Genomic DNA, 51,908 nt, shown 5'->3' on the forward strand with positions numbered 1-51,908 from the left:
TATGTCTCCGACCTGGCCCCGGCGGCATTTGGCGCACGCCCGTCGTCAATTCCTGTTCACCAGTTGAATAATAAAGGGGCGTCGGAAAAATCGGTGCGTAACACGACATATCGTGTTGCTATCGACGATCTGACTAACAGTGACCTCGACCCTGCCGAAATCGTAGGTGCTGATTACGCGGATAACGTCGCCCGCTTTAGCTAACAGAAAATTGCGCCTGTCATAAAAATTGATAGGCACTCCCTCCCTTGATCTGCCTCCTCGATAAAACTACTGTATGTGCAACCAGTATTAATCAGGAGGCTACCATGCTCCGTCAATCAGACATCCGTGAGGCGTTTGCAGCCTCGATCTCGATCAACCCGAAGGGATATCGTTACCTACGCACAGGCGACTTTGTGCGCTCACTTCAGGAGCGAGGGATACATTTCTCCGGCAATGAAGCGAACAGGTGGATAGAGCGCAACCAGACGTATTTTGTCGATAAGACAAACGATGAGTCAGAAAACCGACTCTGGATGCTTCGCAATATGGGGAGGGTTCTCTGATGGGATTTCCGTCTCCAGCCAATGATTTCGCAGAATCACGAGTCTCAATGAACACTATCTGCAACATAGACGCGAACAAACTCATCGTCGAAACGTCAGGGGGCTATGCGGTCATTGACGTGTCCCGGCGACCAGTGCAGGGAGACACTGTGCTGATTCGCTATGACGGACGCATTGAGTTCGCAAAATTGATGGGTGGTGCGCTGATAACGGCAGACGGGGAAGCGATCGAGGGAGAGGCGCTGGATGATGTCGAGGTGTGCGGGGTGCTGACGCATAACATCATTAGTGTGCTGGAGGATGAGTTGCCTGTGTGATGTGTCGCATAATCAGGTCACAAAATCATGCTAAGTGATTGATAAATAGTGACCAGATTTGTCGTGTAATATCGTGAATTGTAGTGTGTTTTTTGACCGATAAATAAAATAACTATATGATTTTTATTGTAATTTTTGGTTTTGTTTTCTCTTTTGTATCTAAAGTGTCGTTTGATTAACAATTGCAAAAAATTATCTCAGACATTAAGCACCTTGTACGCGAAATGTACAGCGATAACGCTTTTCGCGCCACAAAGTGATATTTATAAGGCAACTTCTGGGCACAGAAGATAAAATATAACGAGTGAAAAAAATGTTATTATCTGTCCTGCGTTCAGGACGCTACAATGACAAATTACTGCCGTATAGAAGTTAAGGAAGCATGACAATGAGCACGACTGTAGAAAAAATCCAACGTCAAATCGCTGAAAACCCGATCCTGCTGTACATGAAAGGGTCTCCGAAACTGCCAAGCTGCGGTTTTTCCGCCCAGGCCGTACAGGCCCTGTCCGCTTGCGGCGAGCGTTTTGCCTACGTTGACATCCTGCAGAACCCGGATATCCGCGCGGAACTGCCGAAATATGCGAACTGGCCGACCTTCCCGCAGCTGTGGGTAGATGGCGAGCTGGTTGGCGGTTGCGACATCGTGATTGAAATGTATCAGCGCGGCGAGCTGCAGCAGCTGATCAAAGAAACGGCCGCTAAGCACAAGACTGACGAGCCGAAAGCGGAGTAATTCTGCTGTTTGTAAAAAAGCGACTTCCGGTGAAGTCGCTTTTTTTATCTCTTATTCCTCTGTCGCCAGCGGCAATGGCCAGCCGCCAAGACGTTTCCAGCGATTCACTATCTCGCAAAACAGCTGCGCCGTCTGTTCGGTATCGTACAATGCGGAGTGTGCCTGGGTGCCATCAAACGCCATGCCGGCCGCCAGGCAGGCTTTGGACAGCACGGTCTGACCGAGCGCCAGCCCGCTAAGCGCCGCGGTGTCAAAGGTCACGAAAGGGTGGAACGGATTACGTTTCAGGCCCGCACGTTCGGCCGCGGCCATCGTAAAGGTGAGATCGAAGGTGGCATTGTGAGCGACCATAATGGCGCGATTACAATTGTGGTCCTTAATCCCCTTGCGGACTCGTTTAAAAATGGCGTGCAGGGCGTCGTATTCGCTCACCGCGCCGCGCTCAGGGTCGTGCGGATTGATGCCGTTGAATGCCAGCGCTTCAGGCTGCAGATTGGCACCTTCGAAAGGTTCAACATGAAAATGCAATGTCTCGTCCGGCATCAACCAGCCTTGCTCATCCATTTTCAACGTAATGGCGGCTATCTCAAGCAGGGCGTCGGTTTTGGCATTAAACCCGGCGGTTTCGACATCAATCACCACGGGGTAAAAACCGCGAAAACGGTCGCACAGACCATTAAGTTGAACGTTCTCGGACATCTGATTCTCTTAACTGGAAAAAAGTAGCGCGCATTATGGCAAATTTTGCCGCGCCTTGCAGCAGGAAGGGGCGAAAACAGCGGGCGCCAACCGACGCCCGCAGCTGGTTAGTGGCCGAGACCTTTACCGGCGTCTTTCTCTTCAATCAGTTCGATTTTGTAACCGTCCGGATCTTCAACGAAAGCGATAACCGTGGTGCCGCCCTTAACCGGGCCCGCTTCACGGGTGACGTTGCCGCCGTTCTGGCGAATACGCTCGCAGGCTTCAGCTGCATTATCCACGCTCAGTGCGATATGGCCGTATGCGCTACCGAGATCGTATTGATCCACGCCCCAGTTGTAGGTCAGTTCGATAACGGCGGTATCGCTCTCTTCGCCGTAACCTACGAAGGCCAGCGAGTATTTGTATTCGGTGTTTTCGCTGGTACGCAGCAGCTTCATGCCCAGCACGTTAGTGTAAAACTCGATGGAACGTTGCAGGTCGCCAACGCGCAGCATGGTGTGAAGTAAGCGCATATTTTTTATACTCCTTTTGTACAGCCACCGATCGGAGGCCGTCAGTGCAAATAGTCAGAATAGTACGGGAAACGGGCAAGGCGTTTCCCGTACCGCAGCACTATAACCTAAAAAGGCCGTCTTTTCAGGCGGCCCTGACGATCTTGCCCGGCACCTCGCCGCAAATCGCTGCCGTCAGCGGGTGTCGCCGCTCGTCATCCCGACAGATTACGATTTTTTTAAGTCAATGCGCAGAATGCGCTCTTTCGCCCCTGCAACAAACACATCCGGATCCCAGTCACGATTGAATCCCTCTTTGATACCGACGTAGAGGGTGTCCATATCCGCTGACAGCACCATCTGGTTTGGATAAACCGGCACACGGAATTCGCGGCTGACGGTATAGGTCCCGGCATCGACGACGCTGAGGGTGCCGCTGGTGAAGTTGGTCACATACAGTTCGTTATATTTTGGGTTAAAGCGCACCGCGTTGGCCCCGACGCCGGTGTGGACGTAGCCGAGCTGCTTACCATCGCGGAGATCAAATATATACAGCCCGTCATGCGGCCCGCTGCGGTCGTCATGGTCGAAGGCCACGACAAAAATCCTGCCGGAAGCCGGGTCTACGGCTAAATTTTGCGCGCTGGCGAGCCGGGGTTGCGGCGCGTTCAGGGGGATGGTGCGCAGCAGACGGTGCGTTTTCGCATCGATCTCGTTGACGTAATCCTGGCCGCCGACGTAGATTTTCTGCGTTTTTTCATCCAGCGTCAGGCCGTATGCCGTCCCTTTGTAGGCATCTTTCACCTCGCCCCTGAGGGCCAGCGTCGTGCCGTCCAGCATCAGCAGTTTATGCAGCGGTTTCATGCCCTGCGGCGTCCTCAGCATATTGCTGTAGCTGACGAACAGCATATTGGCGTCATGACTGTAGACCATATGGCGCAGGTGCTCGAAGCGGGAATCAGCCGCATCAGCGGTATGAAAGCTTAATTTCTCGCTGGTGTTGATGAGTTTGCCGGTGAGGGTATCGAGCTGGCTGATCCGCAATGAAGCCGATTGGGTGTGCCCGACGTAAAGCCGGTGCTGCTGCTGATTCATCGCCAGCGAAAACGCGCGATAGGGCATCGGGTGGCGGCTATCGATGTGCAGCGAGTCGGGATTAAACGTATAGAGATAGCCCCTGTTCGCGGCGCGGTTGACCCGGTCGGTGACGGCGGCGAAGACCTTCTGCTGGGTATTATCGAAGGCCAGTTCATAGATCCCCTCATCGGCATCCTGCAGATAGTTTGTTTTCAGCGCGAAGCGTGAAGCTTCACGCTGCGGCGGATCGATGGCGAAGGTCACGGCCGGGAACAGGGCGGCGAGCAAGAGGCCGGCCAGGGGTTTAGCAACATTGAAGCGCTTCATTGTTATGCTCCTGATTGGAATAATGTGTTAAACGGCTGATTCAGAACTGAACCTCGCCGCCGAAGACCCAGGTCCGGCCCCGCGCGGTGGTGTTTATCGAGGTGCCTTCTTTGGCATTATCGAGGCTTTGGTTCATCCGGTTGAGCGCTTCGGCGTAATCACGATTGGTGACGTTCTGGACGCTTAAACGCAGCAGTATGTTGTCGGTCATCTGCCAGCTACTGTAGAGGTCGACGATGGTCGGGATATTGGGCATGCTCTCTTTCGGGACGGTGTTGGTGTCGTTGTTGATCCCCCCGGTACTCAGACGTTTCGTTTTGCCGGTGAATTTCACCAGGCTGCCGACGGTGAGCTTGCGGTCGAAAAGACGCCCGCCGATATCCAGGGTGGCGTAGCTCGAGGGCAGGTCGCTCAGATCGCTGTAGGCAAAGCTGTAAACCGTGCTGGCGATCGAGGTGGGCTGATCGGTCTGCTGTTTGCTCCAGGAGAGGTTTGCGTAGGCGAATCCAAGATCGTACCCGGCCTCAATTTCGTAGCCTTTGCTGGTGACCGGCGAAGGGGTGTTGATATAGATGTTAGCGTTGAAGCTTTCTGAGACATCGTCGATATCCTGACAGAGCCGGCCGCTGCTGCAGAGGAAAAAGGATTCGCTGGTGATGTAATTCTTGATGCGGGAGCGGTAGGTCAGCGCTTTTAAGTGGAGGCTGTCCTGGGCGAACAGCAGCCCCTGCTGATTGATGTTAAATCCCGCTTCCCAGGTTTGCGCCTTTTCAGGCTTGAGGAACGGGTTCATTGAGGCGCCGCCTTCGTTAGCGAAAAACACCTCCTGGACGTTAGGCGCGCGCGAAGAGCGGCTCCAGCTGATGAATGGCTGCAGCCACGGCGTTACCTGCGCGGAGAAGGTTGCCGAAGGGTTAACGGCGCGGTCATCGAGGTGCAGGGTGCTCTCACCCTGGGGGAAACACTTCTCATTGTCTGCGCAGGCGGGTTTGAAACCTTCAACCAGGCTGCGGGTGTAATTGAGATTGAGATCTAACGTATAAATATCCTGGCTTAGCGTCAGGGTGGAATATAGGGCGGAGATCTGCTGTTTCCCGGCCGGTGCAAAAGCGTTGCTGTCAGTCCGGGTATTCTGAATAAAGCGGCGGGTATAGCGGGTATCCATCCATTTCCCTCCGAACTGGAAAACCGAATACAGGTCGTCGGTGATTTTAAATCGGCTGGTATTACTGATGTCGAAGGCGTTAGATTTATTGGTGAGCGAGGAGTTGTTGAAATTATACAGCGATCCCGGCTTATAGGCCTGATTGCCCCGGCTGGTGCTGGCCAGCAGGTTAATTTCCACTCGTTCATCCAGCGGGGCGTAGTGATAACGCAGGTAATAATCATCGCTGGTAATGTCGCGGCGGGTAAATGCGTTGCGGTAATTTCTGCCGGAGAGTTCGAGTTTATTAAACTGGTCGGCATTGAAGTTCACTTTATACAGCTGAGAGCGTGGTTCCTGGCGCAGATATTTATTATCTTCAGCAATAAAGTCTTCGCTGCTGCGCCCGCCGCCATTTTTATAGGTCGCATAGGTTCGTGAACCGCTGATGCCCACCAGCGCCCCAAGGCCGCCGCCGTTGGCAAAACTCCCGGTCTTACCGGCCACCGCCACCATGCCGGTGCGTCCAAGACCGTTATCGCCCACCGAGAAGCGCGAGAGCAGGCCCGTCTGGCGTCCTTCCTTCAGCACATCATCAATACCAATGGTGCGCATATTGGCGCTCCCCGCCAGCGCGTTGACCCCTTGCGCGCCTGCGCTGCTGCCGCGCGCCACATCGACCCCGGCGAGAAAGTTCGGGTCGAGCGGTACGCCCGCCGCGGTGTTGGCCCCGCCGTGGTAGTTTGCCGGCGCCATACCGAAGTAGGTCTGCGTAACCCCGTCCACCATGGTATTGACCCGCCCCAGTCCGTTCATGCCGCGAATGTTCACGCTGATCGCACCCTGCAAGGGGTCGATTTGCGTGTAGGTGCCCGCCATGCTGCGCAGCGACGCATCCAGACTCTGCAAATTCTTATTTAGCGTACGCGAGCTATAGGCTCCGGGGCGGGTATAGCTCTCTTCAGAGGAGCCGACCGGGTTGTTATCTGCCAGCGGGTTGTCGGTAATGGTGAGCGGCGAAAAAACCGATTCCCCCTCATTTTCCGCGGCAAAAGCATGGCCGTGCATAATAAGCAGCCCGGTCATGAGTCCTCTGACTATTTGTGATTTTTCCATAATCAATTCCTGTTAGGTATTTTTTTAAACGCACAAAATGAGCGTATTTATCCGCCGGCCTGAGGGTTCCGGTCGGCGCTAAATCGCGCATAATAAAAAATGCGACGGCGGACCTGGCGTCATAGCGCGGTCAGCTTCTGTCTTTTAAAAAATAAATTTAGTGACGGTTAAAAATTATATTAAGGATGAACCGTTAAATATTTACCGAATAAAAATGGGACCTTGGCTATCGGTTTAACAGGTCAAATTCTATCGGTAGCGTGACCTGATGAATGCCGTTTTTTAATATTTCTTTTGGCGGCGGCGGGAGCGGCCGCGCATTTTGCAGGGCGGTTAACGCTGCTCTGTCCAGAGAAAGGGTACCCGACGAGACGACCAGCTGTGAGCTAAGTAACTCGCCGCGTTCATTTACCCTGAAGGTGATTTTCGCCGTTCCGCTGCGCTGACGGCGGCGCGCGTCATCAGGATAATTACGCATTTTGTTGATCTTGCCCTTTACCAACGACTGCCAGCTTATTTTGCTCTCGCTGATGCGCGAAGCATCGGTATCCAGCGGCGCGGCATTACGCTGGGTGAGCGCCGGCTGCACCGGCGGCGCGGCCATGCTGGTGGTCGTCGCATTGCCAGGCTCTGCCCGCTGTTCGCGATGGGATTTTTTCCGTAGCTCGGCGGCTTTTTTATTCTGTCGTTCCGGCCTGGACGCGGCCAGCTTGAGTTCAGCGTCGGGATGGGCAAGGAGCTTCGGCAGCGCCTTGTCATGTGCGGTCTCCTGCTCCGTCATCTGCTCGACTTTGCGCTGTTGACTGACGCCTGGCGATAGTTCGGGTCTGATGAATGAGACTTCCAGTTCCGCGGCGTATTCCATCATCACGGCGGCAGGCGGTGAATCGGCTGGCCGGAGTGAAAAATGGATGATGAATGGCAAGACCAGCGCAGCGTGGAACAGCACGCTGGCGGCGGAACCTCCGAGCCACGGTGAACGAGGCGGGGTGAAGGGGGCGATCGTATTGCCGTTCATTTTGTCGCCGCAACTGACCAGATGTAGTCAGCCTGTTTTGCCGTCAGCGTGGCCGCGGTGGTAGTCAGCATCACCACCACCGGCTCCGGCGCCTGTAAATCGGCCAGATGCAGCGGTACGCCAACGTCTTTCGCCGCGTGGTAACCGCCGGCGATCAGCAGGGCCGGGCGCGGCGCGCGGGAGAGTTGCTCGGCCATAAAGCGGTCGCGATGCTGTTGAATCGCCACCATGGCATTGACCTGTTGATCGTTGATTTGGCCATCGTGCATCAGATAGATAATGGCCGCCAGGGATTGCCGGACCTGCGGACGAGAAGTGCGTTCTCCGGGGGGAAAGGTTGGGTTTTTATAAAGCTCGCCGACCTGCTGGCGGCTGATATTCGCGGCAAGCAGCGGATACGGGCCTTTCAGCGCCGTCATCACCACGTCACGGTACAGGTCCCATGGCCAGCCGCTGTTCCAGCGCATCGCTGCGGCGGCGCGGGTCGCGCTGACCGGGGAGCCCGACGCCGCGGCCTGTTTAACCTGAGTGACCGCATCCTGCTGGCCGCTATCGATCATTTCCATCAGCACGCTGCCCTGGCGGCGGGAGAGGGGCAGGTTTTGCAGCAGCCACTGTTCAATGGCGTGATGGCGCACGTTGGTGTGCTCTTCACCGACGATGACCAGCGGCGCGCTGTCGAGGCGGGTAAGCAACTGTGCTGATGTCAGCGTTTTACCGGTGTGGGCATCCAGGATACAGGCGCATTCCACGCCAGCAGCGGCCGTAGCGGCGGAAGTGGGCGTGGCAGCGTTCTGGCAGCCAGACAGAGCAAAAACGCTGCTGATAAGCAGAGATTTGAAAAAATATTCCGTATTAAACATAAATATCCGTTTGTATTTCTTTAGCTGTAGTTTTTTATGCTAAAAAGTGCGGCTGGATTATATGTGGTAATGATAATGATTATCAAGATCATTCTCATTTATGGTGATAATCAGGCAGGTGGATTTGCGCAACTGCAGTGAAAAAAGGGTACGCGGCTTGCGCAATGCCGGGCGGGGGAAGCCGAAGAGGAGCGAGGATAGCGGCGGAGCCCCGCCGCTAACAACAAAAGAATTACAAGGTCGGGTAGTCGGTATAGCCTTCCGCGCCGCCGCCGTAGAAACTCTCCGGACGCTGCGGGTTCAGCGCGGCTTTATGCTGCAGGCGGGCCACCAGGTCAGGGTTGGCTATAAAGTCACGACCAAAGGCCACTGCGTCGATTAACCCTTTGTTAATCAGGTCGTTGGCTTTTTCAACCGTGTATGCGCCAGCACCGATAATGGCGCCAGGGAAACGCGCCCGGACTTTCTGACGGAACGCCTCACTGTACGGCTGGCCGCCCGCCCAGTCCGGCTCGGACATGTGCAGATAGGCAATACCTCGTTTCGCCAGCTCTTCAATCAGATACAGCGCATCGGCCTCCTCATTCGGACCGTTATCGACATTCTGGAAGCTGCCGATTGGCGAGACGCGGATACCGATGCGATCGGCGCTCCACTCTTTGCTGACCGCATCCACCACTTCCAGCACCAGGCGCGCACGATTTTCCACGCTGCCGCCGTACTGGTCGGTACGATGGTTAGACGTCGGGGAGAGGAACTGATGCAGGAGATAGCCGTGCGCGGAGTGCAGCTCCACGAGGTCGAAACCGGCATCACGCGCGTTACCTACCGCCTGGCGGAAATCATCGACGATACCCGGGATTTCATCCAGCTCCAGGGCGCGCGGCATTGAGGTATCGGCGCGCACGGCGTGGCCGTTTTCATCACGCAGAGAGGTGCGGGTACCGGCGCTGATAGCAGACGGCGCCACCGGGGCCTGGCCGCCAGGCTGCAGGCTGCTGTGCGAGATCCGCCCGGTATGCCACAGCTGGACGGCGATGCGGCCATCTTCTGCGTGAACGCCAGCGGTAATTTTCTGCCATGCGGCGATCTGTTCCGGGCTGTGCAGACCCGGGGCGCCGGCGTAGCCTTTAGCCTGGGCGGAAATCTGCGTCGCTTCGGAGATGATCAGCCCGGAGCTGGCACGTTGACGGTAGTACTCCGCCATCAGCGGGGTGGGGATGTCGCCCGGTTCGATGCTGCGCAGACGCGTCAACGGAGCCATAAACACACGGTTAGGCACGGTTATCGCGCCCACTTTCAACGGGGTAAACAGTTTTGCTTCGGACATAGTGACTCCTGAGTAGACCGGTCGTCTTGTGATTCATTAAATAAAAACGCCTGTTACAGTTCAGGCGCCGTAATAATCGTTTTGGCATGCGCGAGGGCGCTTTCCAGCGGCGTGGCGCTGCGGGTAATCTTGGCCTGCAAATTGGCACCCAGCCACAGGGAATAGAGCACCTGGGAGAGGGTAAACGCGTCGCCGCGAAATCGCAGGCTGCCTTCCTGACGGCCCTTTTCCAGCGCTGCGCCCAGCAGGGTAATAATTTGGCTTGCACCTTTATCCATTTCGGCACGCATCGATTCCGACAGATCGCACACTTCGGCCGAGAGTTTCACCGTCAGGCAGCCGCTAATAATGCCCTGCTGGCAGAACTGCGTCAGCGTGTGCTGATAGTAGGCCAGCAGGCGGTCGCGATAGTTGCCTTCACCGTGGGCAAAGTGTTGCGCCAGGCGCTGAAGGTAGCCCGTATAGTGATATTCCAGCAGCGCGACGCCGTAAGCTTCCTTGGAGCGAAAGTAGTGGTAGAAAGAGCCTTTCGGGACTTCCGCTATTTTCAACAGTTCGCTCAGGCCCATACCGGTAAAACCGCGGTGCATGCACAGCTGTTCGCCGGTGGCCAGGATATGTTCGCGGGTATCGCATTCGCTATGTTTGTTCATGGCGCTCACTGTAGTAGACCGATTGGTCTAATGCAAGCGAAAATTAGCGACCGCCTGGCCCAGAGGCTGAACAACAAAAGTTGCGTACCGCGGATGAAACGTCTTCAATAAAAGACAGAGAGAAGTGACGGGAGGCATGAGGTGGCAGAGCAGCTGGAGTTTTTCCCGGTACAAAGTCCGTGCCGGGGAATTTGTCAGTCAGATGAGCGCGGTTTTTGTCGCGGGTGCTTTCGCAGCCGTGAGGAGCGTTTTAACTGGCAAACGATGAGCGATGTACAAAAGCAGGATGTTCTGCGCCTGTGTCGCCAGCGTCTATTGCGCAAATTACGCGCAAATAAGCCGGCGCCTGCGGAAGAACCGCAGCAACCCTCACTGTTTTAATAGCAAAAGTGCGTATACTCAGAACACTTTTTTGTTGAGGGCGGTGTTATGGTTCAGCGTATTGCTATGGCTCCACAGGGGCCGGAATTCTCACGTTTTGTTATGGGCTACTGGCGTTTAATGGACTGGAATATGTCCGCGCAAGCGCTGGTCAGTTTTATCGAGCAGCACCTGGATCTTGGCATTACGACCATTGATCATGCGGATATTTACGGCGACTATCAGTGCGAAGCGGCCTTTGGCGAGGCGCTTAAGCTGGCGCCGCATCTGCGCAGCCGGATGGAAATCGTCAGCAAATGCGGGATTGCGACCAAAGCCCGCGCCGAAAACACCATTGGTCACTATATTACCGACCGCGATCATATCGTGCTGAGCGCAGAGCAATCCTTGCGCAATCTGGCGACCGATCGCCTCGATCTGCTGCTGATCCACCGCCCGGACCCGTTGATGAATGCCGATGAGGTGGCGGAAGCCTTCCTCGCGCTGCATCACAGCGGTAAGGTGCGCCATTTCGGGGTCTCAAACTTTACGCCAGCACAGTTTACGCTGCTGCAATCCCGCCTGCCGTTTACGCTGGCGACTAACCAGGTTGAAATTTCCCCGGTGCATCAGCCGTTGCTGCTGGATGGTACCCTGGATCAGCTGCAGCAGCTGCGCATCCGCCCGATGGCCTGGTCCTGCCTTGGCGGCGGCCGTCTGTTTAATGACGACAGCTTCCAGCCGCTGCGCGATGAGCTGGCGCTGGTAGCCCAGGAGCTGAATGCCGAGAGCATTGAGCAGGTGGTTTATGCGTGGATCCTGCGTCTGCCGTCGCAGCCGTTGCCGATTATCGGCTCCGGTAAAATTGAGCGCGTTCGCTCCGCGGTTGTCGCGGAAAAACTCAATATGTCCCGTCAGCAGTGGTTCCGCATCCGTAAAGCCGCGCTCGGCTACGACGTCCCTTAATCCCCGCTCAGCCTCCGCAATGGCCGTCCCTGGTTTACACTTATCAGGGACAGAGCCATTCTGGAGGTATTATGCAACGATGTATCCTCGCAATACTCGCGTTAGCGATCCCGGCAGGCGCGCTGGCGGCCAGCGAAAACGTCGATCTCAATCTGGTGACCAGCCAGAGCGTGGGCCAGGCCGTTGGCAGCGTTAAAATCAGCGAAACCGCCGGCGGGCTGGAGTTCACGCCCGATCTGAAAGCGTTGCCGCCGGGTCAACACGGTTTTCATATTCACGCGAACGGCAGCTGCCAGCCGGCGATAAAAGACGGTAAGGCCGTCGCCGCCGGGGCTGCCGGCGGGCATTACGACCCGCAACAGACCGGGAAACATGGCGGGCCTGAGGGGCCAGGCCATCTGGGCGATCTGCCGGTACTGGTCGTCGACAGCGACGGTAAAGCCACTCAGCCGGTGGTGGCGCCGCGGCTAAAAACCCTGGCTGAGGTCAAAGGGAAAGCGCTGATGGTCCACGTGGGTGGGGACAATATGTCTGACAGTCCGCAGCCCCTCGGCGGAGGCGGCGAACGTTTTGCCTGCGGCGTGATTAAGTAGTTCTTTCCGTTATGGTCCCGGCGGCAGGCGCCTGCTCAAGCTGGGACAACGCGCAGTATAAGCGCCAGATCACCGCCGCCAGATCTTTTGCTGCCGGTTGATGATGGTGATTGAGCGTGTCGCAAATACGCTGCAGTTCCTGCAGCGTAGAGGCCAGCGGACGCTGCTGGACCCCGCGTTCGCTCATCACGTCCCGCAGCAAACTGATACACAAATCACGCACGCGTGAGAGGGGATCGGAGCGGGTCTCCCAGTCGCGCAGCTGCCAGACCACGTGTGAGCAGTTTAGCAGCACCACGCCCCAGCGCAGCAGCCAGCGGCGCGCTAAGGCATCCTGGCTGTTACTCAACTGACTGATGTGATGGTAAACCAGAGATTCAAACTCATGCTCGCTGTGCTGCGGGCGGCGACTTAGCTGATCGACAAAGTGACGCCGTAACGCTTTGATGTGGCGACGGCTTTTACGCGCATCTGAACCGGGGCTAATCACCGCAAAGGCCAGCCAGGCAAAGCCCACGCCAATAATTTTCCCCAGGTTGTCATTCAGAAAGGAGGCGAAGTCGTACGCCGGCGGGTTGGTCACCGAAATGAACGAGCCCATAAACACGATCAGCTGTCCCCACAGACCCGCCAGCTTTGGCATCTGTAATTTAAGTAGCTGCATGGTGGTCAGCAGAGGGAAAAGAAACAGCAGGAACTGCCATAGATCGGTTATCTGCACCATCAGGCCGAATTTCACCACAAAGCTGAACACCGAGAGCAGCAGCAGCGTGCGCATCAGCAGGGTCAGAGATTTGAACGGCGACGGCGAGACGGAGTACAGCACGCAGCAAATGGCGGCCAGGGTCAGCGCGGCCGCGCAGGCCTCCCATTGGCTGCTGATCCCCCAGGCGCCGATGGCGACCAGCGCGCAGAACGTTCTGACGCCGTTCCACAGCGCCTCTGCCTGATCGGTATAGCGGGCCAGCGCCGGTGCGGAAGGGACATTGAATTCGGCGATCGCCGAGGCGTTTTCCACGCGGCGGATCCAGCGACAGCTGTCGAGATACAGGCGGCAAAAGTAGCGCAGGCGCTTCCAGAAGGCGAGATGGCGATAGTCGGCATCCGCCGGGGGAGCCAGCGGGGCGACGATCCGGGCGACGGTGTAAAAATCGGCGCGTGGGTTAGCCAGTTCGACGAGCAGCGTTTCCAGCACCTGACGAGTGTGCGCCGGCGCCGCTGGCCAGTTGATCAGCATCCGGCGCAGGCTCGAGATGACGCTGGTCAGGCGCAGCTGCTGGTGGAGTAAATAATTGAGCAGCGGATTCTGGCGGCGAAAGCGGTAATGGCTCCAGAAGGCCTGAATACGCAGCAGGTTCATGGTCAGAATTTGCCCGATCACGCTTTCATGAGCGCTGCGAATCGCATCGGTGGTTTCCGGCACCCACAGCAGGCTGGCGTGCTCAAGCAGGCGGGCATGCATATTTTTTAATGCCGTCAGCAGCGTCGCGCCGTCTGAGGTGCTGGGCATGATCATCATCATCAGCCCGCCGCAGAGGATACCGACGATCACCTCGCACACGCGCGACTGCGCAATGGTCCATAGCTCGTTTGCGTCGGTGATGTTAATGACCGGGAAGGCAATAATGGCGCAGGTATAGCCGGCAAGCTGGAAGGCGTAGGCGACGTTGTTGGTGTACATCGCGCAGGCCCAGGTGCAGAGCGCAATCCACCCTGAGATGCTGAATAAAAACAACCACGGGTCGTTCAGCGTATGCCCGGCGAGCAGCAGCGCGGCACAGGCGCCGAGCAAGCTCCCGGCAATGCGGCCAAAACTCTTGCTGATCACGCCGCCGACGGTAGGGAAGCTGACGACGGCGGCTGAGGTCATCGCCCAGTAGGGCTCATCGAGATTCAGCCAGTAGGCGATGCTCAGCGCCAGACACATCGCAATTCCGTTACGCAGGGCGTAGCGCCACTGCGGACGGCTGGCTTTAACCCACGGCAGTGCCCGCCACGATAAGGCCTGAAGCTTCATCAGGGTTCGCCAATCGAGACGGTACAGGTAGTGCCCGAGACCAGCGTCGTATCCTGCGGCAGCGCCTTAAATTCGATCCGTACCGGAACGCGCTGGGCCAGGCGTACCCAGGGAATATTGGGTTTAATATCGGCAACCAGGCTGCTCCCGCCCTCAACGCTTTGGTCGACAATGGCCCGGCCGATGCTGCTTACGTGACCCTGTAACGTTTGTTTGCTGCTATACAGAACGATTTGCGCGCTATCGCCAGCGTGAATGTGGCGCAGCTTCGTTTCTTCAAAGTAGCCAATGACATAAAACGAATGGCTGTCGACGAGGGCAAAGACCGGATGGCCGACGGAGGCGTAGTCGCCGACGCGGGTTGACAGGTTCGTGACCCAGCCGTCCACCGGTGATTTGACGACCGTTTGCCCGAGCTGCCACTGCGCGTGCTCAAGGCTGGCCTGCGCCACGCCGACCACCGCTTTGGCCGCTTCCAGGGTGGTGTTCGCCGTGTTAAGGGCGGTATTGGCATTTTCCAGATCTTCAACGGAGATCGCGTTCTGTGACAGGTTACGCCGGCGATGCGCGTCATTGGCCGCTTTGATCTGTTCCGCTTTGGCTTTCGCCATTTCAGCCGTGGCTTTGGCGAGCTGCGCCTCGGCGTTGAGGACGGCGAGGCGGTAGGGCGTATCGTCGATCCTGAACAGCACGTCACCGGCTTTGACCAGCTGGTTATCACCGACGTTGAGCTGCCGGATGCTGCCGGAGACCTGAGGCGTAATGCTGACCTGTTCGGCGCGGACCTTACCGTCGCGGGTCCAGGGCGATTGCGTGTAGTAATTCCAGACCAGCCAGGCGGCAATGATGGCAAGAGCGGCGACGAGTAAGGTCGAGAAGTATTTGAGTTTTTTCATGTCGTGAACATTACCAGGCAGTCAGTAAAACCAGCGCCAGACAAACCGAAAGCGCAAACAGGGACAAGTCCATCAGCAGGGGGTGCCAGATATCGCCGGCATACATCCAGTCGCGGAGCTGACGGTGAATGATCAGCCAGATAAAAAATCCCAACAGGACGGCTTTAAATAAGGGGGGAAAGTAGATAGAAGCGCCGAATACCAGATCCTGGAGCGACAATCCGTTAGAGTTAAGACTCAGTTTCACAAGCAAAAATCCTTTGCCATTGCAGGGAGAATGTTCATGTTATGCGACTATTCACATTGTAAATCATTGTTTTGATTTTGGTGAATCTGGTAATTCATTTGTTTTGGTAATTTAAATGCTGCACACTATTCTAAAATCAGTATAATAACTTAGCAAGCTAATTATAAGGAGATGAAATTGGAATCGCCACTGGGTTCTGATCTGGCACGTTTAGTGCGCGTCTGGCGCGCGCTGATCGACCATCGCCTGAAACCTCTGGAATTAACGCAGACGCACTGGGTCACGCTGCACAACATTCATCAGCTGCCTCCTGAGCAGTCGCAGATTCAACTGGCGAAAGCTATTGGTATCGAGCAACCTTCTCTGGTGCGCACGCTGGATCAGCTGGAAGAGAAAGGTCTTATTTCTCGCCAGACTTGTGCAAACGATCGGCGCGCGAAGCGTATCCGGTTGACGGAAAAAGCTGAACCGCTGATCAATGAAATGGAAGAGGTGATCGGTAAGACGCGCGACGAAATTCTGTCCGGCGTTTCGGCACAAGAAGTGGAAACGCTGCTGCATCTGGTGCGTAAACTGGAACAGAATATCCTCGATCTTCAGGCAAAAGATTAATCTATTCAGGGCTTTGATTTCTCAAAGCCCTTTTTCATTCACTCCCGCCAGACGATCACCCGGTTACGACCGCCATTCTTTGCTTCATACATCGCCGCATCCGCACGCTTCACGCACTCTTCTGCGCTCAGGGTCGCATCAGCGGCGGTAAATATGCCCGCGCTGATGGTCATTCTTTCCGTGAAGTCATCCTGCGGTTGATGTACCGCCTGACGAATACGCTCTGCTATCGCCTGCGCCTCCTCCGTGCTGGTATTGACCAGCAGCAAGGCAAACTCTTCACCGCCGATCCGTGCGGCGGTGTCCTGCGCGCGCACGTTTTTCTGCAGGACGCTGGCGGTAAACTGGATGACTTTGTCTCCCTGCACATGGCCGTAGTTGTCGTTAATGCGCTTGAAATAGTCGAGATCGCCGACGATCACCGAAAGCGGTCGCGAGGCCGAGGTCTCCGGCAGCAGGGCGGCAAGGGTATCGTAGAAGTGACTGCGGTTATACAACCGGGTCAGCGAGTCGCGGATGGAATTTTGATAAGAACAGAGATATTTCTCTCGGGACTCGCGGTACAGCGCAAACACATCGCAAACGATAACCATCAACATAAACAATGTACTGATGGTTTCAAAAAAGCGCGCGTAATACCATGAATATCCTGAGCTTCGTTCTGCCATTAATAAAATAACCACGGTGAAAATGTACGCTGCGCAAAAAAAAGCTCCGCTATACCAGAATGTATTTCGCAGTCGGGAGACGGCAATCAGCAGTGCTAACGTCATTAACCAACCAATGGTTAAACCCCAGCCGGTATAATGATGCCACGCCGGCATAAATAACGTGGTTAAATTATCGACCAAAGTGATATTCAGCAGCGGATGATGGCTCGAATACAGCCACGAAAGGGTAATAATCACACCGGTGAAACTCAGGCACGCCGTCAAAATAACGCCATGTATTCCGGCGGTAAGTCGGGGACTGTGGCGAAAGTGGTATAAAATAACAGCTACGGTAAATAATACCATCAGCATGATATTGCGGAAGCTATAGAAAATTAGCGCGTCATTGGCATTGGCGCGTAAACCCGTGCCGCACATTAACCAGCCGGGGTAACTATTCAGCGTCCCCAGCATCAAAAGCGCTGAGCCGGCGAAGGCGCAGGCGATCGCCGTCAGGTACAGACGCTCGCGGTCGCACCAGTACTTCATCAGCATCACGCCGGCGATCGTGGCGTGGAATATGAGTAAAAAAATGGTCAGTAGCGGAAACAGGACTGGACTAAACGTAGAACTACGACTTAGTACTGAGATGAGACATACGTGTATGACACCGATAGCGCCAATACAAACAATGATATAGATAAATATTCTCTTCAGTAAATTCTGAGGGCTCGTAAACATATTATCCATCCATGGATAATAAAATTATATTATTTGCCGCCAGAGCTGGGGCCATTAATTGTATGCAGCGTTATCATACCGTTATATAGCGAGTGAAACTTGCGCCAGCGCAAATAAATCGTGTGGTGGGTTTGTGTTATATGATGGGGGATGAGTTCTAATACATTCCGAGGCGCTGAGAATAATGCGGTCGGGTAAGACCGCATATATAAATAGGCAATATTAACGCGGGGAGACGGTCACCTGGCTGCCGCTGCCGGCAATGGCTACGCGCTGGCCGACGGAGAACGGGGTGCTACCCTGTTTCTGCACCACCAGAATGGTGTTGCCGTCATCTTTACGGATTTCCAGCTCCACGCCCTGGGTTTTATTCATTGCACCCTGTACGCCCTGGCCGGCGACGCCGCCTGCGACCGCGCCCGCAGCGGTAGCCAGTGAACGCCCGGTGCCGCCGCCGATGGTGTTACCGAGGAAGCCGCCGAGAACGGCGCCGCCGATCGCGCCGATCGCATTGCTGTCATCGCCGCCCTGAATCTGGACCGCGCGGGTATGAACGATGGTCCCGTAGGTGACGCTTTGCACCTGTTTGGCTTCGGATGCGGAGTAAACGTCACCGGAAAGGCCGCTGCTGCTGACGCAGCCTGCAAGCGATAAACCAATCATCGAGACAGCCAAAGCACGTAAAATCATTTATGAATCTCCTTCACCAAAATAGTGTTCAGTTGAACGTCCATGCGTTCAATTATATGGCATTTAAGCGTTGGCGGGCACAACTTCGGCATGGACTATACAAAAAATAATAATCAGCAACGTCTCAACCTTAGCTAAACGTAAGTTCTTTACGTAATGGGCAATCTTTAACGTTTTAGTGTTAAAAAACATTATCGCAGCATAGCATTAACCCCTGCTTTATGGTGGAGTGTGGGAATACGAGGGTCATGGAATGAAGGAAAGCGTATGAAATCAGGTCACTTTATCGGCGTCATGTCCGGCACCAGCCTTGATGGTATTGATGTTGTTCTCGCCGCAATAAACGAAAACGTGGTCGCTCAGCAGGCGAGCCTGTCGTACCCCATCCCCGTGACATTAAAAGAAGACATTCTGGCTATTTGCCAGGGACAGCCGCTGACATTATCGCAGCTGGGTCGCCTTGATACGCGTCTGGGGCGGCTGTTCGCTGAAGCGGTCCTCGCGCTGATGCGTCAGGAGAATTTGCAGGCCGCGGACATTATCGCCATTGGTTGCCACGGACAGACGGTGTGGCATGAGCCGACCGGCGAGGCGCCGAATACGCTGCAAATCGGGGATAATAACCAGATTGCCGCTCATACCGGCGTGACGGTGGTCGGCGATTTTCGCCGCCGCGATATCGCTCTGGGCGGCCAGGGCGCGCCGCTGGTGCCTGCTTTCCACCATGCCCTGCTGGCGCACCCGGTTGAGCGACGGATGGTGCTCAACATCGGCGGGATCGCTAATCTGTCGCTGCTGGCGCCGGGCGTGCCGGTACGCGGTTATGACACCGGGCCGGGCAATATGCTGATGGATGCCTGGATCTGGCGCCAATGCGGCAAAGCGTATGATAAAGATGCCCGCTGGGCCAGCGAAGGCAAGGTTCTGTTGCCGCTGCTGCAAAATATGCTGAGCGACCCGTGGTTTGCCCTCCCGGCGCCAAAAAGTACCGGGCGCGAGTATTTCAACTATGGCTGGCTGGAGCACCATCTGGCCCGCTATCCCGGGCTGCGACCGCAGGATGTACAGGCCACGCTGGCGGAACTGACCGCCGTGACGATCGCTGAACAGGTGCTGCTGAGCGGCGGCTGTGAACGCCTGCTGGTATGCGGCGGCGGGGCGCGTAATCCGCTGCTGATGTCGCGTCTGGCGGCGCTGCTGCCGGGTACCGAGGTCGCAACCACCGATGCGGCGGGGATCAGCGGCGATGACATGGAAGCGTTGGCTTTTGCCTGGCTGGCCTGGCGGACGATGTCCGGCTTACCCGGCAACCTGCCGTCGGTCACCGGCGCATCTGAAGCCTCTATCCTCGGGGCCATTTTCCCCGCCAATCCGCCGCAGAATCAGAGTTAACTGAAACCCTTGTTTTTTATTAACCGGTAGACTGGATCAAGTTAACGGGGGGCGACATGCTCCCCTGGACCGGGAAAGTCGAAGGCAAACGAATGAAAAAAATCCTTATCGCTGTTGTACCTTTTATGCTGGCGGGCTGTAGCTACTACAACCAGTTTGTCGAGCGCATGCAGACGGATACGCTGGAGTATCAGTGCGATCAGAAACCGTTGACCGTACATATTAACAACACCCGCCAGATGGCCAGTTTCATTTACGACAATCAGCAGCTGAATCTGCAACAGGGGCTGTCGGCGTCAGGCGCGCGTTACACCGACGGGGTGTATGTCTTCTGGTCGAAAGGCGACAGCGCCACCGTCTACAAACGGGATCGCGTGGTGCTGGAAAACTGTCAGCTGCAGACGGCCAAACGTTGAGATTTCTGTCCCGGGGGCGCACAATGACGCCACCCGAAGACTCTTTTCTCAATGGCCATGTCTGATAACGACGAATTGCAGCAAATCGCGCATCTGCGCCGAGAGTATACCCGTGGCGGTCTGCGTCGCCACGATCTTCCCGCCGAACCGCTGGCGCTGTTTGAGCGTTGGCTCAGGCAAGCGTGTGACGCCCGCCTGGCCGACCCGACGGCGATGGTCGTCGCGACCGTTGATGAAAACGGTCAGCCCTACCAGCGTATCGTTCTGCTTAAGCACTATGACGAGAAAGGGCTGGTGTTTTATACCAACCTCGGCAGCCGTAAAGCCCGCCAGATTGAACACAATCCGCGCGTGAGCCTGCTCTTCCCGTGGCATATGCTGGAGCGTCAGGTGATGGTGACGGGCAAAGCGGAGCGTCTGTCGACGCTGGAAGTGGTCAAATATTTCCATAGCCGCCCGCGCGATAGCCAGATCGGCGCCTGGGTCTCTCAGCAGTCTACCCGCATCTCCGCCCGCGGCATTCTTGAAAGCAAATTCCTCGAACTGAAGCAGAAGTTCCAGCAGGGCGAAGTGCCTCTGCCGAGCTTCTGGGGCGGATTCCGCGTCAATATTGAGCAGATGGAGTTCTGGCAGGGCGGTGAACACCGCCTGCACGATCGTTTTTTGTACCAGCGTGACAATGACGCATGGAAAATCGATCGCCTGGCCCCCTAATCCATGAAATTTGTTGTGCTAAGCGCTGGTGCTGGATGGGCTGGCGCTTTATTCTATAGGATTCATTCATCACGCTGCTTCCTGGCTGGCTGTGCCTGATTTTCCCGGACATTGCCCGGTTGAGCCACGCCTGCCGCCGTAATGCAGCCTGTATGATTTTGCATAGCTGTTTTTTTTCGCGTCTGGCGAAAAGTCGTGTACCGGCAAAGGTGCAGTCGTTTTATACATGGAGAATTTGATGGCAAGCAGTAACTTGATTAAACAATTGCAAGAGCGGGGGCTGGTAGCCCAGGTGACGGACGAGGAAGCGTTAGCAGAGCGACTGGCGCAAGGCCCGATCGCGCTCTATTGCGGCTTCGATCCTACCGCTGACAGCTTGCATTTGGGGCATCTTGTTCCATTGTTATGCCTGAAACGCTTCCAGCAGGCAGGCCATAAGCCTGTGGCGCTGGTGGGCGGTGCGACCGGTCTGATTGGTGACCCGAGCTTTAAAGCCGCCGAGCGTAAACTGAACACCGAAGATACCGTGCAGGAGTGGGTAGATAAAATTCGCAAACAGGTCGCGCCGTTCCTCGACTTTGATTGCGGTGACAACTCGGCGATTGCCGCGAATAACTACGACTGGTTCGGCGGCATGAACGTGCTGACTTTCCTGCGTGATATCGGCAAGCACTTCTCCGTCAACCAGATGATCAACAAAGAAGCGGTGAAGCAGCGTCTGAACCGTGACGATCAGGGCATCTCGTTTACCGAGTTCTCCTATAACCTGCTGCAGGGTTACGACTTCGCGTGTCTGAACAAGCTGCACGGCGTCGCGCTGCAGATTGGCGGTTCCGATCAGTGGGGTAACATCACCTCCGGTATCGATCTGACCCGTCGTCTGCATCAGAACCAGGTGTTTGGTCTGACCGTTCCGCTGATCACCAAAGCGGATGGCACCAAGTTCGGTAAGACCGAGGGCGGCGCCGTCTGGCTGGATCCGAAGAAAACCAGCCCGTACAAATTCTATCAGTTCTGGATCAACACCGCGGATGCGGATGTTTATCGCTTCCTGAAGTTCTTCACCTTTATGGACATTGAAGAGATCAATGCCCTGGAAGAAGAAGACAAAAACAGCGGTAAAGCGCCGCGGGCGCAGTACGTGCTGGCGGAGCAGGTGACCCGCCTGGTCCACGGCGAGGAAGGTCTGGTCGCGGCAAAACGCATCACCGCAAGCCTGTTTAACGGCAACCTGAGCGATCTGAGCGAAGCCGATTTTGAACAGCTGGCCCAGGACGGCGTGCCGATGATTGAAATGGAAAAAGGCGCAGACCTGATGCAGGCGCTGGTGGATTCCGAGCTGCAGCCGTCCCGCGGCCAGGCGCGTAAAACCATCGCTTCCAATGCGGTGACCATCAACGGCGAAAAACAGTCTGACCCGGAATATGTGTTTACCGATGGCGACCGGCTGTTCGGTCGCTACACCTTATTGCGTCGCGGTAAGAAAAATTACTGTCTGGTTTGCTGGAAGTAATTGCGTAAAGGCAGGGGCGTGGGAAACCACGCCCCTTATTTTTTGCTGTCAGGTACCTAAGATGAAGAATATCCTCGCCATCCAGTCTCACGTTGTGTTTGGCCATGCCGGCAATAGTGCCGCCGAGTTTCCGATGCGCCGCCTTGGCGCGAACGTCTGGCCCCTTAATACCGTACAGTTCTCCAACCATACCCAGTACGGGAAATGGACCGGTTGCGTGATGCCGCCTGCGCATCTGAGCGAAATCGTTCAGGGGATTGCGGATATCGATCAGCTCCAGCGCTGTGACGCGGTATTGACCGGCTACCTGGGTTCTGCCGAACAGGGTGAGCATATTCTTGGCATTGTGCGTCAGGTGAAGGCGGCCAACCCAGCGGCAAAATATTTTTGCGACCCGGTGATGGGCCACCCGGAAAAGGGCTGTATCGTCGCCCCCGGCGTGGCGGAGTTTCATGTCCGCTATGCGCTACCAGCAAGCGACATCGTTGCGCCGAACCTGGTTGAACTGGAGATCCTCTGCGGCCATCCGGTGGCGAATGTCAGCGAAGCCGTGGCTGCCGCGCGTGAGCTGATCGCGCAGGGGCCGCAGGTGGTGCTGGTTAAACATCTTTCCCGTGCCGGTTTGAGTATGGACCGTTTTGAAATGCTGCTCGTGACGCATGACGAAGCCTGGCACATCAGCCGCCCGCTGGTGGATTTTGGCCTGCGTCAGCCGGTGGGCGTCGGCGATGTCACCAGCGGTTTGCTGTTAGTGAAGCTACTGCAGGGCGCGAGCCTGCGCGATGCGCTGGAACATGTCACCGCGGCGGTGTATGAGATTATGTTGGCCACCAAAAATATGCAGGAGTATGAGCTGCAGGTGGTGGCGGCACAGGACCGTATCGCCCGGCCGGAGCACTACTTTAGCGCCACCCAGCTGTAAGGGGGGATTTGCCCGGCCTCAGCGCCGGGCAAAGGGTTCAGATTGACTTCAGACCTTCCGCAGCCAGCGCCGCGGCAACCGCCGGACGCGCGGCAACATGTTTCATCCACGCTTCGATGTTGCGATATTCCGCCATCTTCAACTTCACGCCATAGCCCCAGCGCAGCACGGTAAACAGGTAGCCATCAGCAATGGTAAAACGATGCCCGTTCAGCCACTGTTTTTCCTCCAGCGCCTTATCAATATACTGCAGTTTCTTCTCCAGCAGCGCGCGAGCGGTAGCTTTGTAATCTTCCGGGGTATCCGCGCGGAACAGCGGAGAAAAGCCTTTATGCAGCTCTGTGGCGACGTAGTTTAACCACTCCAGCGTCTGGTAACGAGCAATGGTGCCCACCGGCGCCAGCAGCTGACGGTCCGGCACGAGGTCGGCAATATATTGCATAATCGCGACGCCTTCCGTTAACAAGATTTCGTCGTCAAGCAGCAGCGCCGGAACCTGTCCTTTGGGGTTGATCAGCAGGTAATCATCACCATTTTCCAGACGTTTATTCGCCAGATCAACGCCTTGCAATGTGAAGTCCAGTCCGCTTTCGCGCAGGGCAATGTGTGAAGCAAGGGAACACGCGCCGGGTTTGTAGAACAGTTTCATCAGTAACTCCTCGTGGCTGCAGTTTTCTGTATGTTAGTCCCCCCGGGGGTAAAAAAAAAGCCGCTAACAAAAGGTTAGCGGCTTAAATTTATTGGTTTTCCCGGAGCGCTTAGGCGGTTGCCGTGTCGCGTACTTTGGCGACGGCGTCGTCATCCTGGGTCATGCGATTCAGTTTCGGTGCGGTAGCAAACATCAGCACGGCGATAATGGCGGTCGCAATACCAATCTGCAGGAAGACATGACCATATACGGCCAGCGACTGCAGCGGGTCAGTGACGTTATCCGGTACCGCCATCAGGTTCGCCACTTTACCGGCGATGATAGCCGCGCCGGCGGTAGTCAGGAACCAGCTACCCATGATGAAGCCCATCAGACGCTGTGGTACCAGCTGAGCCACCATCGCCAGACCCAGACCAGAGATCATCAGCTCGCCGATACTCTGCAGCGCGTAGCTCAGAATCAGCCAGTTAACGGAAACGATGCCGGCATCGGTGGCAAACTTCGCACCCAGCGGCAGTACGAGGAAGGCCAGTGAACACAGCACCATACCGATAGCGAATTTGTGCGGCATCGGCAGACGGTCGCCCATCTTGTTATAGATTGCGGCCAGAATCGGGCTACCAACCATAATCCAGAACGGGTTCAGCGCCTGGAACTGCTCCGGCTGGAAGCTGATGCCGAGAATAGCATGCTCAACGTTGCGGATAGCGAAGAAGTTCAGCGAGGTCGGCATCTGGCTATAGAGCACGAAGAAGACGATCGCCTGCACCATCAGCACGAAGGCGACAATCATCTTACGACGCGCCGCGCCTTTCATGGCGATAGCTTCTTTCGCAAAGATAATCACGATGCCCAGCGCCACCACACCCAGCACCATACGCGCAATACCCTGGTTATGCAGCAGCCAGGTCGCAATCACCACCAGGATGACCACGCCGACGATAGTCGCCAGCAGCTTGCCGAAATGAACCGGCGCAAAGTCTGGTTTGGAGCCGTAGTCTTTCACCCATTTTTTGCAGAACATGAAGTTCACCAGCGTGATCAGCATACCGACAAAGCTCAGGGAGAAGGCGATGCTCCAGCCGAACTTCGCGGCCAGCCACGGAGTTGCCAGCATGGAGAAGAACGAGCCGATGTTGATGGACATGTAGTACATGGTAAATGCGCCATCAAGACGCGGGTCATCTTTCGCATAGCAGGTAGACAGCAGGGACGACGGGTTAGCCTTAAACAGGCCGTTACCGACGGCAATGGTCGCCATACCCATATAAACGATAGCCGCATCATGACCGGACCAGGCGACCAGCGCATAGCCGATAGCCAGAACGACGGTTCCCAGCATAATGACACGTTTGGTGCCAAGCACTTTATCGCCCAGCCAGCCGCCAATAGCCACGAGGCCATAAACCAGTGCGCTGAAGGAGGAGAAGAGTGTAATAGAATCCGCTTCCGACATACCCAGCTGTTTTACCAGGTAAACGGCCATGATCCCTTGCAGGCCGTAATAACCAAAACGCTCCCATAATTCGATCGAGAAGATCAGGTAGAACGATTTCGGTTGTTTGAAAGCGTTCAGACTCACGCTTTCTGCTGGTTTATTGTTTGCAGTTGACACATATACCTCTTTTTTTACATCCCATATTAACGGGGGGTGTTCGGGGCGCAATCTGGCAAGACCGCCGCCTTTATAGTTATTCTGGAGGGAAAACGGGAAGTAATGTTCACTATCCTGTCCCTTCAGGCAAGAGTTTTGTAATACTCTGTTACATATCTTTCAGGCGTTATAATACGCCAGTCATTCAAATGTTATACAGAGTTAAATTTCACCTTTTAGTTATTGGTGATATTTTTGTCTGCCGGGAACCGCAGGGTAAGGCGCAAAGGCGATATATTCTGCTAATAAGCCTTGAACATAGTTATATAGCCCATAATCCTAAAAAAAGTTGGGGTATTGTCCTGGTGATTGTCTCTCAGCTATTGGAAACACTGGCTTTTTTTATCATTAATGCAACAATGATTTAACATTGCGTTGCATGGATGATCTGGATCACAAATGTATAGAAATTTTTTCGCTGCAAAAAATGATTAACCTGGCTGTACGTTATATGGGCGGTTAATTGTACTGGAGGATGAAGAGATAGCGGTGTTAAACACAGGATGGGCCGGTAATGAGCAGAACCATTACCACAATCAGGGTAATGATTCTGTTTTGAGGTTACGGATAGACCTTCTCTTTAAACTCACAAAGATCTTCAATCAGGCAGGAGCCACAGCGGGGCTTGCGGGCGATACAGGTGTATCGTCCGTGGAGGATCAGCCAGTGGTGGCAGTCGACTTTGAACTCAGCCGGCACCACCTTTAAGAGCTTTTCTTCCACCTGTTCAACGTTCTTGCCGGGGGCAAACTGCGTACGGTTGCAAACGCGGAAAATATGCGTGTCGACGGCAATCGTCGGCCAGCCGAAAGCGGTGTTTAATACCACGTTTGCGGTTTTTCGACCCACGCCCGGCAGCGCTTCCAGCGCGGCCCGATCTTCCGGGACTTCGCCCTGATGTTGCTCAAGCAGGATCCGACAGGTTTTGATGACATTTTCCGCCTTGCTGTTAAACAGCCCGATGGTCTTGATATACGATTTGACGCCATCAACGCCCAGTTCCAGCATGGCGGCCGGGGTATTCGCGACCGGGTACAGCCTGGCAGTGGCTTTATTCACGCTGACGTCGGTGGCCTGAGCCGAGAGTAAGACGGCAATCAATAACTCGAACGGTGAACTGAAATGAAGTTCCGTCGTTGGATGCGGGTTGTTATCCCGCAGCCGGGTCAGTATTTCCAGACGCTTGCTCTTATTCATCCTGGAATTTTCCCTGCGGCATCCGCCGGTGCGGCGAGCGGCGTATCCACTGCTTTGGCTTTACGCTGTTTAGTGCGTTCATCAATGAGGTATTTTACCGCCAGCATCATGCCCAGGCCAATAAATGCCCCCGGGGGCAGCATCGCCAGCAGGAACGGCGTATCGGTATGGAAGACTTCAATGCGCAGCACTTTGGCCCAACTGCCCAGCAGGCTATCTGCGCCATCAAACAGCGTGCCGTTGCCGATGATTTCGCGCAGGGAGCCCAGCACAAACATGGCGCAGGTCGCTCCCATACCGATGGAAAAACCATCCAGCGCCGACAGGGCCGGCCCTTTTTTGGCAGCGAAGGCTTCGGCGCGCCCGACCACGATACAGTTGGTCACGATCAGCGGGATAAAAATCCCCAGCGACTGATACAGACCAAACGCATAGGCGTTAATCAGCATCTGTACGACGCTCACCACCGAGGCGATGATCATGACGTAAATCGGAATACGGATCTCAGCCGGCGTCCAGCGGCGCAGGCTGGAGATAGTCAGGTTAGTCAGCGTCAGGACCAGCGTTGTGGCAAGCCCCAACCCCAGCGCATTGGTAGCGGTAGAGGTGACCGCAAGCAGGGGGCACATGCCTAACAGCTGTACCAGCGCGGAGTTGTTTTTCCACAACCCCTGAACAATCACGTCTTTTACTTCGCTCATGGTCTAGTCTCCGCAGGCGGTGAATTCGGGAATCTGCGCGGGCAGCGTTTGGGCGTACAAACCGGCACGCTTAACGGCGTTGACCACCGCGCGCGGGGTAATAGTAGCCCCGGTAAACTGATCAAAATCACCGCCGTCTTTTTTGACCGCCCAGTGGCTGTCGCCGGGGCCCTTGATAATCTTACCGGCAAAATGGGTTATCCAGTCCGACAGGCGTAACTCTATTTTATCCCCTAGTCCTGGGGTTTCATGATGCTCGGTGACACGAGTACCGAGCACGGTACCTTTAAAATCGGCGGCGACCAGCAGCTGAATCGCGCCGGAGTAACCGTCTGGCGCCGTGGTTTCCATGACGGCACCCACCGGCGTGTCGTTATTTTTGGCAATCCAGACCTTATGCTGCCCTTTACCGAGAGGCGGGGCAGTGACCAGATAACAGCTTTTCAGCAGATCGTTATTATAAAGGTCTGCTGGCAGAACCTGATTGAATAACGCTTTTTGCTGGATCGCGGCCTGCTCATCAATCGTTGATTTTGTCAGCTCGTTGATGGCCGCAGTTAATCCGGTGGAACCCGCGGCAAAGAGTGCCAGCGTGACGCCGTGTTTGCGCATGCTTTTTAACATCATCGGTCCTCAGCGGTGGCCATAGACGCGCGGACGCGTGTAGTAATCGATCAGCGGAACGGTAATGTTCGCCAGCAGTACAGCGAAGGCCACACCATCAGGATAGCCGCCGAAACTGCGGATTAGCCAGACCAGCAAACCGGCCAGCGCGCCAAAAATCAAGCGGCCGCGGTTGGTCGTGGAGGCGGTGACCGGGTCGGTTAAAATAAAGAATGCGCCCAGCATTGTGGCGCCGGAGAGCAGGTGGATCTGTGGGGCCGCGAGGCTTTGCGGCGAAAACAGCCAGCCGAGCGTGGCACAAATGGCCAGGCTCAGCAGGAAGCTGACCGGTATATGCCAGCGAATGGTTTTCTGCCAAAGCAAAAACAGCCCGCCGACCAGATAGGCGATGTTGACCCACTGCCAGCCAAGGCCGGCCAGCGCGCCGCCGTAGATTGGATACTGCAGGATCTCGTTCACCTCATGTCCGGCATGGAGCGAGGTTTTAAAGGTGTCTAACGGCGTAGCCTGGCTGATACCGTCGACGCTCATGCGCAGCGCGTTCATGTCACCGCCGGCGGCGGTGTGGCCGGTGAAGATCACCCGCAAAGCATCGGTAAAGCCTGGGACGGTGGCGGCGATTTCATGCGGCGGCAGCCAGGAGGTCATCTGGACCGGGAACGAGATCAGTAGCACGACGTACCCAATCATCGCCGGATTAAACGGGTTATGACCCAGGCCGCCATACAGCTGTTTAGCGATAATCACCGCGAAAGCGGTGCCTAAAACGACCATCCACCAGGGGGCCAGCGGCGGAATACTGATTGCCAGCAGCAGACCGGTCAGCAGCGCTGAGTTATCGGCAAGCAGGGCGGAGACATGCTGTTTACGCAGTTTGAGGATAGCGGCTTCTGCTCCCCAGGCGCTTAAGGCCGCCAGGATCACCTGCAGCACGGTGCCCCAGCCAAAGAACCAGGTCTGAACCACAATGCCGGGCACGGCGGCAAGCAGAACCAGCAGCATAATGCGCGATGTCTGGCGCTGGTTGTGGGTATAAGGGGAACTTGCGATTCTGAAAACCATTTAATCCTCGTTGACTGCCTGCCGGGATGCTTTCCTGGCCTGAACGCGGGCGATTGCTTCGGCGACGGCGGCTTTGCGCGCGTCATCGTCGTTGGCGATTGACCGGGTCATTGTTTGTTGTTGTTCTACCTTGCGGGCCTTCGCACGGGCGATAGCGGCGTCAACGGCGGCTTTACGCGGGTCGACGGCTTCCGCGGCCGGCGGTGGCTCAACCTGCGTCGCCGCCTGCTGTGCGGCTTTGCGGGCCTTCGCGCGGGCGATAGCGGCGTCAACGGCGGCTTTACGCGGGTCGACGGCTTCCGCGGCCGGCGGTGGCTCAACCTGCGCCGCCGCCTGCTGTTCGGCTTTACGGGCCTTCGCGCGGGCGATAGCGGCGTCAACGGCGGCTTTACGCGGGTCGACGGCTTCCGCGGCCGGCGGTGGCTCAGCCTGCGTCGCCGCCTGCTGTGCGGCTTTGCGGGCCTTCGCGCGGGCGATAGCGGCGTCAACTGCGGCTTTGCGCGGGTCGACGGCTTCACCGGTCGATGGCCCGATATCCGGAGTCTGCTGCGCTAGCTTGCGCGCGCGCGCTTCGGCTTTACGCGCTTCACGTGCGGCGATAGCTTCGCTGTTATCCGGCTTCGCACCGGCCTGGACAACGATCGGCTGTGCGGCATCGCGCTGTTTCTCGCGCACGCGCGCCAGGGCGGCATTAATCGCATCCTGATCTTTCGCTGCCGGTTGCGCGGCGGACTGTTTATGGCGTTCCAGACGCGCGGCTTTATCGCGCTCCAGGCGCGCCTGACGAGCTTCAAAGCGCGCTTTGGCTTCCGCAGCGCGTTGCTCTTCCTGACGGATCGCCGCAATCTCCGCTTTTTCCTGGCGGAAATACTGCACCAGCGGAATATTACTCGGGCACACCCAGGCGCAGGCGCCGCACTCAATACAGTCGGCCAGATTATGGCTGGTCGCCTTATCGTGCTGCTGGCCTTTGCTAAACCAGTACAGCTGCTGTGGGAGCAGGTCGGCAGGGCAGGCATCGGCGCAGGCGCTGCAGCGGATACACCCTTTTTCTTCTTCGGCCTCGCCCATTTCGCTGGCCGACGGGGCCAGCAGACAGTTGGTAATTTTCACCACCGGCACGTCAAGCCACGGCAGGGTAAAGCCCATCAGAGGCCCTCCCATAATGACCATCTGTTCGGCGCTCGGGCAAAAACCGGCATCTTCCAGCAGGTGGCGGACCGGCGTTCCCAGCCGCGCCCAGACATTACCCGGACGGGTCACCGCTTCCCCGGTTAACGTCACCACGCGTTCAGTCAGCGGTTCACCATCGATAACCGCACGTTTGACGGCATAGGCGGTGCCGACGTTTTGCATCAGGACGCCGATATCGGAGGAACGCCCGCCGTGGGGGACCTGCTTGCCGGTGAGGATCTGGGTGAGCTGCTTCGCGCCGCCGGAGGGGTATTTCGTCGGAATGACCCGCAGGTCGATGCCATGGGCATCACTCAGCACCGCCCGCAGCATCGAAATCGCCTGCGGTTTATTATCCTCAATACCGATCAGCACCTGGCTCGGTTGTAAGATATGCGCAAGGATGCGAATGCCGTCGATAATCTGCGCAGCGCAATCCTGCATCAGCCGATCGTCGGCGGTAATATAGGGTTCGCACTCGGCGGCGTTAATGATTAAGGTTTCAATCTTGTCGCCGCCGCCGCGCAGCTTTGTTCCGGTCGGGAAGCCAGCGCCGCCAAGCCCGGCGACGCCAAACTGGTGGATGCGTTCAATCAGCTCTTCGCGGGTTTTCAGCAGGTACTGGCTCCAGCCGTCACGTTCAATCCACCGGTCTTCACCATCGGCATCAATGATGATGCTCATTTCTGCCAGCGCCGAAGGGTGGGCGGTGGAATGCGGCGCGATGGCGCTGACGATCCCGGAGGTCGGCGCGTGCACCGGCAGCATTCTCCCCCAGCCGCGGGTTAACGGCTGGCCGCGCAGTACGCGGTCGCCAGGCTGGACGCAGAGTTCACCCTCAGCGCCGATATGCTGCTTTAACGGGATCACCAGCCGCTGCGGGAGTGAAACCTGGCGCAGCGGCGTACCGTTAGACTGGCTTTTCATTTCCGGCGGATGAATCCCACCGTTGAAGTCCCAGACTTTGTCTTTTCTGAACGCGGAAAATAACTTAAACATGTTGTTCCACAGGAATATTGCGTACCGGAATAGTGTGCAGGTCCCACTTCCAGTTTTCAGTGGTCGTCGCGACCGGGACCATTTCGATACATTGCGTCGGGCAGGGCGCGACGCAAAGATTGCAGCCGGTACAGAGATCGCTCACCACGGTGTGCATTGCGCGGGTGGCGCCGACAATGGCATCGACAGGACAGGCCTGAATACATTTTGTGCACCCGATGCAGTTCTTTTCATCAATAACCGCGAGCATGCGAACCGGCTCCAGCTCTTGCTCATCGCCATCGATAGGCTGCGGGTCGACGTTCAACAGGGCGGCAATTTTTAACATCACCGCTTCGCCTCCGGGGGCGCAACGGTTGATTTTCTCACCCTGTTGGCCGACGGCTTCCGCGTACGGGCGGCAGCCGGGGTAGCCGCACTGACCGCACTGACTTTGCGGCAGGAGTTGATCGACTTTTTCAACGACCGGGTCATCCTCCACCTCAAAACGGCGGGCGGCATATCCCAGAATCAAGCCAAAAATCAGCCCGAGCAGGCTAATGGCAATGACGGCAATCCACACAGCGCTCATATTACAACTTCACCAAACCGCTAAAGCCCATAAATGCCAATGACATCAAACCTGCGGTCACCAGGGCAATGGCGTTACCGCGAAACGGCGCGGGGACATCCGCCACCACCAGACGTTCACGAATCGCCGCGAACAGAACCATGACCAACGAGAAGCCGACCGCGGCGGCAAAGCCGTACAGCGCGGACTGTAAGAAGTTATGCCCGAGGTTAATATTGAGCAGCGCGACGCCGAGAACCGCACAGTTGGTGGTGATCAGCGGCAAGAAGATGCCTAACAGACGATACAGCGCCGGGCTTGTTTTACGCACCACCATTTCGGTGAATTGCACCACCACCGCGATGACCAGGATAAAGGCCAGCGTGCGCAAATAGACCAGGTTCAGCGGGATGAGGATCCAGGTATCAATCAGCCAGGCGCAGATTGAGGCCAGCGTCATCACAAACGTGGTGGCCAGTCCCATCCCCATAGCGGTTTCCAGTTTTTTGGAAACCCCCATAAACGGGCACAATCCAAGAAACTTCACCAGCACGAAGTTGTTAACGAGGACAGTACCAATAAAGAGCAGTAAATAATCAGCCATCTACCCGACCTGAAAACAGAAAAAGCCGCCTATTATCGAATAAATCAATACCGGCGACAACAGGTTAACTGTGTGGTTATTACAAATTCACGAAGGTGCGTTTAACCCGTTCGGAACGTTTGAAGTAGGGTACCAACAGCGCCGCCGCGAGAAGCGGGAACAGCAGCTGACGCAGAGCCAGAACGTCTGAAATCGGCGAAAAAGCAAACGACTTTATTGCCAGCAGCAGCGAGATAAGTAACCAGATAATATAGTGTTTCGGGACAACGGTGCGCCGTTTGAAAAAGGCGATTGTCAACCACAGGGTATAATACCACATCGCGACAGCAAACAGCAGCGACCCGACCCACAGCAGGAGATGCCCGGCGCTCATGGCTTTCAACAGAGCGAAAGTCTGGGAGGACATCAGCGCATTAGCAAAAATCAGCAGCGACAGCGAGGTGCTAAGCAGTGCAACCAGTAGCCATGCCAGCGGCGCCAGCAGCCATCCGCCGATGCGTTCTGCAGAGTGAGAAGACATTATTTCTCCCGGATTCGATGAAAATTAAGAGCGGGAGTATAAGCAACTGGCATGGATGATAACAGTATTTATTGCACGTAACGCCACACGGATTTAGGAACCTGCCCGACATCGAACAATTTACCGCCAGAAACCAGCTCTGCCCGGCGATGATCAGCGGCGCGATACATGTTGACGATTTCGGCTGTGTCGGTCAGAGAATAGTTAAGGTGGTCAAAAAGTTTTTCAAGGCTTTCAAGCGAACTGATTTTACGAAATTTTAATAAGTAGTCCTGGACGGTCATTGGCGTTTCCATTTTATAATCGGAATAATAAGTCGAATAATATCAACTTTTCAGTAAACCTGCGTTCAACTAACGGTGCCTTCTTAACGGACCTGGCGGAATTATTTCGGTTGTAAATACTAAAGACAAGAACTCATTTCATTCCTGGCGTAGTCACAAGAAATTTAAGAATATTCTATAGCTGAATCAGGCGCCGGACGGCGCCTGGAAGAGAAGATTAACGCTGTTCGCCCCGGCTGGCAATAACGTTTTGATACCAAAAAAAGCTCTTTTTTCGTTTACGGGCGCGATCTTGCTGATGATCGACATACACAAAGCCGTACTGTTTTTGGTAGCCGTTCAGCCAGCTCAGGAGGTCAATAAAGGACCAGGGATAATAACCGCGGACATCGGCCCCGGCGGCTAACGCGTTTTCCAACGCGCGAATGTGGCTGCTGAGATAATCAATACGCGGGTCGTCAACGACTTCGCCATCAATAATGGGGTCTTTGGCGCCTAACCCATTTTCGGTGATGTAAATGGGGATATCGCCATAGCGTTCCTTGATCATCATAATGCCATCGGTTAAACCCTGCGGCCAAATTTCCCAACCCCATTCGGTATAGGTGCTTTGCGGATTGCGCACGAAATAGAACAGCCCTTCAACACCGGGTTCGCCCCCGCTTGACCCCTCCTGCGGCTGCGCGGAGACCGTTTCGCGGCGATAGTAGTTAAGGCCGATGAAATCACAGCGGTTTTCACGCAGCAGCGCGTCATCGCCTGGCGCAAAGCGCGGGACGTCCCACAGGGCTTGCGTTTGCCGGAGCAGGTCGGCGGGATAATGACCGGTCAAAACCGGATCGTATAACCAGTGGGTGTGGATCGCGTCCGCCATGGCGGTGGCCTGGCGATCTTCTTCGCTGGGGGTAAGCGGGGTATGGGGTTGCAGAACGTTGACGAAACCAATCTCGCCGCTAATGCCGGTTTGGCGAAAGTCTTTTACCGCCAGCGCGTGGGCGATGAAGACGTGGTGGCAGGCCTGGATGGCACGCGCCGGGTCGCGGACCGCGGGAGGATGGCAACCGTTAATATAGCCATGGCCGATGAAAACAAGGGTTTCATTAAACGTCGCCCACAGCTTCACCCGTGAGCCGTAGCGTGCGTAACACAGACGAGCATATTCGGCGAAAGCCTCGGCGGTGCTCCGCGCTTCCCAGCCGCCTTCATCCTGTAACGCCTGCGGCAGATCCCAATGATAGAGCGTAATCATCGGCTCGATATTATGCGCCAGCAGTTCGTCGATTAAATCGCTATAAAACCGAACGCCGGCTTCGTTAACTTCTCCGCGTCCCTGCGGCAGCAGGCGGGGCCAGGAGATGGAAAATCGGTAGCTCTGCAGACCCATTTCAGCCATCAGCGCGACGTCTTCACGAAAGCGATGGTAATGATCGACAGCAACGTCGCCATTGGTGTTCTGGAAGGTCGCTCCCGGTTGATGGGCGTAGATATCCCAGATCGACGGACCTTTACCGTCGGCGTCGTGCCCGCCTTCAACCTGATAGGCGGCGGTGGCGGCGCCCCATAGAAAATTTTGCGGAAATGCGGCCATGAAAAACTCCTTATCGAATGATAAAGAGAGTGTAATGAATGCCTTCGCAAGTCTGAAACCGGTCTCTGAAACCGGTTGCAGACTTGCGAAGCAGGTCACTTTTTCGCGTCAGAGACGGCTGACAGACTAATGGGAGAGGCTGGTTGTCTGGACAACATTAGCCGGAGGCGGGGACTGGTAGTTATCAATATGATGAGCGATAACCAAAAGCAGGGCCGAAACGCCGAAAACAACCCAACCGATAAGTTCTACAATTCTGTTGAAAACGTTGGTCATAATTCTGAAATTAAAAGTTAAAACAGAGCTAAATGTTACTCAATGGGAGGGGTAACGCAAGTGCTACCCGGCGACATTTTTACGGCTGCTGAAAAAGTGGACAGTTAAAATCATTAGAAAAGCTAATAAATCAAATGGGTCGTATAGTTATAGGGTGGCAAAAGTCGAATGCGAAAGCGGGGTGGCAAGATGAGCGACAATATCAGGGTAGGGATTATCGGGTACGGGTACGCCAGTAAAACTTTTCATGCGCCGTTAATCAGCGGGACGCCGGGAATGATCCTGGCGGCGGTATCCAGCAGTGACGAGAGTAAAGTTCTCGCGGATTGGCCCACGGTACGCGTTGTTTCGCAACCGGACCGGTTATTCAATGATGCCGGTATTGACCTGATTGTGATTCCCACCCCGAACGATACCCACTTTCCGCTGGCGAAGGCCGCGCTGGAGGCGGGCAAACATGTCGTGGTCGATAAACCATTTACCGTGACACTGTCACAGGCTCGCGAGCTGGAGGCTATCGCTAAACGTTGCGGTCGGCTGCTTTCCGTTTTCCACAACCGGCGTTGGGATAGCGATTTTTTAACGGTGAAGGCGTTGATTACCGAAGGGCTATTGGGGGAGGTGTGCTATTTCGAATCGCACTTCGATCGCTATCGCCCGCAGGTACGTAACCGCTGGCGTGAACAAGGCGGTCCGGGTAGCGGTATCTGGTACGATCTCGGCCCGCATCTGCTCGACCAGGCGGTCAATCTGTTTGGTTTACCGGTCAGCATGACCGTCGATTTAGCGCAATTGCGCCCGGGGGCGCAATCCACCGACTATTTTCACGCGGTGCTGGCCTATCCGCAGCGGCGGGTGGTGCTGCACGCCACGCTGCTGGCGGCGGCGGAAACCGCACGCTACATCGTGCACGGATCGCGCGCCAGCTACGTTAAATATGGGCTCGATCCGCAGGAGGCGCGGCTGAAAAACGGCGAGCGCCTGCCGCAGGAAGACTGGGGGTACGATATGCGTGATGGCGTATTGACGCGCGTGGAGGGTGAAGATCGTAGCGCGGAGAACTGGTTAACTTTACCGGGCAACTATCCCGCCTATTACGCGGCGATACGCGATGCGCTGAACGGGAGCGGCGACAATCCGGTACCGGCCAGCCAGGCGATTCAGATAATGGAGTTGATTGAACTGGGCCTCGAATCGGCAAAGCACCGCGCAACCCTGTGTCTGATTTGACGTTGGACAGCCCGGCAGTTGCGCTGCCGGGCTGAAACTCAGGCCTGCTTAACGCGTTCGATCAGCGCGGCTTTTTCCTGGTTACTCAGAAATGCCAGTTCGAGGCCATTGATTTGCGCCTGGCGAATCTGATCGCGGCTGAGACCGGCCGCCGGTGCGGCAACGGTGTACTCATGAATAATATCGATACCCTGTACCGCCGGATCGTCGGTATTAATCGACGCCAGGATGCCGTGTTGCAGGAAGGTTTTCAACGGGTGTTGGGCCAGGGAAGCCACGGTGCTGGTCTGAATATTCGAGGTCAGGCAGGATTCAATACCAATGCGTTTTTCGGCGAGGTAATCCATCAGCGCCGGATCCTGTACTGCTTTTACGCCGTGTCCGATACGTTCGGCTCCCAGTTCCCGAATCGCCTGCCAGATACTCTCCGGGCCGGCCGCTTCACCCGCGTGAACGGTGATGCGCCAGCCGGCATCGCGGGCAAGCGTAAAGTGGTCCAGAAACAGATTGCCTGGAAAACCAAGTTCGTCACCCGCCAGATCCAGGGCGGTAATCTCATCGCGATGGGCGAGGAGCGCCTCCAGCTCCTGCTGACAGGCCGCTTCACCAAAGGTACGGCTCAGAATACCGATCAGGCGGGCTTCGACGTTAAAATCGCGGCTACCTTCGCGGACGCCGGCAATTACCGCTTCGACCACCCCATCTACCGGTAGCTGGTGGGTCATCGCCATATAACGCGGCGAAAAGCGCAGTTCGACATAGTGCAGGCCGTTACGCGCCGCATCTTCAACGTTTTCGTACGCGACGCGGCGGCAAGCTTCCAGCGACGCCAGCACCTTCACCCCCCAATCCAGCCTGGCGAGAAAACTCACCAGGTCGGGGTCATTACTGGTGACCTGTACGTGCGGGAGCAGGGTATCAAGCGTGGTTGCCGGAAGTGCGATATTGAACTGGCGGCCAAGATCGAGAATGGTTTGGGCCCGGATGTTGCCGTCAAGATGGCGGTGAATGTCGGTTAATGGCAAAGTCGAATCAATCATGGTCGCACTCTTTTTTAGTTAAAGTGCACACTATTATACAACATGCGCATAACTGTTTAAAAGTATTGAAAAATCCATTTGATACAAGCATCTGGGAGTCTGACGGAGGCGCTCAGCGCTTTTTAAGATTGAGCGCAGCATACCCTTTCCCGCTGTTTATCACGCCTCCGCGAGCGGCGGCGTCTTACGCCCTTGCTGCGTGCCGCCGGTATTGCCGTTGTGGTTTAAGATTGCGGCCCCTGGCGATGCGCGATTGAAAATCGCCGCTGGCGAAAATAACCATCGGCCATAGATGGTCAAATATATTCTTATCCGGAGCCATGTAAAATAATTGTAAGGGGCAATTATAATATACTATGAAATGAACAGGCTACCGCCATAGCGCCTGAAAGGTGCTCCCGCCCCGCTTGTTGAAATTGTTAAGTGACCCTATGCTTGATTAACAGCAAATCGCTGTAAAAAATAATGGAGTTAGCCATGAAACGCAATTATTCAAATATCTCAACAGACAAGTCTAAGGAACAGGACAGAAAAAATCATGACAACGCTAAAAAACCGGCAAAAAATCAAAAGTAAATGATCCCGTTTTTATCTGAAATTTAATCATCAGATGCTGTCAGGGCCGGGCATTCACGCAGTGCGGCTCTGATGATGGGATGTTTCAGGAGAAAATGAGTCGGTTTTCAGCAAGATGGAGCAAGCACTGGATGCGAATAATACCAGGCGGGTAACAGGGATGTGATAAATAAAACCATTTTCTCTTACTAAACCGCCCACCGGCGGTTTTTTACTGGATATACCGTTCACCTGAGCTATTGCCGGCAGCTGTTGATATTTTACCAGCATGGTCGTTATGACCGCGAAAGAGAGGGGCGGTGCTACACGAACCGTTATCATTAAAAAACATCGCGGTGAGGTTCAACTGAATTAAATAATGCTGAGGGGAGTTGTTTTATCCATTTTTCGTATTCTGCAATCAGCGATGGATAACGTCATCTGAACAAGGCGTTGCGCAAAAGAAGGCGCCGCCCGGGGCTATCCTGGTCACGCGGTCATTTTTGTCTCATCCTGCGTGGGGAGTGCCCCCCCGGGCGCGGGTGAACGCTCATAGCAAAATGCTATTAATCATAGTGAATCAGTATTTAATTTTACTGATGGGATTTTCTATAGTTCCAGGCGCTACTTTTCCTGCAATGAATGGCAGGCTATTTTTAAAAGGACCCTGGGAATATGGTATTCACTCTAAAGAAATTTGTGGTTTCGCTGGCAGTCGCCAGCTCCGTTTTGCTGACCGCCTGCGGCCCCGCCGGGCAGGACCCCAATCATATCAAAGTCGGTATTAGCGCGGGTATCGATCAGCAGGTGTGGTCGGTGGTGCAAAAGGTGGCGAAAGAGAAGTACAACCTCGACGTTGAGGTCGTCACCTTTAACGACTTCGTGCTGCCGAATGAAGCGCTCAACAATGGCGATCTGGACATCAACGCCTTCCAGCATAAACCGTATCTTGATAAGCAGATCGAGGAGCGGGGCTATAAGCTGACCGAGGTGGGGACAACGTTCGTCTATCCGATAGCGGCATACTCGAAAAAAATAGACTCAATTGACGCCTTGCCTGACGGTGCGCAGGTTGCCGTGCCGAACGATCCGACCAACCTGGGCCGCTCGTTGCTGTTACTGCAAAAACAGGGGCTGATTACGCTCAAGGACGGGGTGGGTTTACTGCCTACCGCTTTAGATATCATTAAGAATCCCAAACGGTTGAAAATCGTCGAGATTGAAGCGCCGCAGCTTACGCGTGCCCTCGACGATCAGAAAATAAGCCTCGCGGTGATTAATACCACCTTTTCCAGCCAGGTCGGCCTTTCACCCACCCGTAATGGGCTGTTTGTGGAAGATAAAAACTCGCCATACGTCAATATCTTCGCCAGCCGCATTGACAATAAAGACAGCGAAAAGGTGAAAAATCTGGTTAAGGCCTATCAGACGGATGAAGTGGCCGCCGCCGCCGCCGCGCTTTACAAAGGGGATGCGGTAAAAGGCTGGTAGCCCCTCGTTTGCCGGCGCGGCTATACTCCTCAGGCTTTCAGCCATGCTCAAAATCAGGCCTGCTGAAAGCCTGTTGGAAGAGACAGGGAATAAGCCGGGAGAAACAGATGAAAGCGTTCCTGTTGCTCGTGTTGGCGCTCCTGCTGGCAGGATGCGGTGAAACGACGCCGCGGAGCGCGATTGCCCGCGGTTTGGTTCAGGCTCCTGATGGGGAAAGGGTGCAGGCTTATACCCACTCCGCCAGGCCGGTAACGGGTAACCCCGCTCCCGGCCTGAATCAATCCCTATTTCTGAATCAGATAACGGATAGTTGGACCGTCCTGCTGAATCTCCAGCACCGTGTAGCCGTAGTTTCTGGCATCCTGCGGAATGTTATTGATCGACTGCGGACAATCGCTCACTACTTCCAGAATTTCCCCTTTCTTTAGCGAAGGCATCGCCTCGAGGGTCGCAACGGCCGGATAGGGGCAGGGCTCGCCTACCATGTCGAGACGATAATCAGGGACGATCGTTTTCATGCGGTTTCCTTAATATTGGCCAGCGCGGCGGCTTTCTGACGGAAAAAACGCTTTTCCCAGACGATAACCAGCATCAGCGCGATAAATAACAGCAGATAGGTCACCAGCAGGCCGCCAAAGGGACCGAAGGTGGTCAGCAGGTTAACTTTATCCCAGCGGGTGGCCAGCGCCGGTGATAAATCATCCCAAAAGTAGGCCAGAATCGTTGAACCGATAACGTTGCCCAGCCCCACCCACCAGTAGTGAACCTGACCTTCCACGGCGCGATACATCCAGCCGGTTTCACAGCCGCCGGCGAGTACGATACCAAAACCAAACAGCAGGCCGCCGATGACCGCATTAGGACCGGCCCACATGATTTTGGGCTCCATGCCGAGCTGCACATAGCTGAAAATGCCGATCGCACTCGCCGCCATCCCAAAGATAATCGCTTTGGCCATATAGGTACGCCCGGTAATCCACATATCGCGGAATGCCGAGGTAAAGCAGATTTGCGCGCGCTCGATCAGCAGGCCGAATCCGACGCCAAACAGCATTGCCAGACCGAGCTTCGGTTGATTGGCCGCGGTGAGCAACCCCCAGGCAATCATGGCCAGAAACACCACTATGCCTAAGCGAAAACGGCGCCGCGCCTGGGCCGGTTTTTGCGTTAATGGCGAGGCGGCAGAGACTTTCTGCATCTTCACCGGGATACGAAAAATGGGCAGCAGGGTAAAGCGCGCGCCAAACCAGCTACCGATAGCCGTGGCGATGGCAAAAAACCAGGCATGCAGCGAAAACTGAGGGATCCCGGTAAAAAAGGCGGCCAGATTACAACCCATCGCCAGCCGGGCGCCGAACCCGGCAATGATCCCGCCGGCTACCGCCTGAATGATACGGATCCGGCTGCGCGGCAGGCGTAGTTTGACGTTGTTGGCCCACAGAGCGGCGGCAAAACAGCCGCCGAACATGCCGATAATCATCATGCCGTCGATCCGGGTTAACGGCGTACCGTCGAGATGAATCAGTTTGTAATAACCCCATTGTTCGGCGTGGATGCCAGCCAGCTGCAATAGCTGCCCGCCCCAGCGGGTAAATTCGCCGGTCACGGCCCAGAAGGTGCCGGTAATACCGAAATAATAGGTGGAGAGAATACCGGCGGCGATAACCGCGGGGGCCGGCGCCCAGAACTTAATCAGATACGCCTGTTTAAATTGTTGCCATGTCATGTAACAGCCTCTGAACTCAGAAGGTAAATCACCCGGAGGGCAAAGAAGGGAGGGATAATACGCCGCTTATAAAGACAAAACACTCGATGGGATCAAAAGGAATATTATTGACGGCAAAATGAAAGGTCACCGGGTGACCTTTCATATTACGCAGGGTGGCGACAGCCGCTGCCACACGCCACCATTGGGTTAATTAATGAAAACCGAGGCGAATAAGGCCTAAGGGGCAATACAAACCGTCGCAGCCTTCTATTTCCACGCAATCAGCACGGCGTAACTGTTCCGCCGTTTTACCTTCTCCGTGAATGGCTTTAATGACGCCCGTCGCGCCATTGCCGGCCACCATAACCATGCTGCCTGTTGAGATAGCGTTACGGTTACGATCGTAAGTTTTCATGGTTTCCTCCTTTTCACAAATATCTGGACGGGTTGGTTAAGCGGCTTTTTTTAATACACCTTTTTAAATTAGATAATTTTGAGTTTTATCAAAATAATGCGCAATTATGGTGAGGGGATTAACCCGTCACGCCGGTGACGGGTCCATTCCGGATGCGCCTTGCCGACGATTATATTTTATTAAAAGCCCAGTACAGCACGGCGGAAAGCAGCACCGACGCGGGTAGCGTCAGCACCCAGGCCATCAGCAGATTACGCACCGTGGAAAACTGCAGCCCCGAGTGATTCGCCGCCATGGTCCCGGCAATCCCCGACGACAGGACGTGGGTGGTGGAGACCGGAAGACCGAATGCATCGGCGGCGCCGATGGTGCTCATGGCCACCAGTTCCGCGCTGGCGCCCTGGGCATAGGTCAGGTAGGTTTTGCCGATTTTCTCGCCGATGGTCACCACGATGCGTCGCCAGCCGACCATGGTGCCCAGTCCAAGGGCCACGGCGACGGCGACCTTGACCCAGAACGGGATAAAGCGCGTCGCGCTATCCAGCTCTTTTTTCAAGGCGTCAAGGTTCTGCGTGATCTCCAGCGGCAGCTGGAGATCGGGGTGACTCCGCAGATGCTTGATCGTTTCCGCGGCCAGATACATGTCATTGCGGGTATTGGACACCGCCTGTGCCGGAATTTTATCCACCGAACCGTACTGGCGAATCTGATTACCGATAATACCGGACTAACGCGCCAGCGCCGGGAGCACTTCCGGCGTCAGCTGACCGTCGCGTACGTACCGGGTCAGTACGTCGCGGGGCTGCGCCGGGGTGATGCCCGGAAACTGCGCGAGCAGGCGATTTTCAGTGACTTCCGCCAGCGCCGCCACGCGTGGCGCCTGTTCCGGCGGCAGCGTACGGTTTAGCGCATAGGCAATCGGCATGGTGCCGACCAGAATCAACATGATTAACCCCATCCCTTTTTGCCCGTCGTTAGAGCCGTGAGCAAAAGAGACGCCGGTACAGGTAAGGATCAGCAGACTGCGGATCCAGAGCGGCGGTGGGGCATCGTTTTTTGGCGCGGCGTACAGCTGTTTATTTTTGACAAATTTCTTTAACAACAGCAGCAATACCGCGGCGCAGACAAAGCCCACGATGGGCGACAGCAGCAGCGAATACCCGACGTTGATCGCCTGTCCCCAGTCAACGCCGCTGGTGCCGTTGCGTCCGTGGATCAGCGCGTTTGAGACCCCGACGCCGATGATGGAACCGATAAGCGTGTGCGATGAGGATGCCGGAAGGCCAAACCACCAGGTGCCCAGATTCCAGATAATGGCGGAGAACAGCAGGGCGTAGACCATGGCGAAGCCGCCGCCGGTGCCAGCCTGCAGGATGAGTTCGACCGGCAGCAGCGAGATGATCCCGAAGGCCACCACGCCGCTGGAAAGCAGCACCCCGAGGAAGTTAAAAAAGCCAGACCACATCACGGCGACGGTTGGCGGCAGGGAATGGGTATAGATAACGGTGGCGACGGCGTTCGCGGTATCGTGAAAACCGTTAACGAACTCAAAGCCCAGCGCAATGAATAACGCCAGCCCTAATAGCAGAAAAGGCAGGTAGCTGGTATATACCGTCCCGGAGCTGGCCACATCATGAAATAAGTTTACCCCTGAGAAAGCGATTCCTATGGCTAATAAAAAGATAAAAAAAAGAACAGTTTTTTTGCTGTTCTTTTGGTAAAGCTTTGACCGGACAATCTGCGGGTCAATGCCCGGCGCGATGCGTTGCGAGCTGCTGTTTTCGCTCATCAGGGACCTTCCTCTATACATCAGACAGAATAATTGACATGGATGTCAGCGCTGAACTTATAAAACGCAGATGTCAGTCAGGTTTCTGTTTTATGAACAAATCATTAACCTTGCCAGGCTGTGAAAAATAGCGAAAGATGACTTTATTCGGGCCTGAACAGTGCTTAATGCCATCCTGAGGGATATATGAGTCAAGACGTCGCGGGAAAGATGTTAAAACCCGATTTTGATGTGGAAGTGTCCGGGTTAGTGTATGGTTTTATCTTTCGTGAAGGGCAAACCCCGCAGCAAATAACCTCGCAGCAGGTTTGCGCGCAATATCACGAGCTGGACGGCGAAAACGACTTTGTCTGGCTGCATCTCAACCTGAACCACGCCACCGCAGAGAAGTGGCTGCTGAACCATTTCCCCGTTGCCGATTTTTTCTTTGAAGAGATTCGTGATGGTTCACATACCACCCGTATCGAACGGCAGGGCGATAATCTGTTTGCCGTCCTGAATGACGTCCTGTTCCACCCTAAAGAGACCACCGCAGAAACCTCGACGCTGTGGCTGTATTGCAGCCAGAAGCTGGTGGTGACGGCGCGTTATAAGCCGCTGCGCTTTATTGAATGGATGCTGCCGCGCCTGGCCGGGTTAAAGATGAACTCTTCTACCGAACTGATGGCCTTCCTGCTTGAAGAGCAGGAGGAGGTGCTGGAGCAGGTGGTGCGGCAGGCCAGCCGGCACGTCGATGCGATTGAAGAGCGTTTGCTCAGCAACCACGTGCAGCGAAACCGCGCCGACCTCGCGCGCCTGCGGCGTATGCTGCTGCGCTTTCAGCGCCTGCTGGCCCCGGAGCCTGCGGCGATGTTTCGTTTGTTGAATCGACCTCCGGCGTGGATCGATCGCTCGGTAGTCCAGGAGTTCCGCCAGTTCACCGAGGAGTTTACGGTGGTGCTCAACGATCTCTCCGGCTTGATTGAGCGTATCAGCCTGCTTCAGGAAGAGATCAGCGCCCGACAGATGGAACAAAGCAACCGTACGCTGTATACCCTGACGGTGATCACCGTGCTGGCGCTGCCGATCAATATCGTCGCCGGGTTCTTTGGCATGAACGTTGGCGGGATCCCGCTTGCCAGCAATCATCATGGATTTATTCTGCTGGTGCTGATTGTCGGCGTGTTCACCCTTGGCGCCGGGTATCTGGCTTTTCGCCGCCGGGACGATCTGTAAACGGTGCGCCAGGCGGCGGTTAGCGTAACCGCCGCGCAGGCTTTTACTGCAGCGCGCGCAGGGCGGCAATCAATCCGTTGACGCCTTTCTCCAGCTTCTCGCGGGGACAGCCGGCGTTGAGGCGCACAAATCCAACGCCATCTTCGCCGTAGGTATAGCCCGGCATAATAGCGACCTTCTGCTCCTCGATAAGCGCTTTTTGCAGGGCGCGATCGTCGACATTCAGCGGGCGCAGATCGATCCAGGCGAGATAGGTGGCCTGCGGCGGTTGCCAGCTAAGCGACGGGAAAGCCTGATTAAGCGCCTGAGCGATATAGCGCATATTGCCTTCTAAATAGACCCGCAGCGCATCCAGCCACGGAGCGCCTTCGCGATAGGCGGCAATATGGGCGACCAGCGCCGGTACCGAAGGTGAAGAGAGCCCGTCCCGATTTTTCAGCGCCGTGAGATACCCCTCGCGCGAGGCGGCGTCGTCAATCAGGCCGTAGGCGCCGGTGAAGGCGGGGATATTAAAGCTTTTCGACGCGGAGGTGAACAGCGCCCACGGGCTGCGGGCGACGGTGCACCAGGGGATGTGCTGATGGTCACCCCAGACCATATCCATATGAATCTCATCGCTTATCACCTTCACGCCGTGCTGTTCACACAGCCGGGATAGGGTGTCGAGCTCATCGCGGCTCCAGACCTTGCCGGTTGGATTATGCGGACTGCACAGCAGCATAAGGGTATTGCGCGGATCCGCCAGCGCCCGTTCCAGCTGTGCCATATCGCAGCGCCACTGGTTTTGCTCGCGGATCAGCGGGACCGCGGCTACCCGGCGTTGATTGCCTTCAATCGTTTTATAAAAGGCATCATAGGCCGGAGTGTGGATCACCACGCCGTCACCGACGTCTGACCACCGGCGGATCATCTCCGCCACCATATACATCACCGAGGGGCCATAGACGATAGCGTCGCGGTCAACAGGAGTATGAAAACGGCTGGCGTACCAGTGGGCGACGGCACCGAGAAACTCGTCGTTTTTCCAGCGGCTGTAGCCGAATACGCCGTGCGCAAGGCGTTTGCTGAGCGCATCAAGAATGCAGGGCGCGGTGGCGAAATCCATATCCGAGATAGTGAACGGCAGCAGGTCGGCGGCGCCAAAACGATCGGCCACATAATCCCATTGCGTACACCAGGTTCCGTGGCGATCGACCGGCGTTGAAAAATCAAACATCTGAACTTCCTTCATCTCATACCCCTCCCGGGCGGGAGGGGAAAGGCGGTTTATGCCTGGACGGTATTCATCAGAACGGCCATCTCATCTTTCACCGACTGTACCTGCGGCCCAATCACCACCTGCAGGTTGTGCTGATTGAGCTGAACGACGCCGATCGCGCGATTGGCTTTCAGCGCGGCGGTGTCGACTTTGCTCATGTCGTTAACCGACAGGCGCAGGCGGGTAATGCAGTTATCGAGCGACGTGATGTTGTCCGCGCCGCCCAGCGCAGCCAGAATCGCCGGCACGTTATAGCCGGATTTCCCGGTGACGCCGGAGACCGCTTTTTCAAAGGCGGCGTTGGTTTCGATATCGCGGCCCGGGGTTTTCAGGTTAAAGCGGGTAATGGCGAAGCGGAAGATGCCGTAGTAAACCGCAAACCAGATGGCGGCGACCACCGGTACCAGATACCATTTGGTCGACAGGCCGTGGAGGATCCCGAAAACCACAAAGTCGATGACGTTGCCGTCGGTATTACCGATAGTCACCCCCAGCACCGCCATGATGGTAAAACCGAGGCCGGTCAGCAGGGCGTGAATGAGGTACAGTACCGGAGCGACGAACAGGAACAGGAATTCCAGCGGTTCAGTGGTGCCGCCAACGACGCAGGCGATCACGCCGGAGATCAGCAGCCCTTTAATTTTGTGGCGGTTTTCAGGGCGTGCGCAGTGGTACATCGCCAGTGCGGCGCCCGGCAGGCCGCCGAGGAACGCCGGCATTTTCCCCTGCGACAGGAAGCGGGTCGCGCTTTCAGAGAAGCCGTGGGTTTCCGGGCAGCTGAGCTGGGCCTGGAAGATAGTCAGCGCGCCGCTGACGCTATGCCCGCACACGTCCATGGTGCCGCCCGCCTCGGTAAAGCGAATCAGCGCCACCAGGATGTGCTGCAGACCGAAAGGCAACAGCAAACGTTCCCCGGTACCGAAAATCATCGGGCCAAAATTGCCCGCGCTGTTAATCACCTGGCCGAGGGCGTTAATCCCTATGGCGAATACTGGCCACACCAGCGGAATAGCCAGCCCGACGAGGCCGAGGACGACGGTGGTGATAATCGGCACAAAACGCGTGCCGCCAAAGAAAGCCAGCGCATCCGGCAGGCGGATATTGTGAAAACGTTCATGCAGCATCCAGATGATGATCCCGGCGATGACCGCGCCAAGGATCCCGGTATCGATCGACTGAATCCCGATAACGCTCTGGATATTGTTCGCTTTGAGAATGGCGGCATCGGTCGTCGGCAAAATGCCTTTTGCCGTCAGCCAGAAGTTAACCGCGAGGTTCATGACCGCATAGCCGACAAAGCCGGCGAAGGCGGCGACGCCTTTGTTTTCACGCGCCAGGCCCAGCGGAATCGCGATACAGAACATCACCGGCAGGAAGCTGAAGGCGAAAGAGCCGATTTTGCTCATCCACACAAACACCGCCTGCAGCAGGGGCGTGTTCAGCCACGGCTGCAGAGTGAGGACATCATGGCTACTTAAGGAACTGCCGATCCCTAACATGATCCCGCAGAACGAGAGCAGCGCCACGGGTAACATAAACGTTTTTCCTAACTGCTGGAAAAACTCCCACAAAGTGATTTTGGGTGCTGTTTTTGCCGTCATTAACGCGAATCCTGATGTGTTGAGTTATGGGTGAGTGCAACGTCACGGCAAGATAAAACGTTTTACCACTTTTTAGTGCGATAAAAATCACATAATCAAGCGATGATAACGTTTATAAAGATAACCTATTGATAAAACGTTTTATCGGTCGCCACAGGGAGACGGTTGCAGGTATGGCTATCGCAAAAAAGATCACCATCAACGACGTGGCGCAGGTGGCCGGGGTTTCGGTCAGCACGGTTTCGCTGGTTCTCAGCGGTAAAGGGCGCATTTCGTCAGCCACCGGCGAGCGCGTCAATCAGGCGATTGAGCAGCTGGGGTTTGTGCGTAATCGCCAGGCGGCATCGCTGCGCGGCGGGCAAAGCGGGGTGATCGGCCTGATAGTCAGCGATCTGTCGAAGCCTTTTTATGCTGAGCTCACCGCCGGGCTGACGGATGCCCTTGAGTCCGAGGGCAAAATGGTCTTTCTGACCCAGGGCGGGCATCGCGGCGAAAAAATGCTCCAGCGCTTTGACACCCTGGTTGCCCAGGGGGTTGATGGGGTGATCATCGCGGGCGCTATCGACAAGGGCGGCGAACTGCGCGATCGGGCGGGGGAAGTGGGGATGCCGCTGGTGTTCGCCTCGCGCGCCAGTTATCTCGATGATATCGACCTTATTCGCCCGGATAATATGCAGGCCGCGCAGATCGTCACCGAGCATCTGATTCGCCGCGGGCATCAGCGCATTGCCTGGCTGGGGGGGCAAAGTTCTTCGTTGACGCGCGCGGAACGAGTGGGTGGCTACTGCGCCACGCTGCTGAAATATGGCCTGCCGTTTCACAGCGAATGGGTGGTGGAGTGCGAGTCTAGCCAGAAGCTGGCGGCGGAAGCCATGACCGCGCTGCTGCACAAGAACCCGACGATCACCGCCGTCTTATGCTACAACAACGTGATTGCCACCGGGGCATGGTTTGGCCTGATGCGGGCCGGGCGGCAGAGCGGTGAAGACAGCGTGGAAAGCTATTTTGAACAGCGGGTGGCGCTGGCGGCCTTTGCCGAAGTGCCGGAGAGTGCGCTGGATGATGTCCCGCTTACCTGGGTTACCACCCCGGCGAGAGAGATGGGACAAAGCCTGGCCGAGTGTATCCTGCGTCGTCTGGAAAAGGGGCCGATGGCCGCGAGAAACCAGATTATGCCCCCGCGGCTGGTCACCCGAAAATAGCCCCCCGAAAGGGGCTATCGGCAACATTATTATTGTGGCGCGAGCGGAGGAACGACCCCTGCAGGCGCGTCGTCGTCAGGCGCGGCATCCGGGGCTGTCGGCAGCGTCCAGCCAAACATGCCGGCAAACTCGTCCAGCGGCATTTTCTGCCCGTTCAGCGTGACCTGGCCGTCGGCATATTGCAGGCTGGAAGTGATGGCATTGTCTTCCATCGTGGTGATGCGGAACATCTGCCCCATGGCCGCCAGACCTTTCACCTGCTGGTCCGCCAGCTTCGCGGCATCCGCCGGCTGGTAGCCCTCGAGACCGGCAATCTGGGTCATCAAGGCGGTCGCCATATCAACCGGGATCACCAGTTTGCTATCGAGCGATTTGACGCCGCTGTCCACTTCATCCGCCAGCGTTTTCGGCTCAGTCGTGGTCAGCGCCGGGTCTTTCAGCAGGATAGACATGTTAAAGGTGCTTTCCCCCCTGGCGTTACGCCAGCTCAGCGGGGCAATGGTCAGAGACGGGTTACCTTTCAGCAGAATCGGCAGCGCCTTGAAGAAGGTTTCGCTCAGCGCTTGCTGGTACAGCTCGGGATTCTGGGTCAGCTCCGGTTTAGCCATCAGCGCCTGCGCTTCGGCATGATACTGCTGGCTGAACTGATGCCACGCCTGGCCATCGAGATTAGCCAGTTTCACCGTCAGCTTGCCGCTGCCAATATCCTGGTTCTGCAGCTTGAGGCTGTTGACGGTGTAATCCAGCTGGCTGTTAATCGCTTTGCCATCTTCCGTCAGCGAGGACTGGCCGTCGATGTTCATCCCTTCCAGCAGGGCCAGCTCTTTACCTTCAATACCGATTGACAGTTTCTCCAGCGAGACCTTCTGCTTGCCGATACGCTCGTCGAAGCGGGTCATTTCGGTTGCGCCGTCGGTTGTCAGGTTATTGAAGTTCAGCTGCACTTTCTGATTATATTCGTTGAGCGCGTTAATCTGCCCGCTGTCCGCCTTGCCGCTCAGGCTCACTGTCTTGCCCCCGGCATCGGCGTTGAGCTGGAACTGACCGCCGCTGAAGGTGATTTTTTCATCGCCTTTGGCGTAGTCCAGCGGTTTCAGGTCGATAGCCGACTGGCTGTCGCCGCTGTAGGCAATCCGGGTATCGATAACAAACGGCGATTCGCCTTTCGCAATATCAAACAGCGCCTTGCTGGCCTCGTTATTGACCAGCGTGGTTTTCACTGAGGCCATCGCGGGAACGATATTGCCGGATTTCAGCGCCGCCAGCGGGAAAGGGCCGTGATCGACGACTTCGTCAAGCACCAGACTCTGTCCGGCGGCAAGCCAGCTGTTCTCTTTACCGGCCACCGGCTTCACCACCAGCTGCAGATGGCTGCTGAACAGGCCGCGCTGATAGTTTTGCCACGCCAGCTCGACGCCGGCTTCCGGGGCGCTACTCTGCAGCTGCGTATTCGCCTGCTGCATCACATCGGCGAGGCGATTTTCCAGCTGTTTTCCTGTGTACCAGGCTCCGCCTGTCCAGACCACGCCCAGAGCCACGATAATTCCTGCTGCGACCAGCGATTTCTTCATAGCATTTGTCCATAAATGAAACCAGGCGGAGCAAGCCGCCTGGTCATGTTGTCATGATGAGTGGAAGTCTAGCAACTGCGACTCAAAAGTTCAGTAACTTACTTGAGCTTATTGAACACGCGCGCCAGACGACCGGTCCCGCTGACCTGCACCGGGGACTCATTGCAGGCAATAAAGGCCGATTCGCCCGGTTGCAGAGTCAGGCGCTGCTCGCCTTTACGGATAACGGCATTGCCGTCGACACAGAAGATAATGGCCGCGCTATCCTGCGCGAGGGTGGACTCCTGCGCCGACAGATCGTGGAGGGAGAAAGCAAAATCGTCTACCGGGATCGGGAAATCCAGCTCCGCCTCGTGTTTCTGCGGTTGCGTCAGCAGCTCGCCGGCCGGTTTAGCCACGAACTTCACATTGGCAACCAGTTCCGGAATGTCGATGTATTTCGGCGTCAGCCCCGCGCGCAGCACGTTATCCGAGTTGGCCATCACTTCCAGCGCCACGCCCTGCAGGTAAGCGTGCGGGGTTTCGGCAAACAGGAACATCGCCTCGCCTGGGTTCAGCTTCACTACATTCAGCAGCAGAGGAGAGAACAGGCCGCTATCGTCCGGGTAGAATTCGGCGATCAGGCGGATAGTCTGCCACGGTTCGCCCTGCTGGTTATCCAGCGCCGTTTGCAGCACGCGTAACGCATGGGCTTTTTCTTCGCCCTGCATATTCAGCAGGCCGGCGAACAGCTGGCTTAACCGATCGGCGTCCGGTTGGCTCAAAAACTCGCCGATAGCCGGGTGCGCGCTGGCGACCGGCTGCAGCAATGTGGCGATGTCAGCGAACTCGCGGAAAGCGTTCATCGCCAGGAACGGCGTCAGGGCAAAAACCAGCTCCGGCTTGTGGTTCGGATCTTTATAGTTGCGCTCGGCGGCAGAGAGGGGAATACCGGCGGCATTCTCTTTGGCGAAGCCAATCTCCGAGGCCTGCTTGTTCGGGTGAACCTGAATGGACAATGGTTGGGCGGCGCACAGTACTTTAAACAGGAACGGCAGTTCGCCGAAACGCTGCGCGACCTTGTCGCCGAGCAGGGCGGATTTATCGCTATCAATAACGTCGCGCAGCGATTGCGCTTTGCCGCTGGCGTCGAGAACCTGCGAGCTGCTCTTCGGATGCGCGCCCATCCACAGCTCTGCCATCGGCAGGTTATCCGGGTTGGCGATCCCATACAGTTCCGTTAAAGCGGTGTGACTTCCCCAGGCGTAGTTCTGCACTGAGTTAATGAGCTTCTGCATTCTCAATCCCTGTTTCCACTTGTTAGTTATCGCTCTATTAAACCAGCAAATCGCCGGGAAGCAACTGCTGAAAGAAAAAGTCGTCCTTGTCTCAGTTTTTGTTAAAAATTTGTGTAAAATTGATCGACTCGCTTTTCTACAGGCAAATGGAGCGTCTGCCTGAAATATAATCAGCCAAGCAGTAAGTGAGAGCACAATGTCGAATAAACCGTTTGTTTATCAGGATCCTTTTCCCCTTAAAAAGGATGACACCGAGTATTATCTCCTCAGTCGTGATTACGTCTCTGTCGCCGAATTCGCCGGCCAGGAAGTCCTTAAGGTTGAACCCCAGGCGCTGACCCTTCTGGCACAGCACGCTTTCCACGACGCCTCCTTTATGTTGCGCCCGGCGCACCAGCAGCAGGTTGCCGATATCCTCAACGACCCGGAAGCCAGCGAAAACGACAAATACGTCGCGCTGCAGTTTCTGCGCAACTCTGATATCGCCGCCAAAGGCATTTTGCCGACCTGCCAGGATACCGGCACCGCTATCATCATGGGCAAAAAAGGCCAGCGCGTGTGGACCGGCGGCGGCGATGAAGCCGCGCTGGCGCAGGGGGTCTATAACACCTATATCCAGGACAA

Annotated in this window: 53 protein-coding genes and 1 pseudogene; 18 read left to right on the forward strand and 36 right to left on the reverse strand. The window is 55.9% G+C overall.

Going from position 1 to position 51,908, the window contains the following annotated elements; all coding sequences use genetic code 11:
- The 4 genes from ACI2JR_RS21520 to grxD all read left to right on the forward strand — a co-directional run.
- Positions 1-204, forward strand: a 204-nt coding sequence (locus ACI2JR_RS21520) for a hypothetical protein (protein WP_462479435.1), incomplete at its 5' end; no start/stop codon positions are given.
- 104 nt (positions 205-308) lie between these two features.
- Positions 309-548 (forward strand): hypothetical protein, encoded by a 240-nt coding sequence (locus ACI2JR_RS21525; RefSeq protein WP_462479436.1) that lies wholly within the window; start codon positions 309-311, stop codon positions 546-548.
- The gene (locus ACI2JR_RS21530) at positions 548-865 is read left to right on the forward strand and encodes a hypothetical protein (RefSeq protein ID WP_462479437.1); all 318 of its coding nucleotides are present in this window, start codon (positions 548-550) and stop codon (positions 863-865) included. The genes ACI2JR_RS21525 and ACI2JR_RS21530 overlap by 1 nt, the downstream gene beginning before the upstream one ends.
- A 388-nt stretch (positions 866-1,253) precedes the next feature.
- Positions 1,254-1,601: a monothiol glutaredoxin 4 gene (grxD, locus tag ACI2JR_RS21535; protein WP_132730779.1), complete on the forward strand. Its 348-nt coding sequence runs from the start codon at positions 1,254-1,256 to the stop codon at positions 1,599-1,601.
- A 51-nt stretch (positions 1,602-1,652) separates the two neighbouring features.
- Here the strand turns inward: grxD and rnt are convergent, their stop codons facing one another.
- The 8 genes from rnt to ACI2JR_RS21575 all read right to left on the reverse strand — a co-directional run bounded on the left by rnt (position 1,653) and on the right by ACI2JR_RS21575 (position 10,322).
- Entirely contained in the window at positions 1,653-2,300 is a 648-nt protein-coding gene (gene rnt / locus ACI2JR_RS21540) for a ribonuclease T (protein WP_132730780.1), read from the reverse strand.
- Between the two features lie 107 nt (positions 2,301-2,407).
- Positions 2,408-2,815, reverse strand: a complete 408-nt coding sequence (gloA, locus tag ACI2JR_RS21545; RefSeq protein ID WP_132730781.1) for a lactoylglutathione lyase — start codon at positions 2,813-2,815, stop codon at positions 2,408-2,410.
- Positions 2,816-3,022: 207 nt separating this feature from the next.
- The gene (locus ACI2JR_RS21550; protein WP_462479438.1) at positions 3,023-4,198 is read right to left on the reverse strand and encodes a YncE family protein; all 1,176 of its coding nucleotides are present in this window, start codon (positions 4,196-4,198) and stop codon (positions 3,023-3,025) included.
- Between the two features lie 40 nt (positions 4,199-4,238).
- The gene (locus ACI2JR_RS21555; RefSeq protein WP_462479439.1) at positions 4,239-6,458 is read right to left on the reverse strand and encodes a TonB-dependent receptor domain-containing protein; all 2,220 of its coding nucleotides are present in this window, start codon (positions 6,456-6,458) and stop codon (positions 4,239-4,241) included.
- Between the two features lie 226 nt (positions 6,459-6,684).
- Positions 6,685-7,476, reverse strand: a complete 792-nt coding sequence (locus tag ACI2JR_RS21560; protein WP_462479440.1) for a cell envelope integrity protein TolA — start codon at positions 7,474-7,476, stop codon at positions 6,685-6,687.
- Positions 7,473-8,339, reverse strand: coding sequence for a ChaN family lipoprotein (locus tag ACI2JR_RS21565; RefSeq protein WP_462479441.1), 867 nt, complete (start codon positions 8,337-8,339; stop codon positions 7,473-7,475). The genes ACI2JR_RS21560 and ACI2JR_RS21565 overlap by 4 nt, the downstream gene beginning before the upstream one ends.
- Before the next feature lie 232 nt (positions 8,340-8,571).
- The gene (locus ACI2JR_RS21570) at positions 8,572-9,669 is read right to left on the reverse strand and encodes an alkene reductase (protein WP_132730785.1); all 1,098 of its coding nucleotides are present in this window, start codon (positions 9,667-9,669) and stop codon (positions 8,572-8,574) included.
- 53 nt (positions 9,670-9,722) lie between these two features.
- On the reverse strand, positions 9,723-10,322 hold the full coding sequence (locus ACI2JR_RS21575) for a TetR/AcrR family transcriptional regulator (protein ID WP_462479442.1): 600 nt from the start codon (positions 10,320-10,322) through the stop codon (positions 9,723-9,725).
- Between the two features lie 141 nt (positions 10,323-10,463).
- Here ACI2JR_RS21575 and ACI2JR_RS21580 point away from each other — a divergent pair, with 141 nt between their 5' ends.
- From ACI2JR_RS21580 to sodC, 3 genes are all read left to right on the forward strand, one after another.
- A complete protein-coding gene (locus ACI2JR_RS21580) occupies positions 10,464-10,703 on the forward strand; it encodes a DUF1289 domain-containing protein (protein ID WP_132730787.1) in 240 nt (79 codons plus the stop codon).
- Between the two features lie 48 nt (positions 10,704-10,751).
- Entirely contained in the window at positions 10,752-11,648 is an 897-nt protein-coding gene (locus tag ACI2JR_RS21585; protein WP_462479443.1) for an aldo/keto reductase family oxidoreductase, read from the forward strand.
- A gap of 71 nt (positions 11,649-11,719) precedes the next feature.
- Positions 11,720-12,241 carry a superoxide dismutase [Cu-Zn] SodC gene (gene sodC, locus ACI2JR_RS21590; protein ID WP_132730789.1) on the forward strand — a complete coding sequence of 174 codons (522 nt, stop codon included), beginning with the start codon at positions 11,720-11,722 and terminating at the stop codon, positions 12,239-12,241.
- Here sodC and ACI2JR_RS21595 read toward each other — a convergent pair.
- Genes ACI2JR_RS21595 through ACI2JR_RS21605 form a run of 3 tightly spaced genes read right to left on the reverse strand, consistent with a single transcriptional unit; the run spans position 12,234 to position 15,401 of the window.
- Positions 12,234-14,258 (reverse strand): FUSC family protein, encoded by a 2,025-nt coding sequence (locus ACI2JR_RS21595; protein ID WP_462479444.1) that lies wholly within the window; start codon positions 14,256-14,258, stop codon positions 12,234-12,236. The genes sodC and ACI2JR_RS21595 overlap by 8 nt on opposite strands.
- On the reverse strand, positions 14,258-15,154 hold the full coding sequence (locus ACI2JR_RS21600) for an efflux RND transporter periplasmic adaptor subunit (RefSeq protein ID WP_132730791.1): 897 nt from the start codon (positions 15,152-15,154) through the stop codon (positions 14,258-14,260). Before ACI2JR_RS21600 ends, ACI2JR_RS21595 begins: the two co-directional genes overlap by 1 nt.
- A gap of 10 nt (positions 15,155-15,164) precedes the next feature.
- Positions 15,165-15,401 (reverse strand): DUF1656 domain-containing protein, encoded by a 237-nt coding sequence (locus tag ACI2JR_RS21605; protein WP_132730792.1) that lies wholly within the window; start codon positions 15,399-15,401, stop codon positions 15,165-15,167.
- Between the two features lie 171 nt (positions 15,402-15,572).
- Here ACI2JR_RS21605 and slyA point away from each other — a divergent pair, with 171 nt between their 5' ends.
- The gene (gene slyA, locus ACI2JR_RS21610; protein WP_132730793.1) at positions 15,573-16,013 is read left to right on the forward strand and encodes a transcriptional regulator SlyA; all 441 of its coding nucleotides are present in this window, start codon (positions 15,573-15,575) and stop codon (positions 16,011-16,013) included.
- Between the two features lie 38 nt (positions 16,014-16,051).
- Here slyA and ACI2JR_RS21615 read toward each other — a convergent pair whose 3' ends face one another.
- Entirely contained in the window at positions 16,052-17,404 is a 1,353-nt protein-coding gene (locus tag ACI2JR_RS21615; protein ID WP_462479445.1) for a GGDEF domain-containing protein, read from the reverse strand.
- 222 nt (positions 17,405-17,626) lie between these two features.
- Positions 17,627-18,094, reverse strand: coding sequence for an outer membrane lipoprotein SlyB (slyB, locus tag ACI2JR_RS21620; RefSeq protein ID WP_132730795.1), 468 nt, complete (start codon positions 18,092-18,094; stop codon positions 17,627-17,629).
- Positions 18,095-18,361: 267 nt separating this feature from the next.
- Between slyB and anmK the strand changes: the two genes are divergently transcribed.
- The 5 genes from anmK to pdxY all read left to right on the forward strand — a co-directional run bounded on the left by anmK (position 18,362) and on the right by pdxY (position 23,051).
- Positions 18,362-19,486, forward strand: coding sequence for an anhydro-N-acetylmuramic acid kinase (anmK, locus tag ACI2JR_RS21625; RefSeq protein WP_462479446.1), 1,125 nt, complete (start codon positions 18,362-18,364; stop codon positions 19,484-19,486).
- A 92-nt stretch (positions 19,487-19,578) separates the two neighbouring features.
- Complete coding sequence (gene mliC, locus ACI2JR_RS21630; RefSeq protein ID WP_132730797.1) at positions 19,579-19,902, forward strand: C-type lysozyme inhibitor; 324 nt, start codon at positions 19,579-19,581, stop codon at positions 19,900-19,902.
- Between the two features lie 57 nt (positions 19,903-19,959).
- Positions 19,960-20,616 (forward strand): pyridoxamine 5'-phosphate oxidase, encoded by a 657-nt coding sequence (gene pdxH, locus ACI2JR_RS21635; protein ID WP_132730834.1) that lies wholly within the window; start codon positions 19,960-19,962, stop codon positions 20,614-20,616.
- Between the two features lie 238 nt (positions 20,617-20,854).
- Entirely contained in the window at positions 20,855-22,129 is a 1,275-nt protein-coding gene (tyrS, locus tag ACI2JR_RS21640; protein ID WP_132730798.1) for a tyrosine--tRNA ligase, read from the forward strand.
- A 61-nt stretch (positions 22,130-22,190) separates the two neighbouring features.
- Positions 22,191-23,051: a pyridoxal kinase PdxY gene (gene pdxY, locus ACI2JR_RS21645; RefSeq protein WP_132730799.1), complete on the forward strand. Its 861-nt coding sequence runs from the start codon at positions 22,191-22,193 to the stop codon at positions 23,049-23,051.
- A 37-nt stretch (positions 23,052-23,088) separates the two neighbouring features.
- Here the strand turns inward: pdxY and gstA are convergent, their stop codons facing one another.
- The 13 genes from gstA to blr all read right to left on the reverse strand — a co-directional run bounded on the left by gstA (position 23,089) and on the right by blr (position 34,932).
- A complete protein-coding gene (gene gstA / locus ACI2JR_RS21650; protein WP_132730800.1) occupies positions 23,089-23,700 on the reverse strand; it encodes a glutathione transferase GstA in 612 nt (203 codons plus the stop codon).
- A 109-nt stretch (positions 23,701-23,809) separates the two neighbouring features.
- Positions 23,810-25,315 carry a dipeptide/tripeptide permease DtpA gene (dtpA, locus tag ACI2JR_RS21655; protein ID WP_462479447.1) on the reverse strand — a complete coding sequence of 502 codons (1,506 nt, stop codon included), beginning with the start codon at positions 25,313-25,315 and terminating at the stop codon, positions 23,810-23,812.
- 600 nt (positions 25,316-25,915) lie between these two features.
- Entirely contained in the window at positions 25,916-26,551 is a 636-nt protein-coding gene (gene nth, locus ACI2JR_RS21660) for an endonuclease III (RefSeq protein ID WP_462479448.1), read from the reverse strand.
- Positions 26,548-27,252, reverse strand: coding sequence for an electron transport complex subunit E (locus ACI2JR_RS21665; RefSeq protein ID WP_132730803.1), 705 nt, complete (start codon positions 27,250-27,252; stop codon positions 26,548-26,550). The genes nth and ACI2JR_RS21665 overlap by 4 nt, the downstream gene beginning before the upstream one ends.
- A gap of 3 nt (positions 27,253-27,255) precedes the next feature.
- Positions 27,256-27,876, reverse strand: a complete 621-nt coding sequence (rsxG, locus tag ACI2JR_RS21670; RefSeq protein WP_132730836.1) for an electron transport complex subunit RsxG — start codon at positions 27,874-27,876, stop codon at positions 27,256-27,258.
- Between the two features lie 9 nt (positions 27,877-27,885).
- A complete protein-coding gene (gene rsxD, locus ACI2JR_RS21675; protein ID WP_462479449.1) occupies positions 27,886-28,938 on the reverse strand; it encodes an electron transport complex subunit RsxD in 1,053 nt (350 codons plus the stop codon).
- A complete protein-coding gene (gene rsxC, locus ACI2JR_RS21680; RefSeq protein WP_462479450.1) occupies positions 28,939-31,110 on the reverse strand; it encodes an electron transport complex subunit RsxC in 2,172 nt (723 codons plus the stop codon).
- Complete coding sequence (gene rsxB / locus ACI2JR_RS21685) at positions 31,103-31,681, reverse strand: electron transport complex subunit RsxB (protein ID WP_132730806.1); 579 nt, start codon at positions 31,679-31,681, stop codon at positions 31,103-31,105. The genes rsxC and rsxB overlap by 8 nt, the downstream gene beginning before the upstream one ends.
- A gap of 1 nt (position 31,682) precedes the next feature.
- A complete protein-coding gene (gene rsxA, locus ACI2JR_RS21690) occupies positions 31,683-32,264 on the reverse strand; it encodes an electron transport complex subunit RsxA (RefSeq protein ID WP_025710820.1) in 582 nt (193 codons plus the stop codon).
- 79 nt (positions 32,265-32,343) lie between these two features.
- Complete coding sequence (locus ACI2JR_RS21695; protein WP_132730807.1) at positions 32,344-32,784, reverse strand: DUF2569 domain-containing protein; 441 nt, start codon at positions 32,782-32,784, stop codon at positions 32,344-32,346.
- Positions 32,785-32,852: 68 nt separating this feature from the next.
- Entirely contained in the window at positions 32,853-33,068 is a 216-nt protein-coding gene (gene ydgT, locus ACI2JR_RS21700) for a transcription modulator YdgT (protein WP_032687419.1), read from the reverse strand.
- A 217-nt stretch (positions 33,069-33,285) separates the two neighbouring features.
- Positions 33,286-34,656: a GH1 family beta-glucosidase gene (locus ACI2JR_RS21705; protein ID WP_132730808.1), complete on the reverse strand. Its 1,371-nt coding sequence runs from the start codon at positions 34,654-34,656 to the stop codon at positions 33,286-33,288.
- Between the two features lie 126 nt (positions 34,657-34,782).
- Complete coding sequence (gene blr, locus ACI2JR_RS21710; RefSeq protein WP_132730809.1) at positions 34,783-34,932, reverse strand: division septum protein Blr; 150 nt, start codon at positions 34,930-34,932, stop codon at positions 34,783-34,785.
- A 189-nt stretch (positions 34,933-35,121) separates the two neighbouring features.
- Here blr and ACI2JR_RS21715 point away from each other — a divergent pair, with 189 nt between their 5' ends.
- Complete coding sequence (locus tag ACI2JR_RS21715) at positions 35,122-36,162, forward strand: oxidoreductase (RefSeq protein WP_462479451.1); 1,041 nt, start codon at positions 35,122-35,124, stop codon at positions 36,160-36,162.
- A gap of 38 nt (positions 36,163-36,200) precedes the next feature.
- Here ACI2JR_RS21715 and add read toward each other — a convergent pair whose 3' ends face one another.
- Positions 36,201-37,202, reverse strand: a complete 1,002-nt coding sequence (gene add, locus ACI2JR_RS21720; protein WP_132730811.1) for an adenosine deaminase — start codon at positions 37,200-37,202, stop codon at positions 36,201-36,203.
- A 630-nt stretch (positions 37,203-37,832) separates the two neighbouring features.
- A complete protein-coding gene (locus ACI2JR_RS21725) occupies positions 37,833-38,099 on the reverse strand; it encodes a hypothetical protein (RefSeq protein WP_462479452.1) in 267 nt (88 codons plus the stop codon).
- Between the two features lie 333 nt (positions 38,100-38,432).
- On the opposite strand from ACI2JR_RS21725, the gene metQ reads away from it, so the two are divergent.
- On the forward strand, positions 38,433-39,248 hold the full coding sequence (gene metQ, locus ACI2JR_RS21730) for a methionine ABC transporter substrate-binding lipoprotein MetQ (RefSeq protein WP_132730813.1): 816 nt from the start codon (positions 38,433-38,435) through the stop codon (positions 39,246-39,248).
- A gap of 284 nt (positions 39,249-39,532) precedes the next feature.
- Here the strand turns inward: metQ and yedF are convergent, their stop codons facing one another.
- The 4 genes and pseudogenes from yedF to ACI2JR_RS21750 form a co-directional block, all read right to left on the reverse strand.
- Positions 39,533-39,766, reverse strand: coding sequence for a sulfurtransferase-like selenium metabolism protein YedF (gene yedF, locus ACI2JR_RS21735; RefSeq protein ID WP_132730814.1), 234 nt, complete (start codon positions 39,764-39,766; stop codon positions 39,533-39,535).
- The gene (yedE, locus tag ACI2JR_RS21740) at positions 39,763-40,974 is read right to left on the reverse strand and encodes a selenium metabolism membrane protein YedE/FdhT (RefSeq protein WP_462479453.1); all 1,212 of its coding nucleotides are present in this window, start codon (positions 40,972-40,974) and stop codon (positions 39,763-39,765) included. Before yedE ends, yedF begins: the two co-directional genes overlap by 4 nt.
- A gap of 193 nt (positions 40,975-41,167) precedes the next feature.
- Entirely contained in the window at positions 41,168-41,371 is a 204-nt protein-coding gene (gene ydfZ / locus ACI2JR_RS21745) for a putative selenium delivery protein YdfZ (RefSeq protein WP_132730816.1), read from the reverse strand.
- Between the two features lie 169 nt (positions 41,372-41,540).
- Positions 41,541-43,160 (reverse strand): annotated as a pseudogene (locus ACI2JR_RS21750) (inorganic phosphate transporter).
- A gap of 186 nt (positions 43,161-43,346) precedes the next feature.
- Between ACI2JR_RS21750 and ACI2JR_RS21755 the strand changes: the two are divergent.
- Complete coding sequence (locus ACI2JR_RS21755; RefSeq protein WP_462479454.1) at positions 43,347-44,375, forward strand: CorA family divalent cation transporter; 1,029 nt, start codon at positions 43,347-43,349, stop codon at positions 44,373-44,375.
- Positions 44,376-44,418: 43 nt separating this feature from the next.
- On the opposite strand, the gene ACI2JR_RS21760 is transcribed toward ACI2JR_RS21755, so the two are convergent.
- Positions 44,419-45,591 carry a MalY/PatB family protein gene (locus tag ACI2JR_RS21760; RefSeq protein ID WP_462479455.1) on the reverse strand — a complete coding sequence of 391 codons (1,173 nt, stop codon included), beginning with the start codon at positions 45,589-45,591 and terminating at the stop codon, positions 44,419-44,421.
- A 50-nt stretch (positions 45,592-45,641) separates the two neighbouring features.
- A complete protein-coding gene (gene malX / locus ACI2JR_RS21765) occupies positions 45,642-47,234 on the reverse strand; it encodes a maltose/glucose-specific PTS transporter subunit IIBC (protein ID WP_132730820.1) in 1,593 nt (530 codons plus the stop codon).
- Positions 47,235-47,407: 173 nt separating this feature from the next.
- Here malX and ACI2JR_RS21770 point away from each other — a divergent pair, with 173 nt between their 5' ends.
- Positions 47,408-48,436 (forward strand): Mal regulon transcriptional regulator MalI, encoded by a 1,029-nt coding sequence (locus ACI2JR_RS21770; RefSeq protein WP_132730821.1) that lies wholly within the window; start codon positions 47,408-47,410, stop codon positions 48,434-48,436.
- 29 nt (positions 48,437-48,465) lie between these two features.
- Here the strand turns inward: ACI2JR_RS21770 and ACI2JR_RS21775 are convergent, their stop codons facing one another.
- Complete coding sequence (locus ACI2JR_RS21775; RefSeq protein ID WP_462479456.1) at positions 48,466-50,007, reverse strand: YdgA family protein; 1,542 nt, start codon at positions 50,005-50,007, stop codon at positions 48,466-48,468.
- Positions 50,008-50,105: 98 nt separating this feature from the next.
- The gene (gene manA / locus ACI2JR_RS21780; protein WP_132730823.1) at positions 50,106-51,284 is read right to left on the reverse strand and encodes a mannose-6-phosphate isomerase; all 1,179 of its coding nucleotides are present in this window, start codon (positions 51,282-51,284) and stop codon (positions 50,106-50,108) included.
- Positions 51,285-51,480: 196 nt separating this feature from the next.
- On the opposite strand from manA, the gene ACI2JR_RS21785 reads away from it, so the two are divergent.
- On the forward strand, positions 51,481-51,908 hold a 428-nt coding region (locus tag ACI2JR_RS21785; RefSeq protein ID WP_462479457.1), incomplete at its 3' end, for a fumarate hydratase.

This window comes from Klebsiella sp. NPDC088457, from assembly GCF_044900465.1.
GTDB lineage: Bacteria > Pseudomonadota > Gammaproteobacteria > Enterobacterales > Enterobacteriaceae > Klebsiella.

Excerpts from the sequence above, each read along its gene's own strand:
- ACI2JR_RS21525 (WP_462479436.1), top strand. The coding sequence starts at position 309 with ATGCTCCGTCAATCAGACATCCGTGAGGCGTTTGCAGCCTCGATCTCG.
- ACI2JR_RS21530 (WP_462479437.1), top strand. The coding sequence starts at position 548 with ATGGGATTTCCGTCTCCAGCCAATGATTTCGCAGAATCACGAGTCTCA.
- grxD (WP_132730779.1), top strand. The coding sequence starts at position 1,254 with ATGAGCACGACTGTAGAAAAAATCCAACGTCAAATCGCTGAAAACCCG.
- rnt (WP_132730780.1), bottom strand. The coding sequence starts at position 2,300 with ATGTCCGAGAACGTTCAACTTAATGGTCTGTGCGACCGTTTTCGCGGT.
- gloA (WP_132730781.1), bottom strand. The coding sequence starts at position 2,815 with ATGCGCTTACTTCACACCATGCTGCGCGTTGGCGACCTGCAACGTTCC.
- ACI2JR_RS21550 (WP_462479438.1), bottom strand. The coding sequence starts at position 4,198 with ATGAAGCGCTTCAATGTTGCTAAACCCCTGGCCGGCCTCTTGCTCGCC.
- ACI2JR_RS21555 (WP_462479439.1), bottom strand. The coding sequence starts at position 6,458 with ATGGAAAAATCACAAATAGTCAGAGGACTCATGACCGGGCTGCTTATT.
- ACI2JR_RS21560 (WP_462479440.1), bottom strand. The coding sequence starts at position 7,476 with ATGAACGGCAATACGATCGCCCCCTTCACCCCGCCTCGTTCACCGTGG.
- ACI2JR_RS21565 (WP_462479441.1), bottom strand. The coding sequence starts at position 8,339 with ATGTTTAATACGGAATATTTTTTCAAATCTCTGCTTATCAGCAGCGTT.
- ACI2JR_RS21570 (WP_132730785.1), bottom strand. The coding sequence starts at position 9,669 with ATGTCCGAAGCAAAACTGTTTACCCCGTTGAAAGTGGGCGCGATAACC.
- ACI2JR_RS21575 (WP_462479442.1), bottom strand. The coding sequence starts at position 10,322 with ATGAACAAACATAGCGAATGCGATACCCGCGAACATATCCTGGCCACC.
- ACI2JR_RS21585 (WP_462479443.1), top strand. The coding sequence starts at position 10,752 with ATGGTTCAGCGTATTGCTATGGCTCCACAGGGGCCGGAATTCTCACGT.
- sodC (WP_132730789.1), top strand. The coding sequence starts at position 11,720 with ATGCAACGATGTATCCTCGCAATACTCGCGTTAGCGATCCCGGCAGGC.
- ACI2JR_RS21595 (WP_462479444.1), bottom strand. The coding sequence starts at position 14,258 with ATGAAGCTTCAGGCCTTATCGTGGCGGGCACTGCCGTGGGTTAAAGCC.
- ACI2JR_RS21600 (WP_132730791.1), bottom strand. The coding sequence starts at position 15,154 with ATGAAAAAACTCAAATACTTCTCGACCTTACTCGTCGCCGCTCTTGCC.
- slyA (WP_132730793.1), top strand. The coding sequence starts at position 15,573 with ATGAAATTGGAATCGCCACTGGGTTCTGATCTGGCACGTTTAGTGCGC.
- ACI2JR_RS21615 (WP_462479445.1), bottom strand. The coding sequence starts at position 17,404 with ATGTTTACGAGCCCTCAGAATTTACTGAAGAGAATATTTATCTATATC.
- slyB (WP_132730795.1), bottom strand. The coding sequence starts at position 18,094 with ATGATTTTACGTGCTTTGGCTGTCTCGATGATTGGTTTATCGCTTGCA.
- anmK (WP_462479446.1), top strand. The coding sequence starts at position 18,362 with ATGAAATCAGGTCACTTTATCGGCGTCATGTCCGGCACCAGCCTTGAT.
- mliC (WP_132730797.1), top strand. The coding sequence starts at position 19,579 with ATGAAAAAAATCCTTATCGCTGTTGTACCTTTTATGCTGGCGGGCTGT.
- pdxH (WP_132730834.1), top strand. The coding sequence starts at position 19,960 with ATGTCTGATAACGACGAATTGCAGCAAATCGCGCATCTGCGCCGAGAG.
- tyrS (WP_132730798.1), top strand. The coding sequence starts at position 20,855 with ATGGCAAGCAGTAACTTGATTAAACAATTGCAAGAGCGGGGGCTGGTA.
- pdxY (WP_132730799.1), top strand. The coding sequence starts at position 22,191 with ATGAAGAATATCCTCGCCATCCAGTCTCACGTTGTGTTTGGCCATGCC.
- gstA (WP_132730800.1), bottom strand. The coding sequence starts at position 23,700 with ATGAAACTGTTCTACAAACCCGGCGCGTGTTCCCTTGCTTCACACATT.
- nth (WP_462479448.1), bottom strand. The coding sequence starts at position 26,551 with ATGAATAAGAGCAAGCGTCTGGAAATACTGACCCGGCTGCGGGATAAC.
- ACI2JR_RS21665 (WP_132730803.1), bottom strand. The coding sequence starts at position 27,252 with ATGAGCGAAGTAAAAGACGTGATTGTTCAGGGGTTGTGGAAAAACAAC.
- rsxG (WP_132730836.1), bottom strand. The coding sequence starts at position 27,876 with ATGTTAAAAAGCATGCGCAAACACGGCGTCACGCTGGCACTCTTTGCC.
- rsxD (WP_462479449.1), bottom strand. The coding sequence starts at position 28,938 with ATGGTTTTCAGAATCGCAAGTTCCCCTTATACCCACAACCAGCGCCAG.
- rsxC (WP_462479450.1), bottom strand. The coding sequence starts at position 31,110 with ATGTTTAAGTTATTTTCCGCGTTCAGAAAAGACAAAGTCTGGGACTTC.
- rsxB (WP_132730806.1), bottom strand. The coding sequence starts at position 31,681 with ATGAGCGCTGTGTGGATTGCCGTCATTGCCATTAGCCTGCTCGGGCTG.
- rsxA (WP_025710820.1), bottom strand. The coding sequence starts at position 32,264 with ATGGCTGATTATTTACTGCTCTTTATTGGTACTGTCCTCGTTAACAAC.
- ACI2JR_RS21695 (WP_132730807.1), bottom strand. The coding sequence starts at position 32,784 with ATGTCTTCTCACTCTGCAGAACGCATCGGCGGATGGCTGCTGGCGCCG.
- ydgT (WP_032687419.1), bottom strand. The coding sequence starts at position 33,068 with ATGACCGTCCAGGACTACTTATTAAAATTTCGTAAAATCAGTTCGCTT.
- ACI2JR_RS21705 (WP_132730808.1), bottom strand. The coding sequence starts at position 34,656 with ATGGCCGCATTTCCGCAAAATTTTCTATGGGGCGCCGCCACCGCCGCC.
- blr (WP_132730809.1), bottom strand. The coding sequence starts at position 34,932 with ATGACCAACGTTTTCAACAGAATTGTAGAACTTATCGGTTGGGTTGTT.
- ACI2JR_RS21715 (WP_462479451.1), top strand. The coding sequence starts at position 35,122 with ATGAGCGACAATATCAGGGTAGGGATTATCGGGTACGGGTACGCCAGT.
- add (WP_132730811.1), bottom strand. The coding sequence starts at position 37,202 with ATGATTGATTCGACTTTGCCATTAACCGACATTCACCGCCATCTTGAC.
- ACI2JR_RS21725 (WP_462479452.1), bottom strand. The coding sequence starts at position 38,099 with ATGATAACGGTTCGTGTAGCACCGCCCCTCTCTTTCGCGGTCATAACG.
- metQ (WP_132730813.1), top strand. The coding sequence starts at position 38,433 with ATGGTATTCACTCTAAAGAAATTTGTGGTTTCGCTGGCAGTCGCCAGC.
- yedF (WP_132730814.1), bottom strand. The coding sequence starts at position 39,766 with ATGAAAACGATCGTCCCTGATTATCGTCTCGACATGGTAGGCGAGCCC.
- yedE (WP_462479453.1), bottom strand. The coding sequence starts at position 40,974 with ATGACATGGCAACAATTTAAACAGGCGTATCTGATTAAGTTCTGGGCG.
- ydfZ (WP_132730816.1), bottom strand. The coding sequence starts at position 41,371 with ATGAAAACTTACGATCGTAACCGTAACGCTATCTCAACAGGCAGCATG.
- ACI2JR_RS21755 (WP_462479454.1), top strand. The coding sequence starts at position 43,347 with ATGAGTCAAGACGTCGCGGGAAAGATGTTAAAACCCGATTTTGATGTG.
- ACI2JR_RS21760 (WP_462479455.1), bottom strand. The coding sequence starts at position 45,591 with ATGTTTGATTTTTCAACGCCGGTCGATCGCCACGGAACCTGGTGTACG.
- malX (WP_132730820.1), bottom strand. The coding sequence starts at position 47,234 with ATGACGGCAAAAACAGCACCCAAAATCACTTTGTGGGAGTTTTTCCAG.
- ACI2JR_RS21770 (WP_132730821.1), top strand. The coding sequence starts at position 47,408 with ATGGCTATCGCAAAAAAGATCACCATCAACGACGTGGCGCAGGTGGCC.
- ACI2JR_RS21775 (WP_462479456.1), bottom strand. The coding sequence starts at position 50,007 with ATGAAGAAATCGCTGGTCGCAGCAGGAATTATCGTGGCTCTGGGCGTG.
- manA (WP_132730823.1), bottom strand. The coding sequence starts at position 51,284 with ATGCAGAAGCTCATTAACTCAGTGCAGAACTACGCCTGGGGAAGTCAC.